Raw genomic sequence first — 55,577 nt, 5'->3', positions numbered from 1 at the left:
CGCGGTGCTCGGGCTGGACCCGCTGTCGACGGTGCTCGGCGTCCCCCAGGTGACCGTCGACAACCTCGTCGTGCACCGCGACCACCGCCGGCACGGCGCGGGCACCGCGCTGCTCACCGCCGCGGCCGCCTACGCCGAGGAGCTCGGCGCCCTCCACGTCGTCGCCGCCGTCGGCGGGCACGAGGCCGAGCGGCAGCGCTTCTTCGCCCGGATGGGCTTCGCCCCGCTCACCACCCGCCGGATCGTGCCGCGGGAGACGCTCGCGCGGGTGCTGGCCGGCCGGCTGCGCGGCGGGCTGAGCCTGCCGCGGCGGCCGGTGCCGCGCCGCCGCCCGCCGCTGCCGCGCGTGCTGCCCGTGGTGGTCCCGACCGACGTGCGTCCCGAGGCACCGGCCCGGGCGCGCTGAGAGCCGGGCCGGTCCGCTGGGCCGGTCAGGCGGGCAGGATCGCGCAGGTCAGCCGGGCGGTCGCCGTCCGGCGGCCGCGGTCGTCGGTGACCTCGACCATGAACGTCGACAGCGTGCGGCCGATCCGCGCGGGCGTGCAGACGGCGGTGATCGTGCCCGACGTGGCCGCGCGCAGGTAGCTGGCGTTGAGCTCGACGCCGACGGCCTTCTTCCCGGGGCCGGCGTTGATCATCGCCGCCCACGAGCCGACGGTCTCCACCAGCGAGCAGGTGGCGCCGCCGTGCAGCAGGCCGAAGGGCTGCTCGTTGCCCTCGACCGGCATGGTGGCCACGAGCCGGTCGGGCCGGAAGTCGACGATCTCGATGCCGAGCTTGTCGTCGAGCGGACTGGCCGCGCTCGGCGGCAGCCACTCCGGGGGAGGCGTCGTCACCCCCGGCACGCTAGCCAGCGGCCGCGGGGACGGCCCGGCAGGGGCCGGGAACGTCGTCGCGCGGACCTAGGATCGTCGTCGATGTCCGCTCCGGTGACCACCTCCGCGCCCACCGCCCCCTCGAGTCCGGGGACGCGGCCGCGCCTGCTGCTCCTCGACGGGCACTCGCTGGCCTACCGCGCGTTCTTCGCGCTGCCGGTGGAGAACTTCTCCACGACGACGGGCCAGCCCACCAACGCCGTCTACGGCTTCACGTCGATGCTGATCAACGTGCTGCGCGACGAGCAGCCGACGCACCTCGCCGTCGCCTTCGACGTCGGCCGGCAGACCTTCCGCAGCGAGATCTACGCGGAGTACAAGGCCAACCGCAGCGAGAGCCCCACCGACTTCCGCGGCCAGGTCAGCCTCATCCAGGAGGTGCTCGGCGCCCTGCGCGTCCCGGTGATCACCGCGCCGGGCTACGAGGCCGACGACGTCATCGCCACGCTCACCGTGCAGGCCGTCGAGCAGGGCATGGACGTGCTCATCTGCACCGGCGACCGCGACGCGCTGCAGCTGGTCAACGAGCACGTGACCGTGCTGTACCCGCGCAAGGGCGTCTCCGACCTCACCCGGTTCACCCCGGAGGAGGTCGAGACCAAGTACGGGCTGACCCCGGTCCAGTACCCCGACTTCGCGGCGCTGCGGGGCGACCCGAGCGACAACCTCCCCAGCATCCCGAGCGTGGGGGAGAAGACCGCGGCCAAGTGGATCCGCGAGTACGGCTCCCTCGACGAGCTCGTCGACCGGGTCGACACGGTGAAGGGCAAGGTCGGGGAGAAGCTGCGCGAGCACCTGTCCTCGGTGCTGCAGAACCGGCGGCTCACCGAGCTCGACCGGCAGGTGTCCCTCGAGCTCGGCCCGCAGGACCTCGCCGTCCGCGCCTGGGACCGCAACGAGGTGCACACCCTCTTCGACAACCTGCAGTTCCGGGTGCTGCGCGACCGGCTGTTCGCCACGCTCAGCAGCGCGGAGCCCGAGGTCGAGGGCGGCTTCGACGTCACCGCTGACGAGGTGGCCCCCGGGGAGCTCGGCGCCTGGCTCGACGCGCACGCCCGCACCGGCCGCACCGGGGTGGTCCTGCGCGGCACCTGGGGCCGCGGCACCGGGGAGCTGACCGGGATCGCGCTGGCCGCCGGCGACGACCACGCCGTCTTCGTCGACCTCGGGCCGGGCCTCGACGCCGCCGACGAGCAGTCGCTGGCCGAGTGGCTGTCCGACCCCGCCGTCGAGAAGGTCGCCCACGACGTCAAGGGCCCGCTGCTCGCGGTGTGGGCGCGCGGCTGGGACCTGCGGGGTCTGGTCAGCGACACCGCGCTCGCCGCCTACCTGGCCACGCCGGGGCAGCGCTCGTTCGACCTCGCCGACCTCTCGGTGCGCTACCTCAAGCGGGAGCTCAAGGACGCCGCCGAGCCCGAGAGCCAGATGACGCTCGACGGGATGGGCCCCACCGAGGCCGACATCGCCGCCGAGGCCGCGCACGCCGACGTCCTCAAGGCGGTCGCGGTCAACGACCTCTCCGACGCCCTCGAGCAGGTGCTCGGCCAGAAGGGCGGCGACCACCTCCTCGAGGGGATGGAGCTGCCGCTCACCCGGGTGCTCGCCCGGATGGAGCAGCGCGGCATCGCCGCCGACATGGACCTGCTCACCGAGCTGCAGCGCGAGTTCGCCGAGGGCGTTGCCGCCGCGGCCGCCGAGGCCTACGCCGTCATCGGCCGGGAGATCAACCTCGGCTCGCCCAAGCAGCTGCAGGCGGTGCTGTTCGACGAGCTGGGCCTGCCGAAGACCAAGAAGATCAAGTCCGGGTACACCACCGACGCCGAGGCGCTCACCTCGCTGCTGGCGCAGACCGGGCACCCCTTCCTCGAGCACCTGATGCGCCACCGCGACGTGACGCGGCTGCGCACGGTCATCGACGGGCTGATCCCCATGGTCGACGACGGCGGCCGCATCCATACCACGTTCCAACAGACGATCGCCGCCACCGGCCGGCTGTCCTCGACCGACCCGAACCTGCAGAACATCCCGATCCGCACCGCCGAGGGCCGCCGGATCCGGCAGGCGTTCGTCGTCGGCGGCGGCTACGAGACGCTGATGACGGCCGACTACAGCCAGATCGAGATGCGGATCATGGCCCACCTGTCGGAGGACGCCGGGCTGATCGAGGCGTTCACCTCGGGGGAGGACCTGCACTCCTTCGTCGCGTCGCGGGCCTACGACATCCCGATCGACCAGGTCGACCCGGAGATGCGCCGGCGGATCAAGGCCATGAGCTACGGCCTGGCCTACGGGCTGTCGGCCTACGGGCTCGCGCAGCAGCTGCGGATCACCCCGGAGGAGGCGCGCGGTCAGATGCACGCCTACTTCGAGCGCTTCGGGGGCATCCGCGACTACCTCGACGGCGTCGTCGAGGAGGCCCGGCTGCGCGGCTACACCGAGACCACGCTCGGCCGGCGCCGGTACCTGCCCGACCTGACCAGCGACAACGGCCAGCGCCGGCAGATGGCCGAGCGGATGGCGCTCAACGCCCCGATCCAGGGCTCGGCGGCCGACGTCATCAAGGTGGCGATGCTCGGCGTCGAGCGGGGGATCGAGGCCGAGGGCCTGCGGTCGCGGATGCTGCTGCAGGTGCACGACGAACTCGTGCTCGAGGTGGCGCCGGGGGAGCGGGAGGCGCTGGAGGCGCTGGTCCGCCGGGAGATGGCCGGCGCGGCGGAGCTGTCGGTGCCGCTGGAGGTCTCCGTCGGCGTCGGTAGCAGCTGGGACGCCGCCGCCCACTGACGACCACCCTGACCCTCCACCTGACGTGGAGGGTCAGGGTGCGAGGTCAGGCGCCCTCCCGGACCTCGGTGATCTCGTCGGCGGCCAGGCCGTGTGCCTCTCCCCGGGCCGCTCCGCGGGGCCACGGGTCGCCGCACGGGGCGTCAGGGGCGGTGCGCGACCAGCACCATCGTCCCGGGCACCAGCGCGCCGCGGGCCGGCGACCACTGGCCCCACTCCTGCGTGCGCCCGGGCGTCCACTCCGGCTCGACCAGGTCGTCGAGCACCAGGCCGGCCCCGACGACGGCACGCACCCAGTCGCCGACCGTGCGGTGGTGCTCGACGTAGACGGTGCGCCCTGCCCCGTCGGTCTCCACGTAGGGCCGCCGGTCGAAGTAGGACGACACGATCCGGAGGTCGTCCGGGTCGGGGGAGTCCGGCAGCGGCCAGCGGAACGGGTGGTTCACCGACGCCGCGAACCGCCCGCCGGGCCGCAGCACCCGCGCCACCTCGGTCAGCGCCCCCTCGACGTCGGCCACGAACGGCAGCCCGCCGAACGCCGAGCAGACGACGTCGAACGACGAGGCGGCCAACGGCAGCGCGCCGGCGTCGGCCTGCAGCAGCGGGACGGGCGTGCCGGTACTGCGGCCCAGCTCCGCGGCCCGGGCGAGCATCCCGGCCGACAGGTCCAGCGCGACGACGTCGGCCCCCGCCCGGCGCAGCCAGCGCGCGCACGGCGCCGACCCGCAGCCGACCTCGAGCACCCGCCGCCCGGCGACGTCGCCGAGCAGGTGCGCGTCGGCCTCCCGCAGCCCCTCCGGGCACCACAGGAAGTCGGCGTCACCGAGGTCGGCGCCGTGCTCGGCGAGATAGGCGGGCGCCGCGGCGTCCCACCAGCCGCGGTTGGCGCGGGACGACTCGCCGGCGCCGGCCGGGCGGCGCTCGACCCCGCCCGCGGCGGGGTAGCCGTCGGGCCCGAGGGGGAGCGCGGGGGGCGGCATCATGACACGCCCAGCGTGACACGCCGCGGCCGACCGGCAGAGGTCGCCCACCCAGGTGGACCCGCGCGCGCCCGCGTCCGTACCATGGGAATGCGCCTGAGGTCTGTCAGTGCTGTACCCGCAAGGGATCGGCGCGCGCCGGCTCTCCCCGCATCCGCGGTCACCCGGCCGCGACACCCCGTCCCTACGCATCCCCCGTCCGGAGCACTCGACCACATGACCTCCACCCAGGTCCGTCCTTCCAGCACCCCCCAGATCGCGGTGAACGACATCGGCACCGCCGAGGACTTCCTCGCCGCGATCGACCAGACGATCAAGTACTTCAACGACGGCGACATCGTCGAAGGCGTCATCGTCAAGGTCGACCGGGACGAGGTGCTGCTGGACATCGGCTACAAGACCGAGGGCGTCATCCCCTCGCGCGAGCTGTCCATCAAGCACGACGTCGACCCCAACGAGGTCGTCAAGGTCGGCGACGAGGTGGAAGCCCTCGTCCTCCAGAAGGAGGACAAGGAAGGCCGCCTGATCCTGTCCAAGAAGCGCGCCCAGTACGAGCGCGCCTGGGGCACGATCGAGGCCAAGAAGGAAGCCGACGAGGTCGTCACCGGCACCGTCATCGAGGTCGTCAAGGGCGGCCTCATCCTCGACATCGGCCTGCGCGGGTTCCTCCCCGCCTCGCTGGTCGAGATGCGCCGCGTGCGCGACCTGCAGCCCTACGTGGGCCGCGAGCTCGAGGCGAAGATCATCGAGCTCGACAAGAACCGCAACAACGTTGTCCTGTCCCGCCGGCAGTGGCTGGAGCAGACGCAGTCCGAGGTCCGCAGCGAGTTCCTCAACAAGCTCGCCCGCGGCCAGGTGCGCACCGGCGTCGTCTCCTCGATCGTCAACTTCGGCGCGTTCGTCGACCTGGGCGGCGTGGACGGCCTCGTGCACGTCTCCGAGCTGTCCTGGAAGCACATCGACCACCCGTCCGAGGTCGTCGAGGTGGGCCAGGAGGTCACCGTCGAGGTCCTCGACGTCGACCTCGACCGCGAGCGGGTCTCCCTGTCGCTGAAGGCGACGCAGGAGGACCCGTGGCGTCAGTTCGCCCGCACCCACCAGATCGGCCAGGTCGTGCCGGGCAAGGTCACCAAGCTGGTGCCCTTCGGTGCGTTCGTCCGGGTCGACGAGGGCATCGAGGGCCTGGTCCACATCTCCGAGCTGGCCGAGCGGCACGTGGAGATCCCGGAGCAGGTCGTGCAGGTCGGCGACGAGATCCTCGTCAAGGTCATCGACATCGACCTCGACCGGCGCCGCATCTCGCTGTCGCTCAAGCAGGCCAACGAGGGCGTCATCGGCGACGAGGAGCAGTTCGACCCCGCCGCCTACGGCATGTCGGCCTCGTACGACGACCAGGGCAACTACATCTACCCCGAGGGCTTCGACCCGGAGACCGGCGAGTGGCTCGAGGGCTACGACGAGGCCCGCGAGACCTGGGAGCGGCAGTACGCCGAGGCCCAGTCCCGCTTCGAGGCGCACCGCAAGCAGATCGCCGCGGCCCGCGAGGCCGACGCCGAGGCGGCTGCCGGGGGCAACTACAGCTCCGGTGGCGACGCGCCGGCCGGCGACACCGGTGCCAGCACCGGCGGCACGCTGGCCAGCGACGAGGCGCTCGCCGCGCTGCGCGCCAAGCTCGCCGGCGGGGAGTGACCCGCTGACCGGCTGACGGTTTGATCGACGACAGAGGCCCAGGACCCGCGAGGTCCTGGGCCTCTGTCGTGTGCGGGGAGGGTGCCCGCCCGCCGTCCCCGTCCGGGCGGGCACCCTCGTCCGTCGCAGGGTCCCGCTCCGGGGACCCGCGGGCTCAGAGGCTCAGGATGATGGCGAACGCCGAGCGCGGGCGGCCACCGGCGGCGGCCAGCGACGACCAGGTGTGCCGGCCGGCCGGGGCGGCGTCGAGCAGCCAGCGCAGGAAGGTGCGGCGGGCCGGCGCCGGGTGCGCGGCGGTGTTCGCCACGAGGCGCTCGCGGACGGCCGGCAGGTCGGCGACCCGGATGCCGCCTGCGCGCTCCGCCCGGTGGCGGCCCGGGGTGCGGGGGCCGGCGGGGACCGTCGCGACGGCGGTGCGGGACTGCGACATCGGGCTGCCTGCCTCTCTCGGCTGCGTCCCCCTCCATGGGGAAGCGACGGGGCGGACGTTATGAGGAGTGGCGCGTGTGACTGGTGCGACGCGCCGTGCACACGGGACGGGTGTTACCCGTCCGTGACCGCCTCCGGCGCGGTCGTTACGGTCCGTGCGTGCTGCGGATCGGGTTGACCGGCGGGATCGGGTCGGGGAAGAGCACGGTGGCGGCGCTGCTGGCCGCCCGCGGGGCGGTGGTCGTCGACGCCGACCGGATCGCCCGGGAGGTGGTCGAGCCGGGCACCCCGGGCCTGGCGGCCGTCGTCGCCTCCTTCGGCCCCGGTGTCCTGACCGCCGACGGCGCGCTCGACCGCGCCGCGCTCGCCTCGATCGTGTTCGCCGATCCGGAGGCACGCGCCCGGCTCGACGGCATCGTGCACCCGCTGGTGCGCGCCCGGGCCCAGGAGGTCGTGGCGGGCGCCGCGGCGGACGCCGTCGTCGTCCAGGACGTGCCGCTGCTCGTGGAGACCGGCCAGGCGGGACAGTACGACCTCGTGCTCGTCGTCGAGGCCGACCTCGAGACGCGCGTGGCACGGCTGCTGCTGCGCGGCCTGACCGAGGAGGACGCCCGCGCCCGCATCGCCGCCCAGGCCACCGACGAGCAGCGCCGCGCCGTGGCCGACGTCGTCCTGGACAACAGCGGCGCGCCCGACGCGCTGGCCGCGCAGGTCGAGCGGCTGTGGGCGGAGCGGGTCGTGCCGGCGCGGGGGGAGCGGGACGGGTCCTGAGGCCGGCGGAGGCGACGGGCCCGCCGGGACGACGAGAGCCCCGGACCTGGTGGTCCGGGGCTCTCGTGCTGGTGGGCGATACTGGGTTCGAACCAGTGACCTCTACCGTGTCAAGGTAGCGCTCTACCACTGAGCCAATCGCCCGGATCCGGTGCGGTGACCGGCCCGCTCCACCGCGCTCGGCGAGGAGGCGAGGTGGAGACGGGATTTGAACCCGTGTAGACGGCTTTGCAGGCCGTTGCCTCGCCTCTCGGCCACTCCACCGCACACACGAGCGCCGGTCTCGCGACCAGCGCCCGAGGTCCCGAGCGGACGACGGGATTCGAACCCGCGACCCTCACCTTGGCAAGGTGATGCTCTACCAACTGAGCCACGTCCGCGTTGCTGTCTTGCAGGGAGAACACTACCTGACGTCCGCGGGGGGTTTCACGGGGGGTCCCCCCGGGGGGTCAGCGGGCCCCCGGATCGGCCCCGCCGGACAGCAGGGCCGCCAGCTCCTCGTCGACGGCGAGGGCCGCCGTCTCCTGGCCGGGAGGCACCAGCGCCTCGGTCTGCTGCAGGAACGCCGCCACCGTGGCCCGCGACAGCTCGAACAACGCCTCGCCCGAGGGCGCGCGCAGGTGCAGGTAGAGGACGTCGCCGCTGGTGCGCGCCGGCCACAGCCGCACGTCGCCGTCGCCGGCCGGCCGCTCCAGTCCCGCGGCCAGCAGCTCCCGGCCCAGCAGCCAGGTGACGCCGTCGTCGGCGGGCTCCCCGGGCTCGCCGAACCCGATCCGCACGGCGAAGGGGTCGCTGACCGCGTACGACAGGACGGCGGGGACCTCGGTCCACGACGTCGGGCCGACCAGGTGCAGCGTCGTCGGGACGGAGTACCCCGGGGAGGAGCGGTGTGCCCTGTCGCGGTCCATGACTCCTAGAACGACCGGGGACGCCGGATGTTGCGCCGAGGTGCGCCCGGGCGTGTCGCACGGACGGGTGAGGTCCGTGGGGCGGGCGACCGCCGAGGAGGACGACGGTGAACCGCCGGGCCTCCACGCAGCGAACGCGGCGTGTGACGATGGGAGCCGTGACGCGTCCGGCACGACGACCGGAGGGCGATTCCGGCGATGCCGACCTCGTGCTGCGCGTGCGCGCGGGGGACCGCGGCGCCGTCGACGACCTCTACGACCGCTTCCGCCGCCCGGCCTTCGCGCTGGCCCGGCGGATCCTCGCCGACGACACCCTCGCGGAGGACGTCGTCCAGGACGTGTTCCTGAGCGTCTGGCGCGACCCCTGGGCCTACGACCGGGCGCGCGGCAGCTTCTCCTCCTGGCTGATGGCGATGGTCCACCACAAGGCCGTCGACGCCGTCCGCCGCGAGGAGGCCCACCGGCGCCGCCAGGCGCGCGCCGAGGACGACCTGGCGCTCACCGCCCCGACCACCGCCTCCGACGTCGAGGACGAGGCGTGGAGCCGGGTCGTGTCCGAGCGGGTGCGGACGGCGCTGGGCACCCTGCCCGACGCCCAGCGGGAGGCGCTGACCCTGGCCTACTACGGCGGCTACACGCAGCGGGAGGTCGCGGCCCTGACCCGCGCGCCGCTGGGCACGGTCAAGACGCGCATGCTCGCCGGGATGCGCCGGCTCAAGGAGGAGCTCGGTGCGGTCGGCGGCGCCACGGCCGGCGGCGCCCTGAGCGGTCCCGCGGCGGTCGACGGGGGTGCCCGGTGAGCGCGCGGCACGACGACCACGAGGCGTGGGACGAGCTCGCCGTCGGGTGGGCGCTGCACGCGCTCGAGCCCGAGGACGAGGCGCTGTTCACCCCGCACCTGCCCGGCTGCGCGCGGTGCGCCCGCACCGTCGCCGAGACCTCCGAGGTGATGGCGGCGCTGGCGAACGACCTCCCGCCGGCCGAGCCGTCGGAGGGGCTGCGCGACCGGCTGCGCGACGCCGTGGAGCGCACCGAGCAGGTGCCGCCCCCGGCGTCGGCGGCCGGGGCACCCGACGTCGGGCTGCCCGGCGCGGCGACCGCCCCGCTGAGCGGTCCGGCCGCCGGTCCCCGGCCGGTCCCCGGTCCGCCGGGCGGCCGGCGGCGCACCGACGTCCCCGGCGGGGGCGGGTCCACGCGGGCCACCGGCTTCCCGGGCTACGAGCCCGCGCCGGCGGGGGAGGAGCGCCCCGCGCGGACCGCGTGGCGCCGCGTGCTGCCCAACGCCCTCGTCGCCGCCGCGGTCGCCGCGATCCTGGCGCTGGGCACCTGGAACGTCGTCCTCAGCTCCGCGCGGGACGAGGCGCAGGCGGCCGCCGCCGAGCAGGCCGACGTCGTGCAGTCGCTCCTGCAGCCCGGCCGCGCCACCATCGCGCCGGTCACGGACACGGACGGCCACGACGTCGCCACCGTCGTCGCCCGCGACGGCGAGCTGCAGGTGGTCACGCACGGGCTGCGCCTCAACGACCGCGACGCGACCACCTACGTCGTGTGGGGGATGACCGAGACCGACCCGGTGCCGCTCGGCACCTTCGACGTCGTCTCCCCACAGACCGACCTCCGGGCCGTAGGCTCCGCCTCGACCGGTCTCGACGACTACGAGGCGTACGCCGTCAGCATCGAGCCCGGCCGTCAGGCTCCGTCGGAACCGACGGACGTGGTCGCGAGCGGGCAGGTGAGCAGCTGAGCGGACAGGAGACCGTGCCGCCCCTCCCTCGGGAGGCGCCGGCCGGACCGACCGCGGGGACGCGGCGGGAGCGGGACGGGCACGAGAGCCTGCGCGAGCGGGTCGCCGACTCGCGCTGGCGGCGACGGATCGCCGCCCGTCGGTCGATCGACCACGCCTACCGGATGGGCGTCGGCATCGTGGGCGGGCTGGTCGTCGCCGTCGGGCTGGCCACCATCCCGCTGCCGGGGCCGGGCTGGCTGACGGTCATCGCGGGCCTGTTCGTGCTCGCCACCGAGTTCATGTGGGCCGAGCGGCTGCTGGAGTTCACCCGGCGGCACGTCCGTGCCTGGACCGACTGGGTCGGCCGGCAGCCGGTGTGGGTGCGGCTGGGCATCGGCGTGCTGACGGCGGCCTTCGTCTACGGCGTCCTGGTCGTCACGCTGCACCTGACGGGCGTGCCGGACTGGGTGCCGGGGTGGGTGCCGCTCTGGCGGTGACCGTCTGGCATCATGGACGGCGCAGCGGGCGATTGGCTCAGTGGTAGAGCGCTTCGTTCACACCGAAGAGGTCACTGGTTCGAACCCAGTATCGCCCACCCTGCGCGAGAGCCCCGGACCACGAGGTCCGGGGCTCTCGCCGTTCCCGGGGACGGGAACCGCGTCGACCGCGCGCCGCGGACCGCCTACCGTCCGCGGCCGTGGCGGGTGTCCGCCCCGGGGACCGAGGAGCGGGATGTCCTGCCACCTGGACGCACTGGCCGTCGGCGCGCACGACCCGTCCGCGCTCGCCCGCTTCTGGGCCGGCCTGCTCGGGCGGGACACCGTCGAGGGACCCGGCGGGGTCGACGTGCCGCCGGGGGAGGACCCCGGCCTGCGGCTGCGGTTCCTGCCGACGGCGCGGCCCCGCGCCGGCCGCAACCGCATGCACCTGGACCTGACCAGCGCGACGCCCGGCGACCAGCGGGCGACGGTGGAGCGGGCGCTGGCGCTCGGCGGCCGGCACCTCGACGTCGGCCAACTCCCGGAGGAGGAGCACGTGGTGCTCGCCGACCCGGAGGGCAACGAGTTCTGCGTCATCGAGGCGGGCAACCGCTTCCTCGAGGGCTGCGGCCCGGTCGGGGCGGTGGCCTGCGACGGCACCCGCGCCGTCGGCCTGTTCTGGGCCGCCGCGCTCGCGTGGCCGCTGGTGTGGGACGAGGGCGAGGAGACGGCGGTGCAGTCACCGCGGGGCGGGCCGAAGGTCACCTGGGGCGGGTCGCCGCCGGCGCCGGGGACCGGCCGTGGCCGGCTGCACCTGGACCTCGTGCCGGACGGCGGCGACCGGGAGGCCGAGGCGGACCGGCTGGTCGGCCTCGGCGCCGCCCGCGCCGGGACCACCGCCGGTGGCGCGGTCGAGCTCGCCGACCCCGACGGCACCGGGTTCCGGCTGCTCTGAGCGCGCTCGCCGGGGACGTGCCGGTCGTGGACGTGCCGGTCGTGGACGCGCCGTTCGTGGACGTGCCGTTCGTGGACGTGCCGGGGGCCGGGCTCCCGGCGGGGAGCCCGGCCCCCGGGTGACCGGTCGGTCAGGCGGGGCCGTAGGTGAGGTGCGCGACCCCGTTGCTCAGCGCCTCGACGCCCAGCAGGGACAGCTTCTGCTCGGTGCCCTCGGGGAACAGGTGGATGCCCGTGCCGACGGCGACCGGGTAGACGTAGAGGTGCAGCTCGTCGACGAGGCCGTCGGCGACCAGGGCGCGCACCAGGGTGGCGCTGCCGCTGACGTAGAGGTCGCGGTCGGCCTTGAGCTCCCGGATCCGGCCGGCGTCGTAGCCGCCGACGGCGGTCGAGTTCCGCCACACCGACTCGGCGTCGGTCAGCGTCGACGACACGACGTACTTGGTCGTGTCGTTGAAGAAGGGCGCGCCCGGGTCGTCGTCGGCGGTGCGGGTGGACCACGCAGGCGCGAACATCTCGAAGGTCGTGCGGCCCAGCAGGATGCCGCCGGCCGGCGCAGTGAGCGCGCCGATCGAGGCGGCCAGGTCCTCGGGGAACCCGTAGTCCATCGTCCACATCGGCGCGTCGACGACCCCGTCGACGGTGGTGAACTCGTGCACCCGGATGACGCCCATGTCGTGCTCCTCACAGCTCCCGGACGGCCCGGTCGGCCGTTCTCGTCGGGTCAGACACTGGACGATCCCGTTTCTCATCGGTGCGTGACCCGCCGTCCTGACACGATGCGGCGGTGGAGCCGACCAGGCCTGGCCTCGACCCGTACACCCTGCGCGCCGTCGTCGAGCTGGAGGTCGCGCTCGAGGCGGGGGTGGCCGTCGACGCCGCGCACGCCGTGGTCGGCGACCTCGCGCTGGCCGCGTTCGGGCCGGGCGTCTTCGGCGCGATCGGTGAGGCGCTGGCCGAGGAGGGCCGCCCCGCCGACGACTGGGCGGTGCTGCTCGCCGACGACGCGCTGGCGGACCGGGTCCTCGGCCGCCTGCGCGAGCGGACCGGCGACGACGCCGGGGAGGGCGAGCTCGTCTGGTCGGCGTACCCGCCCGGCTCGAGTCCCGGCCGGGAGGGGTTCCGGCGGGCCGTCCGCCGCCGGCGGGAGAACGCCCTCACGGCGGCGGTGCGGCCCCGCCGGCACCGGGTGGCCGGGCGGCGCCGGCGCGACTGACCGCACCCGCCGCCTCCGCGCCGATCGGGCGCACCATGGGGGAGATGGCACTGGACAGGGCCGCCCGCCTGGACGCGGCCGTGGAACGCGACGGCCCCACCTGCATCTGGTGCGGACGCACGCTCACCGGGCACGTCACGCCGACCACCGAGCACGTCGTGCCGCGCGTCAAGGGCGGCCCGTCGTGGCTGGAGAACGAGGTCGCCGCCTGCGGGCGGTGCAACGGCGAGCGCGGGCACACCGCGCCGGTGGAGTGGCTCGAGGAGTGCCTGCGCCGCGGCTGGCCGGCCGACGAGGAGCGGCTGGCACGCTTGCTCGCCGCCCTGTCCGCCGCCATCGCCGAGCGCGGCGGGCAGCGCCGGGCCCGGCCCTACCTCGACTCCCAGTTGCGGCGGCTGCGCCGGCGGGGCGCCCGCGCCGCCTGAGCCGCGGCTAGCGTGGCCGCCGTGGGCACCGTCGTCGGCATCTCGGTCTACCCGGTGCGCGGCTGCGCGGGGACGCCGCTGGAGCGCGCCGACGTCGGCCCCGCCGGGCTGGCCGGGGACCGCGCGAGCGCCGTCGTCGACGCCGGCGGGCGGGTGCTGCGCGGCAAGGACGCGCCCGGGCTGGCCGCCGTCGCCCCCACCGGCGACGCCGGCGCCGACGCCGCCGCCCTCACCGCCGCGCTGGGCCGGCCGGTGCACCTGCAGCCGCTGACGGAGCGCCCCGACGGCGCGGCCGCGGTGCACCTGGTGTCCCGGCAGGCGCTCGACCGCGCCGCCGCGGGCGTCGTCCCGGCCGGGTGCGGCGCCGACGACCCCCGCGCCAACCTCGTGCTCGACCTGCCCGGCGACCTCCCCGACGCCGACGAGCGCACCTGGGTGGGGCGGCGGCTGCGCCTCGGCACCGCCGTCCTGGAGGTCACCCGCCTGCCGAGGCACTGCCTGGGCGTCTACGCCGAGGTGGCCGAGCCCGGCACGGTCGCGGTCGGCGACGAGGTCACCCCCGCCTAGCCGAGGCGGCCCCCGCGGGGAGGAGGCCAGCACCACGCGGTCGGGTCTCGGGAACACGGGGGGCCGGTCGATACGCTGGCCGGAGCGCGCCCGTCCGCACGGGCGCCGCCCCGAGCACCCGAGAGAACCCCAGGAGACCCCGTGTCCGCCGCGCCCGCCCCCGCCGTCACCGCCCCGATCCGGGTGCCGGCCGGGACGACGGCCGAGCAGGCGCTCAAGGACGCCGGGGTGCCGCTCAAGGGCCCCGACGGCGCCGTCGTCGTCCGGGACCTCGCCACCGGCGACCTGCGCGACCTCGCCTGGGTCCCGGACACCGACGCCGAGGTCGAACCCGTCGTCGCCGCGAGCCCGGAGGGCCGCGCGGTGATCCGGCACTCCACCGCGCACGTGCTCGCCCAGGCCGTGCAGGACCTCTTCCCGGGCACCCGGCTGGGCATCGGCCCGCCGGTGGAGAACGGCTTCTACTACGACTTCGACCCGGAGAAGCCCTTCACCCCGGAGGACCTGCAGGCGCTGGAGAAGCGCATGCAGCAGATCGTGCGGGCCGGGCAGCGCTTCGCCCGCCGGGAGATCGGCGACGACGACGCCCGCGCCGAGCTCGCGCACGAGCCCTACAAGCTCGAGCTGATCGGGCTCAAGGGCGGCGCCGGGGACGCGGCCGAGGGCGCCGACGTCGAGGTCGGCGGCGCGCAGCTGACCATGTACGACAACCTCGACCCGCGCACCGGCGAGCGCCTGTGGACCGACCTGTGCCGCGGCCCGCACCTGCCGCGCACCTCGGGCATCCCGGCGTTCAGCCTCACCCGCTCGGCCGCCGCCTACTGGCGGGGCAGCGAGAAGAACCCCCAGCTGCAGCGGGTCTACGGCACCGCGTGGGAGAGCCGCGACGCGCACAAGGCGTACCTGGAGCAGGTGGCCGAGGCCGAGCGCCGCGACCACCGCCGCCTCGGCGCGGAGCTCGACCTGTTCAGCTTCCCCGACGAGATCGGCTCGGGCCTCGCGGTGTTCCACCCGAAGGGCGGGGTCGTCCGGCGGGAGCTGGAGGCCTACAGCCGGCAGCGGCACGAGGAGAGCGGGTACTCCTTCGTCAACACCCCGCACATCACCAAGGGCCGGCTGTTCGAGATCTCCGGCCACCTCGACTGGTACGCCGAGGGCATGTACCCGCCCATGCAGCTCGACGAGGAGCGCGACGCCGACGGCACCGTCCGCCGGCAGGGGCAGGACTACTACCTCAAGCCGATGAACTGCCCGATGCACAACCTCGTGTTCGGGTCCCGCGGCCGCTCCTACCGCGAGCTGCCGCTGCGGCTGTTCGAGTTCGGCACCGTCTACCGGTACGAGAAGTCCGGCGTCATCCACGGGCTCACCCGCGCCCGCGGCTTCACCCAGGACGACGCGCACATCTACTGCACCCCCGAGCAGATGGCCGGGGAGCTGCGCGGCCTGCTCGACTTCGTGCTCGGCCTGCTCGCCGACTACGGCCTGTCGGACTTCTACCTGGAGCTGTCCACCCGCAACCCGGAGAAGTCCGTGGGGTCGGACGAGAGCTGGGAGGTGGCCACCGAGGCGCTGCGGCAGGCGGCCCTGGAGTCGGGGCTCGAGCTCGTGCCCGACCCGGGCGGCGCGGCGTTCTACGGCCCGAAGATCTCCGTGCAGGCCCGCGACGCCATCGGCCGCAGCTGGCAGATGTCGACCATCCAGGTCGACTTCAACCTGCCCGAGCGGTTCGGCCTGGAGTACACCGCCGCCGACGGCTCCCGCCAGCGGCCGGTCATGCTGCACCGCGCGCTCTTCGGCTCGATCGAGCGCTTCTTCGCCGTGCTGACCGAGCACTACGCCGGCGCGTTCCCGGCCTGGCTGGCGCCGGTGCAGGTGGTCGGCATCCCGGTCACCGACGACCAGGTCGGCTACCTGACCGACGTCGCGCTGCGGCTGCGCGAGCACGGCATCCGGGTCGAGGTCGACGACTCCGACGACCGCATGCAGAAGAAGATCCGCAACGCCAGCAAGCAGAAGGTGCCGTTCGTGCTCATCGCCGGCGCCACCGACGCCGAGGCCGGCGCGGTCTCCTTCCGCTACCGCGACGGCAGCCAGCGCAACGGGGTGCCGGTCGCCGAGGCCGTCGACGCCGTCGTCGCCTGGGTGCGGGCCCGGCACAACGCCGACCCGACCGCCGACGTCCCTGCGGGGACCCCGTGACCGTCGGCCCGGACGGCTTCTCCGTCCCGGTCTCCAGCGACGACGGCGGCCCGGCCACCGTCTTCGAGCACCTGTGGACGCCCTACCGGATGGCCTACATCCGCGGCTCGGGCAAGCCCACCGGCGAGCACGACTGCCCGTTCTGCCTCATCCCGGCCATGCCGGACGAGGAGGGCCTGGTGGTCGCGCGCGGGGAGACCGTCTTCGCGGTGCTCAACCTCTACCCGTACAACGCCGGGCACCTCATGGTGGTCCCGTACCGGCACGTGCCCGACTACACCGACCTCACCGACGCCGAGGTCGCCGAGCTGGGCGCGTTCACGCAGACGGCGATGCGGGTGGTGCGGCAGGTGACCGGCGCGCACGGCTTCAACATCGGGATGAACCAGGGCTCGGTGGCCGGCGCCGGCATCGCCGACCACCTGCACCAGCACGCGGTGCCGCGGTGGGGCGGGGACACCAACTTCATGCCGGTGATCGGCCTGACCCGGGTGCTGCCGCAGGTGCTCGCCGAGACGCGCACGCTGCTGGCCCGGCACTGGCCGGACGCCGCGGCGCCGGTCGCGGGGAGCTGACGGTGCTCGGCTCGGGCGCGCGCGCCGCCGTCGGCCGGTTCTGGGCGCCGGTCGCCGTCCGCCTGGCGCGCGCCGGGGTGACCCCGGACATGGTCACCGCCACCGGCACCGTCGGCGCGATCGCCGCGGCGGTCACGCTCATCGCGCACGGCGTGCTGTTCTGGGGCGCGTTCACCGTCACCCTGTTCGTGCTGCTCGACATGCTCGACGGCGCCCTGGCCCGCGCCCGCGGCGGCGGGTCGGCGTTCGGCGCGGTGCTCGACTCCACCTGCGACCGCGCCGTCGACGCCGCCGTCTTCGGGGCGCTCGTGTGGTGGTACACCGGCGCGGGCGACGACCGGCTGCTCGCGCTGCTGGCCCTCGTCGGGCTGACCCTCGGGGTCCTCACCAGCTACATCAAGGCGCGCGCCGAGGGCGTCGGGATCCCCTGCGACGTCGGCCTGGTCGAGCGCACCGAGCGGCTGATCCTCGTGCTCACCGGCACCGGCTTCACCGGGCTGGGCATCCCGTACGCCGTCGACGTCGGGCTGTGGCTGCTCGTCGTCGGCGGGGTGGTGACCGTGGGCCAGCGGGTCGTGGCCGTGCACCGCGGCGCCCGCGGCCGCGCGCTGACCCCCACCGCCCCGGCTCCGTGACCGGCCTGCGCGCCCGGGCCGCCTCGCGCGCCGCCGACCTCGGCTACGCCGCCGGGTGGTCGGCGGTGCAGTGGCTGCCCGAGCCGGTGGCCCGGGGCGCCTTCGACGCCGGTGGCCGGCTGGCCGCCCGGCGCGACGGCCGGGGCGCGCGGCAGCTGCGGGCCAACCTGCGGGTGGCCACCGGGGGCGAGCTGGACGACGCCGAGCTCGACGCGCTCACCGGGCGGGCGCTGCGGTCCTACGCGCGCTACTGGCAGGAGGCGTTCCGGCTGCCGCGGCTGCCCGGCGCGCGGATCGTGGCCGGCACCACGCACTCCGGCGTCGAGCACCTCCAGCGAGCGCGGGACGCCGAACGTGGCGTCGTCATCGCCCTGCCGCACAGCGGCAACTGGGACGCCGCCGGCGTGTGGCTGGTCGACTGGCTGGGCGGGCCGTTCACGACCGTGGCCGAGCGCCTGCGCCCGGAGTCGCTCTACCGGCGGTTCCTCGCGTACCGGGAGTCCCTCGGCATCCGGGTGCTGCCGCTGACCGGGGGCGAGCGGCCCAGCTCCGCGGTGCTGCGCGAGGAGCTCGCCGCCGGGGGCTTCACCTGCCTGCTCACCGACCGCGACCTCGGCCCCGCCGGCCTGCCCGTCGTGCTACTCGGCCGGCCGACCACGATGCCCGCCGGCCCGGCCCTGCTCGCGGCGCAGACGGGCGCGGCGCTGCACCCGGCGATCTGCCGGTTCACCGACCGCGGCTGGGAGTTCGCCGTCCGGCCCGAGGTGCGCGTCGACGGGCCCGGCCGGCTGCGCGACCGCGTCGCGGCGGCCACCCAGGGCGTCGCGGACGCCTTCAGCGACGACCTCGCCGTCCGCCCTGAGGACTGGCACGTGCTCGGCCGGATCTGGGCCGACGTCCCGCCCGACCCGCCGGCCGCGAGGCGGCGCTGATGCGGATCGGCCTCGTCTGCCCCTACCAGTGGGACGTGCCCGGCGGGGTGCAGTACCACGTGCGCGACCTCGCCGAGACCCTGCGCGGGCTCGGCCACTCCGTCGAGGTGCTCACCCCCGCCGAGCGCGAGGAGTCGCTGACCGACCCCTGGCTCACCTGGGCCGGGCGGACCGTGCCGATCCCGTACAACGGCTCGATGGCCAGCGTGCAGTTCGGCCCGGTCTCGGCCGCCCGGGTGCGCCGGTGGCTGCGCGAGGGCCACTTCGACGTCGTCCACGTGCACGACCCCGCGCCGCCGTCGATCGGCCTGCTGGTCTGCATGATCGCGACCGGGCCGATCGTGGCCACCTTCCACGCCGCCACGGTGCGGTCCAAGTGGCTGGCCGCGTGGGGTCCGGTGGTCCGGCCGTGGCTGGAGAAGATCAGCGGCCGGATCGCGGTGTCGGACTTCGCCCGCCGCGTCCAGGTCGAGCACCTCGGCGGCGACGCGGTGATCATCCCGAACGGCGTGCACGTGCCCTTCTTCGCCGAGGGGCCCACGCTGCCGGGCGCCGCGCGCGGGGTCGACGGCCCGACCGTCGGCTTCCTCGGGCGCTACGACGAGCCGCGCAAGGGCCTGCCGGTGCTGCTGGAGGCCATGCGCGCCGTGGTGGCCGAGCACCCCGGCGCGCGCCTGCTCATCGCCGGCCGCGGCGACCCCGACGCGCTGCGCGAGGCCGTGGGGGAGGACCTGCGCCCCTCGGTCGCGCTGCTCGGCGAGCTGTCGGAGGCCGACAAGGCGGCGTTCCTGCGCTCGGTCGACGTCTACTGCGCGCCGAACCTGCTGGGGGAGAGCTTCGGCGTCGTGCTCATCGAGGCGATGGCCGCCGGCGCGCCCATCGTGGCCAGCGACCTCGACGCGTTCGCGCGGGTGCTCGAGGACGGCGACGCCGGCGTCCTGGTGCGCCGCGGCGACGCGCCCGCGCTGGCCCGGGAGCTGTCGGCCCTGCTGCGCGACCCGGACCGGCGGCGGGCGCTGTCGGCCGCCGGGCGGGAGGCCGCGGCCGCCTACGACTGGCAGGTCGTCGCCCGCCGCGTGCTCGCCGTCTACGAGACCGTCGCCGCGCCCGGGGCCGGCGAGGTGACCGCCGCCGACGACGCCGGCCTGGCCGCCGCCACCGGCTCGCCGGGCACCCCGGACGGGGTGTTGCCGTCCCTGCTGCGGCGCGTGCGCCGCTAGCGTGGGCGTCCGTGACGCCCGACGCCTGGTTGCTCCTCGCCGCGGGGGTCGTCGCGCTGCTGCTGGCGTGGACCGCCTGGACGCTCACCCGCCTGCGCCGCCTGGAGGCCCGCGTGGCCCGTACCTGGGCCGTGCTCGACGACCGGCTCCGGCAGCGCGCGGACCTCGCCGCCGACCTCGCCTCGGAGCACTCCGCCGCGCTCGGTGAGGAGCGGGCCGGCCGGCTCAAGACCGCCGCCCACGACGCCCGCCACCCGCTCACCGGCGACCGCGAGCTGGCCGAGAACGCCCTCGGCCGCGAGGTGCGGGCCCTGCCGCACGAGGTCCCCGGCGTGCCGGCGGCGACGCTCGCGGCACTGGCCGAGGCCGACGGGCGGATGGCGCTGGCCCGGCGCTTCTACAACGACGCCGTCCGCGACACCCACCTGCTGCGCCAGCGCCGGGTGCCGCGGGTGCTGCGGCTGCACGCCGACCGTCCGCTGCCCCGCTTCTTCGACGTCGAGGACGGCCTCGACGCCGTCCCGCTCGGCGCCGGCACGCCCCGCGGCTGACGCGCCTCCGCGTCGCGCCCGCCTCCCGCCGCCCGCGGGCGGGACGGCACCCGCGGCGCGCTCGGTAGACTCGACGGGTCCGCCCGCGCTCCGGTGCCGGGCGCCGGGACGAGGGAGGACAGCCGTGAGCGGCCATTCCAAGTGGGCGACCACCAAGCACAAGAAGGCCGCGATCGACGCCAAGCGCGGCAAGCTGTTCGCCAAGCTGATCAAGAACATCGAGGTGGCGGCCCGCACCGGCGGCGGTGACCCGGCCGGCAACCCGACGCTCTACGACGCCATCCAGAAGGCGAAGAAGTCGTCGGTGCCCAACGACAACATCGACCGCGCGGTCAAGCGCGGCTCCGGTGCCGAGGCCGGCGGCGTCGAGTACCTCACCATCACCTACGAGGGCTACGCGGCCGGCGGCGTCGCGGTGCTCGTCGAGTGCCTCACCGACAACAAGAACCGGTCGGCCTCCGAGGTGCGCACCGCGATGACCCGCAACGGCGGCTCGATGGCCGACCCGGGCTCGGTGTCCTACCTGTTCACGCGCAAGGGCGTCATCGTCGTGCCGCAGGCCGACGGCGTCGACGAGGACACCGTGCTCATGGCCGTCCTCGACGCCGGCGCCGAGGAGGTGCGCGACCTCGGTGACACCTTCGAGGTGGTGTGCGAGCCCACCGACCTGGTCGCGGTCCGCACCGCGCTGCAGGACGCCGGCATCGACTACGACTCGGCCGAGGCCGGCTTCGTGCCCAGCGTGACCGTCGAGCTCGACGAGGAGGGCGCCGGCAAGGTGTTCCGCCTCATCGACGCGCTCGAGGACTGCGACGACGTGCAGAACGTGTACGCCAACTACGACGTCCCCGACGAGGTCCTCGCCAACGTCGGATGAGGCCGGGCGGTCCCGCCCGTCCCACTCGCCCCGGACACCCCGGCGCTGACGGGGCCCGGGCCCCGCGGGGCCGGAGCATGGAACCGACGCGCCGCGGTGGGCGGCGCCTCGGGGACGCGGGGACCAGGTGGCCGGAGCGAGCGCACGCGCCGCGCGCGTGGTCACCGTCCTGCTGCTGTCGGCCGGGGTGCTCGGCGGGATCGCCCCGCCGGAGCCGGTCGGCGCGGCGACCCGGGCCTCCGCCGTCGTGCTCCCCGCCGACACCGCGCCCGAGCCGGTGGGGCGGCGGCCCGCCGTCGGTCAGGTGGCCCGCGTGACCGCCGTGCCGCAGCCGGTGGCCGCGCCGCCCGCGGAGCCCGCCGCGCCGGCCGGGCCCGCCGCCGGGGTGCCCGGGCCGGCCGACCCGGCCGCGGAGGAGCCCGCGCCGCCGGTGCCCGGCGTCCTCCCGCTCGACGTGGACGCCGGCGGGGCGGCGCAGGTGGTCACCGTCGTCGCCGCGTCCGCCGGCGCCACCACCGCCGAGCTCACCGCCTGGGAGCTCGGCGACGCCGGCTGGACGGCGGTGCTCGGCCCGTGGCCGGCCCGGGTCGGGTCCGCCGGGATCGGCGCCGCCCGCGAGGGCTCCACCCGCACGCCGGCGGGCACCTTCGCCCTGCCCGAGGCGTTCGGCCGCGCCGCCGACCCCGGCAGCGGCCTGCCCTACCGGCAGGTCGACGCCGAGGACTGGTGGGTCTCCGACGTCGCCAGCCCGCTGTACAACCGGCACGCGCGGTGCGCCGCGGGCACCTGCCCGTTCGACGAGCGGGCGGGCGAGAACCTGCTGGCCGCCGGTGCCGTCTACGACCACGCCGTCGTCATCGGCTACAACAGCGCCGGGACGCCGGGTGCCGGCTCGGCGTTCTTCCTGCACGTGACGAACGGCGCGCCCACCGCGGGCTGCGTGGCGGTCGAGCGGGGGCGGCTGCAGACGCTGTTGCGGTGGCTCGACCCCGCGGCCGGCCCGCTGGTGGCCATCGACGTCGCCTGAGCGGGAGCCCCTGCCCGGGCCGGCGTGCGCGCCGCGTGTTGCGCCGGGGCACCGTCGTCGGGGACCGTTACGGTGGGCGTCGAACAGGCGTTCGGAGGAAGGGGGCGGGCATGCGCGTGCTCGGCATCGACCCGGGGCTCACCCGGTGCGGGTGGGGCGTGGTCGACGGCCGTCCCGGCGCCCGCCCGGCCGCCGTCGGGGTGGGCGTGATCCGCAGCTCCGCCGACCTCGACCTGGAGCTGCGGCTGCTGGAGCTGCACACCCAGGTGACGGCGCTGCTGCGCGAGCACCGGCCCGACGTCGTGGCCATCGAGCGCGTGTTCACCCAGAACAACAAGGGCACCGCCACGGGCACGGCGCAGGCCGCCGGCGTGGCGGCCCTCGCCGCGGCGCAGGCCGACCGCCCGGTCGCCTGGCACACGCCGAGCGAGGTCAAGGCGGCCATCTCCGGCAACGGCCGCGCGGACAAGGAGCAGGTCACCCTCATGGTCACCCGGGTGCTCGGCCTCGCGGCCGCCCCCAAGCCGGCCGACGCCGCCGACGCGCTCGCGCTGGCCGTCTGCCACGTGTGGCGCGGGCCGGCGCAGCAGCGGCTGCGGGTCGCGGCGATCGCCGGCGGCATCGGCGCCCCGGTCGTGCAGCGCACGCTGCCGCGCTGGCAGGGGGTGTCCCGGTGATCGCCAGCGTGAACGGCCGGGTCGCCGCCGTCGGGCCGGACGGCGCGGTGGTGGAGGTCGGCGGCGTCGGCCTGTCGGTGCAGTGCACGCCCGGCACCATCGCCCGCCTCACGGTCGGCGAGCAGGCGCGGCTGGCCACCAGCCTCGTCGTCCGCGAGGACTCCCTGACCCTCTACGGCTTCGCCGACGACGACGAGCGCTCGCTGTTCGAGCTGCTGCAGACGGCCAACGGCGTCGGGCCGCGGCTGGCGCAGGCGGTGCTGGCCATCCACCCGCCGCGCGAGGTCCGCCGCGCCGTCTCCATGGCCGACGTCAAGGCGCTCATGCAGGTGCCCGGCATCGGGAAGAAGGGCGCCGAGCGGCTGATCCTCGAGCTGCGCGACCGGCTGGGCACCACGACCACCGACACCCAGCTCGACGGCGCGCCGGCCGCCGCGGGCGCGCCGATCACCCCGGTGGCGCCGTGGCGCGACCAGCTGTCCTCGGCGCTGGTCGGGCTCGGCTGGTCCACCCGCGAGGCCGACACCGCGCTCACCGCCCTGGCGCCGGTAGCCGACGAGCAGCTCACCACCACCGGCCGGGTCGACGTCGGGTCGCTGCTGCGGCAGGCCCTGCAGCTGCTGGGCCGGGCGTGAGCGAGCGTGCGAGCGAACCGATGAGCAGAGCAGTGCCACGCACGCTGCCGACGAGCGCCAGCGAGGAGGACGCGTGAGTTCGCCGTTCGACCGGTCGCTGACCGGGGAGGTGGAGTCGGGCATCAGCCGCGACTTCGCCGTCTCCCCGCAGGCCGGCGACGAGGAGCGGGTGGTCGAGTCGGCGTTGCGGCCGCACTCGCTGACCGACTTCATCGGCCAGCCCAAGGTCGCCCGGCAGCTCGCGCTCGTGCTCGAGGGCGCCAAGCGCCGCGGCCGGCCGCCGGACCACGTGCTGCTGTCGGGCCCGCCCGGCCTCGGCAAGACCAGCCTCGCGTTGATCATCGGCTCCGAGCTGGGCACCGCCGTGAAGATCACCAGCGGCCCGGCGATCGAGCGCTCCGGCGACCTCGCGGCGATGCTGTCCAACCTCGGCCCCGGCGACGTGCTGTTCATCGACGAGATCCACCGCATCGCGCGGCCCGCCGAGGAACTGCTGTACATGGCGATGGAGGACTTCCGGGTCGACGTCGTCGTCGGCAAGGGGCCCGGCGCCACCGCCATCCCGCTGGAGATCAACCCCTTCACCCTCGTCGGCGCCACCACGCGGGCCGGCCTGCTCACCGGGCCGCTGCGCGACCGGTTCGGCTTCGTCGGGCAGATGGAGTTCTACGAGCCGGCCGAGCTGCAGCAGGTGCTCGCCCGCAGCGCCGACCTGCTCGGCGTCGAGCTCACCGACGACGGGTCGGCCGAGATCGCCCGGCGCTCCCGCGGCACACCCCGCATCGCCAACCGGCTGCTGCGGCGGGTGCGGGACTACGCCGAGGTGGAGGCCGACGGGCGGGTCACCCGCGGCGTCGCCCGGGCGGCGCTGGCGCTCTACGACGTCGACGAGCTCGGCCTCGACCGGCTGGACCGCGCGGTGCTCGAGGCGCTGGTCACCAAGTTCAACGGCGGCCCGGTCGGCGTGAGCACGCTCGCCGTCGCGGTGGGGGAGGAGCCGCACACCGTCGAGGAGGTCTGCGAGCCGTTCCTCGTGCGCGCGGGCCTGCTCGCCCGCACCCCCCGCGGGCGGGTGGCCACCGAGGCGGCCTGGCGCCACCTCGGCCGGCCCGTGCCCCGCGGCGGGATCCCCCTCGGCGGGGTCACAGCCGTCCCGCGTGACCCGGGTTCGTCGTCGGAACCGCTCTTCGACGCCTAGACTCAACGGCGCTGGCGCGCAAGTCGGCCCCTCGCCGGGCCGCACGGGTCCCGGCTCCGCGACCCGGTGTCGGCGGGGGCCGGCCCGCGCGCCACGGCCGACGTACCCGAGCGGTCCCGACCCGGACCGCACCGACCGCGTGCACGCGAGCGCGGAAGAGAGGCACCCCCGCCGTGGAACTGTTCCCCCTGCTCCTGCTCGTGCTGGCCTTCGTGGCGCTGGTGGTGCTGCCCGCCCGGGCCCGCAAGCGCCAGCAGAACCAGACGCAGTCGGCGCTGGCGATCGGCGTGCCGGTGACCATGGCCGGCGGGGTCCACGCCACCGTGGCCGGCCTCGACGACCCAGCCACCATCCAGGTCGAGGTGGCCCCCGGCGTGGTCGTCACCTACGCGCGCCAGGCGGTCATCCAGGTCCGCCAGCCCGCGGGCGCGGTGCCCGGCCCGCCGGCCACCGGCGGGGCCGTCGTCGAGCCGGTGGAGGAGCCCCTCCGGGACGACCGTCCCGGTGACGGCCCTTCCGGCAAGACCCTCTGACGGGACGCCCGGTGGCCAACCGCGCCCTGCCGGCGCGCCGCTACTTCGGCGCGTTCGTCCTGATCGTGGCCGTCATGTACGGCCTCATCTTCTTCACCGGCACCGACCGGACGCCGCAGCTCGGCCTCGACCTGCGCGGCGGCACCACGGTCACCCTGACCGCGCGCACGCCCGACGGGCAGGCGCCGGCCCCGGAGGACCTCGAGCTCGCCCGCCAGATCATCGAGCAGCGGGTGAACGGCATCGGCGTCGCCGAGGCCGAGGTGGTCACCGAGGGCGACACGAACATCGTCATCTCGGTGCCCGGTGACGACGGCGAGCAGGCCCGCGAGCTCGGCCAGACCGCGCAGCTGCGGTTCCGCCCGGTGATCGGTGCCCCCGAGCCCGCGGCCCCGGCCGAGACCAGCGACGCCGCGACGCCGACCGACTCCGCGACGCCGACCGACTCGGCCGCGTCCACCGACTCGGCGGCGCCCACGGACTCCGCGGCGCCCACGGACTCCGCGGCGCCCACCGACTCCGCCGCTCCGACGGACTCGGCGGCCCCGACCGACGCCGCCACCCCGACCGACGCCTCGGCGTCGGGCAGCGGGTCGGCCCCGGCCACCGGCAGCGACGGCGCCGTGAGCGACCCCGCGCTCGACCCGGACCGTCCCGCCGTCACCCAGGAGGAGGCCGCGGCGCAGTTCGCCACGCTGACCTGCTCCGCGGAGGACACCCGCAGCGAGGTCGCCCGCCCCGACGACTTCGTCGCGGCCTGCAGCGAGGACGGCACGACCAAGTACCTGCTCGGCCCCACGATCATCGAGGGCACCGAGATCGCCGACGCCAGCGCCGGAACGCAGCAGACCACCGGCGAGTGGGTCGTGCTGCTGGACTTCAACGGCGAGGGCCGGACCACCTGGGCGGAGTACACCGCCGCGAACGTCGGCAGCAACGTCGCCTTCACCCTCGACGGCCGCGTCGTCTCGGCGCCCACCATCCAGCGCGCCATCAACGGCCAGACCACCATCACCGGCCAGTTCGACCAGGCCAGCGCCGAGGAGCTGGCCAACCAGCTGCGCTACGGCGCCCTGCCGCTGACCTTCGAGCAGGCCACCGCCCAGTCGATCTCCACCGAGCTCGGCGCCGAGCAGCTGCGGGCCGGCCTCATCGCCGGCGCCATCGGCATCGCGCTCGTGTTCGTCTACGCGCTGCTCTACTACCGGCTGCTGGGCCTGGTGATGATCGCCAGCCTGCTGCTGTCGGCGGTCGTGGTCTACGCGAGCCTCGTGCTGCTCGGCCGCGAGATCGGATTCACGCTGAGCCTCGCCGGCATCGCCGGGTTCATCGTCTCGATCGGCATCACGGCCGACTCGTTCGTCGTCTACTTCGAGCGCCTCAAGGACGAGATCCGCGAGGGCCGCAGCCTGCGGTCGGCGGTGCCGCGCGCCTGGGTGCGCGCCCGCCGGACCATCCTGTCGGCCGACGCGGTGAGCTTCCTCGCCGCGGCGATCCTCTACTGGCTGGCCATCGGCGACGTGAAGGGCTTCGCCTTCACCCTGGGTCTGTCCACGGTGCTCGACCTCGTCGTCGTCTTCCTCTTCACCCACCCGCTGATGGCGGTGCTCGCGCGGTTCAAGGCGTTCGGGCAGAGCCGGTTCTCCGGCCTCGGCCGCGTCGACCGCTCGCGCCGCGTCACCGACCCGATGGCCGCCGCCGAGCGGCAGCTCGTCGGCGCCGGCAGCGGCGGGCGCGCCACCCAGGACAGGAGCCAGGCATGAGCCGCGAGCAGGACCGGCCCGACGAGGAGCTCCCCGTCGGCACCGAGGCCGACGAGGCGCGCGCGGCCGGCGCCGACGCGGCCGGCGACGCCGCGGCGGCCGCCGACGACGACGCGCTGGCCGACGCCGGCCTGCCCGCCGAGGGAGAGGCCGGCACCCGCCGGGCGCCGCACCGCGCCTCGCTGGCGCACCGCCTCTACAACGGCGAGGCCGGGCTCGACGTCGTCGGCCGCAGCCGGCTGATCTACAAGGTCACCGCCGTGCTCGTGCTGGTCTGCATCGCGTCGATGATCTTCCGCGGCTTCAACTTCGGCATCGACTTCGCCGGCGGCAACAGCTTCCGGCTGCCGGGCGAGACGTCGCAGCTGGAGCAGGTCCGCGAGGCCGCCACCGACGCCGGCGCCGACGTCGCCTCCGCGCAGGTGGTCGGCGGCAACACGATCCTGCTGCGCACCGGAGCCCTCGACAACGCCGCCGAGCGCGACGTCATCGAGGCCGTCGCCGACGCCGCCGCCATCGAGCCGGCGCAGGTCAGCCCCGAGTCGGTGAGCGCCGAGTGGGGCCAGGACATCACCGACCAGGCGCTGCTGGCCCTCGCGGTCTTCCTGGTCGCGGTCATCGCCTTCCTGGCCATCCGGTTCCAGCCGAAGATGGCGGTCGGCGCGATCGTCGCCCTCCTGCACGACCTCGTGGTCACCGCCGGCGTCTACTCGCTCATCGGCTTCGAGGTCACCCCCTCGACGGTCATCGGCCTGCTGACGATCCTCGGGTTCTCCCTCTACGACACCGTCGTCGTCTTCGACAAGGTCGACGAGAACACCCGCGACCTGTCCGGCAGCGCCCGCATGACCTGGGGCGAGGCGGCCAACCTGGCCGTCAACCAGACGCTGATGCGCTCGATCAACACCTCGGTCATCGCGCTGCTGCCGGTGGCGGGGCTGCTGTTCGTCGGCGCCGGGCTGCTCGGCGTGGGCACGCTCAAGGACCTCGCGCTGGTGCTGTTCGTCGGCCTCGCCGCGGGCGCCTACTCGTCGATCTTCCTGGCCACCCCGATCGTCGCCGACCTCAAGGAGCGCGAGCCGGAGGTGCAGGCGCTGCGCCGCCGGGTGCTCGCCCGCCGGTCGGCCGCCGCGCGCCAGGGCGGCGGCCGCGCCGCGGCCGGCCCGGTCGCCAGCGCCCGCCGCAACCGCTCCGCCGCCCGCGGCGGAGCCGTGGCGCTCGCGGAGCGGGACGCCGGCACGCTCGGGCCCGCGCAGGCCGACGTCGTCGTCGAGTCGCCGTCGTCGGTGGGCCCCGAGGCGCCCCGCCGGAGCGTGCCGCACGGCGCGACGGCGGCCCCGCGGCCCGGCCAGCGCCCGCAGCGGCCGGGGTCCCGCCCCGGCGGCGGCAAGAAGCGCCGGTGACCGGCCGGCCGGTCCCGGCCGCGGACACGCCGGTCGACGAGGTCATCGCCGCCCTCGCCGTCGACGTCCCCGACTTCCCGAGCCCGGGCGTGCTGTTCCGGGACCTGACGCCGGTGTTCGCCGACGGCCCGGCGTTCCGCCGGATCGTCGAGGGCCTCGCCTCGCCGGCGCTGGAGGACCCGCGGGCCGCCGCCGTCGCGCACGCCGACGACGGCGTCCCGGGCGACCCGGGCTTCGAGGTCGTGGTCGGCGTCGAGGCGCGCGGGTTCCTGCTGGCCGCCGCGGTGGCGCTGCACGCCGGCGTCGGCGTCGTGCCGGTGCGCAAGGCCGGCAAGCTGCCGCGCGAGCGGGTCGCCGCCGACTACGCCCTCGAGTACGGCACCGCGAGCATCGAGATGCACACCGACTCGCTGCACCCGGGCCAGCGGGTGCTGCTGGTCGACGACGTGCTCGCCACCGGCGGGACGCTCGCGGCGTCGGTCGCGCTGGTCGAGGAGCTCGGCGCGGTGGTCACCGCGGTCTCGGTCGTGGTGGAGCTCGCCGCGCTCGGGGGCCGGGACCGGCTCGCCCCGCACGCCGTGCACGCGCTCTGGACCACCTGAGGGTCACGACTCGGCCCCGCCCGGCCGGTTCCCCGGCCGGGCGCGGCTAGCATGGGAGGGGAGTTCCTCCCCCCGAAGGCAGGAGTCGCCGTGGCCCCCGACGCGCCCGCCACCAACGTGGCTGCCGCGCGGCCCGGGGAGGCCGGCGGGACGGTGCCGGAGGAGCAGCGCGCGCCGCTGCCGGCCCGCCCGCTGGTCCGCCGCCCGGACGACGTGGGCAGCGAGCCGCCCGAGGAGGGCGCCGCCCCGCGCCCGCGCCGGGTGCGCGACCGGCTGGCCCGCCGGATCGTCGCCGGGCAGCGCAGCGAGGTCCGCCCGGTGCTCGAGCCCCTGGCCGCGCTGCACCGGCAGAGCCACCCGAAGGCCGACCTCGCGCTGCTGCAGCGGGCCTACGACGTCGCCGAGGCCGCGCACGCCACCCAGAAGCGCAAGAGCGGCGACCCGTACATCACCCACCCGCTCGCCGTCGCCACCGTGCTGGCGGGCCTCGGGATGGACACCACCACGCTCGTGGCGGCGCTGCTGCACGACACGGTGGAGGACACCGGCAAGACCCTCGAGGCGATCAGCGCCGACTTCGGCCCCGAGGTGGCGCACCTCGTCGACGGCGTCACGAAGATCGACAAGGTCAAGCTCGGCGACGCCGCCCAGGCCGAGACGATCCGCAAGATGATCGTCGCGATGGCCCGCGACCCGCGGGTGCTGGTCATCAAGCTCGCCGACCGGCTGCACAACATGCGCACGCTGCGCTTCCTCCCGCCGGAGAAGCAGGAGAAGAAGGCGCGCGAGACGCTGGAGATCCTCGCGCCGCTGGCCCACCGGCTGGGCATGAACACCATCAAGTGGGAGCTCGAGGACCTCGCGTTCGCCACGCTGTACCCCAAGCGCTACGACGAGATCGTCCGGCTGGTGGCCGAGCGCGCGCCCTCGCGCGACACCTACCTGGCCGAGGTGACCTCGTCGGTCACCGAGCAGCTCAAGGCCGCCAAGATCGAGGCCGTCGTCACCGGCCGGCCCAAGCACTACTACTCGATCTACCAGAAGATGATCGTCCGCGGCCGGGACTTCACCGACATCTGGGACCTCGTCGGCATCCGGATCCTGGTCGACACCGTCCGCGACTGCTACGCGGCGCTCGGCATCATGCACGCGCACTGGCAACCGGTGCCGGGCCGCTTCAAGGACTTCGTCGCGATGCCGAAGTTCAACATGTACCAGTCGCTGCACACGACGGTGATCGGCCCGCAGGGCAAGCCCGTGGAGCTGCAGATCCGCACGCACGACATGCACCGCACCGCCGAGTACGGCATCGCGGCGCACTGGAAGTACAAGGAGAAGGCCCGCTCCGGCGGCCGCCCCGGGCCCGGGGAGTTCGGCGCCACCAAGGCCGGCTCGCCCGACGACATGCTGTGGCTGCGCCAGCTGCTCGACTGGCAGCGCGAGGCCCAGGAGCCCGGCGAGTTCCTCGAGACCCTGCGCTACGACCTCGGTCCGCAGGAGGTCTTCGTCTTCACGCCGAAGGGCGACGTCGTCAGCCTGCCCGGCGGCGCGACCCCGGTCGACTTCGCCTACGCGGTGCACACCGAGGTCGGGCACCGCTGCATCGGCGCCCGGGTCAACGGCACGCTGGTCAGCCTCGACAGCACGCTGAACAACGGCGACGTCGTCGAGATCTTCACCTCCCGCTCGCCCACGGCCGGCCCGTCGAAGGACTGGCTGGGCTTCGTCGGCTCCTCCCGCGCCCGGACCAAGATCCGGCAGTGGTTCACCAAGGAGCGCCGCGACGACGCCGTCGAGGCCGGCAAGGAGGCGCTGACCCGCGCCATGCGCAAGGCCGGCCTCCCGCTGCAGCGGCTGCTCGGCGGCGACGCGCTGGCCACGCTGGCCAAGGACCTGCGCCTGGCCGACGTCACCGCGCTCTACGCCGCGGTGGGGGAGAACCAGATGTCGGCGGCCTCGGTCGTCGAGAAGCTGATCGCCGCGCTCGGGGGCGCGGAGGGCGCGGCCGAGGACATCGCCGAGACCGCGATCCCCACCCGCCGGCCGCTGCACCGCCGCACCGCCGGCGACCCGGGCATCGTCGTCCACGGGATGAGCGACGTCTGGGCCAAGCTCGCCAAGTGCTGCACCCCGGTGCCCGGCGACGACGTCCTCGGCTTCGTCACCCGCGGCGGCGGCGTGAGCGTGCACCGCACCGACTGCACCAACGCCGCCGACCTGCGGCGCAAGAGCGAGCGGCTGGTCGAGGTCGAGTGGGCCAGCCAGCCCGGCTCGGTGTTCCTCGTCTCCATCCAGGTGGAGGCGCTCGACCGGCACCGGCTGCTCTCCGACGTCACCAAGGCGCTGGCCGACGAGCGGGTCAACATCCTGTCGGCGTCGGTGCAGACCAGCCGCGACCGGGTGGCGGTCAGCCGGTTCACCTTCGAACTGGCCGACCCCGCCCACCTCGGCGCGGTGCTGCAGACGGTGCGCAACGTCGAGGGCGTCTTCGACGTCGAGCGGGTGACCGCCTAGCGCACGTCCCGGCGGGGACGGCGCGGCAGCACGAACTCCACCCGGGCCGGCAGGTCCGGGCGGCCCAGCGCCTGCCGGGCGTGCGCCACGGCACCCCGGGCCACGCGCGGGTGCAGCTCGCCGGGGCCGACGCGGCCGTCGAGGGTGACGGTGAGCGTCAGCGCCGGGGCGGTGACGGCCCCGGAGAGCACCGCGCGGGCCCGGGCGACGCCGCGGTAGCCCTCGACCTCGTCCTCGACCGCGCCGGTGAGCGCCGCGGCGTCGAGGTCGGTGTGGCCGCGCCGCGGGTCGCGGGACAGCGGCAGCGCGGACACCCGGTCGCTGCGGGCCTGGGCGAGCAGCCACCACAGGCACAGCAGCGCGACCAGCCCGGCGCCGACCGCCACGACCGGCCAGTACCAGCCGTTCGCCTCGGCGAAGCGCGGCACCGACCCGTCGAGCACCGCCCGGTCGGCGACCCCGCCGCCGAACGCGCCCAGACCGGCGGCCAGCGCGGCGCCGCCGGCACCGGCGAGCAGCAGGCCCACCAGCGCGAGCACCAGCCGGTTGGCCCGGGCGACCCCGCGCGCGCGGGCACGCGGCCGCAGCGCCGCCGGGCCGCCGGACGCCGGGGCGGGGACGGTCGGGGTGGGAGCGGTCGGGGTGGGAGCGGTCGGGGTGGGAGCGGTCGGGGTCACCGGGCCTCCTGGCGGGTGCGGACGCGCAGCCGCGGTGCCGCGCGCAGGGACAGGGCGTCGAGGGCCGCCGACGCGGCGGACTGCGCCTCGCGGCCGATCCGGGCGGCCTCCTCGCCGTCGCGCACGGGGACGTGCACCGACAGCCGGGCCCGCCGGCGGCGGACCCGCGCCGACGCGCGCTCGACCCCGGGGACGCCGGTGGCGGCCGACTCGAGCACGCGGGCGAGGCTGCGGACCGAGAGGGTGGCGGTGGTGGCGGGGTCGTCGCCGGCCAGCACCAGGTCGGTGCGGCGGCGCGGCGCGAGCTCGGCCACGAGCAGCGCCAGGCCGACCACGGCGAGCCCGGCGGCGACCGCCAGTGCGGCGGCCGACGACCACGGCGTCTCCCGCAGCCACGCGGCGACGGGGGAGTAGGGCAGCGCCACGGGCGGGCGGCCGAGCCCGGCGGCGGCCACCTCGACGACGACGAGCACGCCGAGCACGAGGCCGCCGGCGGCGAGCAGGACGGCGAGGACCCGGTCGAGGGTGCGCACGGTCAGCTCACCCGCCGATCGCGGTCGGCCGCGCCGGTCAGCGCGGTGACGCGCACGTCGACGCCGGCGGTGCGGACCCCGGCCAACGTGGCCAGCCGCTCCTCCACGTGCCGGCGCACCTGCTCGGTCACCTGCAGCACTGGCGCCGGCCAGGAGACCGACATGGTCACGGCGACGGTGGCCACCGGCCAGTCCACCCGGGCACTGACCTGCGGGCGGTCGTCGGCGCCGCCGACGGCGAGCCCGAGCACGCGGCGCGGCGCGCCGGTGGCCCGGTCGACCTCCGCCGCGGCCTGGGCGGCGATCCGCTCGACGGCGCGGTCGGCGACGGTCAGCCGCCCGCGGGCGGCGGCATCGGGGAGGGCGGCGCCCGGGCGGTCACCGGGCGGTGCGGGGGCGCTCACCGGCGTCCCCCGCTCCCGCTCAGGTAGCCGGACAGGTCGATCCGGCCCTCGACCACCTGGCCGACGAGGAAGCCCGCCGCGCCGAGGACGGCGACGAGCAGGAAGGCGACGAAGCCGCCGAAGGCGGCCGCGAGGCCGAGGACGAGGCCGACCAGCAGGCCGGCGAGGCTGGGACGCATGGACTTCTCCTGGGAGGTCAGCGGAGGGTGCGGGGTGGGGTGCGGCGGCGCGGGCCGAGCAGGCGCCGCAGCCAGGCGCGGGGCCCGCGGGCGCGGAGGACGGTGACGCGGGCGCCGGCCGACCGGGCGGCCGGCGCGTCGGGGGAGCGGCCGGCCCGGAGGGCGGCGAGCCCGGCGGCGAACACCGCCGGGTCGCCGCCGCGGTCCGGGTGGTGCTCCCGGACCCACGCGCGTTCGGCCCGGCGCCGGGCGGCGTCGTCGGACGGGGTCACGGCCGGCGGCCGCCCGGCGCCGGGGGCACGGGGACGGGCACGGGGACGGGCACGGCGACGGGCACGGCGACGGGCACAGTGACGTCCTCGACGACGACGTCCTCGACGACGACGTCCACCGGGGAGCCCGGGGCGACCGCCGCCACCGCCTCGCGGACGGCGGCGGCCACCTCGCGGACCGCCGTCCCGGCGGCGGCGACCACGTGGACGGTCACCCGGTCCGGGCGCCCGCCGGGCACCGCGGTCAGCACGACGCCGTCGACCCGCCGGCCGGGGAGGTAGGTGCCCGCCCCGGCCGGACCGGCGGTGAGGCCGGCCACCCCGGGGACGGCGGCGAGGGCCGCCGCCACCCGGTCGGCGTCCACCGCGCCGGTCACGGGGGCGCTCACGCGACCCGGCTGGGCTGCTCGGCCTCCTCGTCGCTGGGGAGGTGGACGTCGTTGACGCTGATGTTGACCTCGACGACCTCCAGCCCCGTCATCCGCTCGAGGCTGGTGATCACGTTGCGGCGGATGCCCGCGGCCAGGTCGGCGATGGAGACGCCGTACTCGGCGACGATGTCGATGTCGACGGCGGCCTGGGTCTCGCCCACCTCGACCGACACGCCCTGGGCGACGTTCGGGCCGCCGGAGCCGGGGATGCGCTCGCGGATGGCGCCGAAGGCGCGCGCGACGCCGCCGCCGCGGCTGTGGACGCCGGTGACCTCGCGGGCGGCCATCCCGGCGATCTTGGAGACGACGGTGTCGGCGATGGTCGTCCTGCCGTGGCTGCCGGCGACCAGGGCGCTGCCTGCCGTCGGGGCGGGCGACTGGCGGGTGGCGACGGCGGGGGCCGCGGAGGTGCCGGCGGTGGCGCTGCTGGTGGTGCCGGAGGTGCTGCTGGTCGTGGTGCTCATGAGGTCTCCTCCCTCGGTCGGACGGACGCGACCGGATGGCGCGTCACCAGGTAGGACCCGGCCGACCGGCGTTCGTCACGCGACCGACCGTGGTTCTCCGTGTGACCCCCGTCACCGAGTCGTCCGCGTGACAGATGAGCCCGTCGCAGGTCCTCCCCGGAACGGGCGGAACGGCCGCCCCGACGAGGAGGAGGAGACATGGGCCTCGGCGACGAGACCGGCAACGAGGCGGAGGAGCTCGCGGGCACGGCGAAGGAGGCCGCGGGCGAGGCCACCGGCAACGAGCGCCTCGAGGCGGAGGGGAAGGCCGAGCAGGGCAAGGCCGGCCTGGAGCAGGCCGGCGAGTCGGTCGAGGACGCCTTCCGCCGCGACTGGGTCCCGGTACCCCACGGTCCGGCGGCCCGGCGTGCGCGCACGCCGGGCCGCTGGCACGGTGACGCGGTGCCCCAGGACCCCCCGTGAGTGCCGCCGAGCCGGAGCAGCCCGTCCCCGACGCGGTCCTGGTGGCGGAGGCGCGGGCCGGGGACACCGGCGCGTTCGAGCAACTCGTGCTGAGATACCAGACAGTCCTGTACCGGCTGGCGGTGCGGATGCTGGCCGACCGGCAGGAGGCGGAGGACGTGGTGCAGGACGTCTTCGTCACCGCCTGGCGCCGGCTGCCCGACCTGCGCGACGGCGACGCCGTGGGCGGCTGGCTGTACCGCACCACCACCAACCGCTGCCTCAACCGGCTGCGCGACCGCCGCAGCGTGCCCGCCGAGGACCTCGAGCGGCTGCCCGACGCCCGGCCGGCCGGGTCGCCCGCCCGGGTCGCCGAGGCCGCGGCGGGCGTCCGCGCGCTGCGGGCCGCGCTCGACGGGCTGACCCCCGAGCAGCGCGCGGTGTGGCTGCTGCGCGAGCTGCACGACCGCAGCTACGAGGAGATCGCCGCGGCCGTCGGCTCGAGCCCGGCGGCGGTCCGCGGCCGGCTGGCCCGCGCCCGCGCCGACCTCGCGGAGGCGATGTCGGCATGGCGCTGACCGACGTCGGCGGGGCTCCGCCACCCGACGACCCGCTCTCCGCGGCCACCCGCGCCGCCCGGACCGAGGACGCCGCGCTCCAGGCGCCGCCGGCGCTGGTCGAGCGCGTCATGGCGGTCGTCCGGGCCGAGCCCCGGGTGCCGGGCGCGCTGGTCCTGTCGGCCGAGCCGGGGGCGCGTGTCGTGGTGTCCGAGCGGACGGTCACCCGGCTGCTCCTCGCCGCCGTCGACGAGCTCGGCGACGTCCGCGCCGGCACCTGCCGGGCCGCCGTCGCCGACGGGGAGCTGCGGGTGGCGCTGACCGTCGCCGCGCGCGCCGGGCTGCCGCTGCCGCCGCTGGTCGAGGCGGTGCGCACCCGCGTCACCGGCGTGGCGGAGGCGGCGTTCGGGCTGCCGGTCGCCGCCGTCGACGTCGAGGTCGACGACCTGTTCTGACGGGCCTCAGGCCCGGTGCGCCACCACGGCCCACAACGGGTCGCCCGGGCCCGGCGGGGTGCGCAGGGACACCGCGGGCTCGCCGAAGACGCCGCTGCGCCGCACCAGCTCGGCCACCAGGGCGCCGTGCTGCTCGTCGGAGGTGGCCAGCCAGCCCCGCACCGCCTTGGTGGGGAAGCACCGGTTCGAGAACGTCACCGCGAGCACGCCGCCCGGACGCAGCACCCGGCCCACCTCGGCGAGCACCTCGACCGGCCGGGTCAGGTAGTCGATCGACACGCAGCACACCGCCGCGTCGACGTCGCCCTCGGGCAGCGGCAGCCGCGGGTCGGCGTTGAGGTCGTGCACGACCTGCTCGGTGGCGGCGGTATTGGCGGCCAGCTCGGCGGCGTTCATGCCGAGCACGACCAGCTCCGCCGGCGGGGTGCGGAAGTGCGACACCCACGACGACATGAGGTCCAGCACCCGGGTGGGCGCCGGGGCCGACCCGTCGATCCCGAGCTCGGCGTAGAGGCCGCCGACCGCGGCGATCGCGCCGTCGTCGATGTGGGTGACCAGCCGCGGCGGGCCGTAGAACTCCGCGTCGGGCCGCTCGTCGGCGCGGTCGAAGAACCCCTCGGGGAACCCCGCGTAGGGGTCCGGGCGGGCGGTCACCCGACGGGCGCCATCGAGGTGATGGTCACCGGGACGGTCGGGGCGCCGCCGCCGGGGGAGGGGTCCAGCGAGCCGTCGTTGCCGTTGGCCGCGACCGCGTCGAGCACCGCGAGCCCGGCGTCGTCGACCGTGCCGACCACCGTGTAGTCGGGGGAGAGCAGGCTGTCGCCCCACACGAGGAAGAACTGGCTGCCGTCGAGGCCCTGGCCGCTGTTGGCCATCGCGATCGTGCCGCGCGGATAGGTCTCGTCGCCGTCGACGTCGGTGGCGAACGCGTAGGTGGGCCCGCCCGCGCCGGTGCCGGTCGGGTCACCGCACTGCAGCACCTGCAGGCCGCCGCCGTCGACCTCGCGGTGGCAGGCCGAGCCGTCGAAGAAGCCCTCCTCCGCCAGGTGCAGCGTGCTGGCCGCGGCGCACGGGGCGCCGGCCCGGTCGAGGACCAGGCCGATCTCGCCGAGCGACGTCGCCATGCGCAGCGTCACGGTGCCCTCCGCGGGGACCCGGGCCCCGGGCGGGGCGACGTCCACGGCGTAGGGGTTGCCCGACCGGGCGGCGACCCACTCGCAGGTCGCCGTCGCCCCCGTCGGGTCGGCGCCCGTGCCGCCGCCCCCGCCCCCGGTGGAGGCGGGCGCGGCGGACCCGGACACGTCGCCCCCGCACGCGGCGGCCAGGGGCACCAGCGCGCCGGCGAGCAGCCCGGCGCGCAGCCGGCGGCTCATCCGACGACGGTCATCGTCTGGATGGTCACCGGGAGGTTGGGCGCGCCGCCGCCCGGGCTGGGCTCGAACGAGCCGTCGTTCCCGGCCGCGGCGATGGTGTCGAGCACGGCCAGGCCGGCCTCGTCGACGGTGCCGACGGCGGTGTAGTCCGGCGAGAGCTGGGTGTCGACGAAGCAGAGGAAGAACTGGCTGCCGGTGGAGCCCGGGGTGCCGCTGTTGGCCATGGCGATCGTGCCGCGTGGGTAGGTCGTCTCCGGCGTGACCTCCTCCGCGAACTTGTAGGTCGGGCCGCCGGAGCCGGTGCCGGTCGGGTCGCCGCACTGCAGCACGCCGAAGGTCGGCTGGTTGACCTCGCGGTGGCAGGGGCTGCCGTCGAAGAACTGCTGCGAGGCGAGGTACGTGAAGCTCGCCGCCGCGCACGGCGCCGTGGCCCGGTCGAGGGTCAGCGGGATCTCGCCCTGGTCGGTGCTCATGAGCAGCGCCACGGTGCCGCTGGCCGGCGTCGCGGCCGGGTCGGGCGGGGTGCCGGCCTCGGTGAGGTTCGGGTTGCCCGAGGTGTCGGGCGCGTAGGTGCACGTGACCGTGCCGTCGGCGTTCGTCGTCGCCGGGGCGGCGGTGGCCTCCGGGGCGGCGCTGGTGCTGGTGCCGGTGGCCGCCGCGGTGTCCGGGTCGTCGCCGCCGCCGATGCCGGCGAACAGCGCCACCGCGCCGGCCACCACCGCGACGGCGACGACGGTGACGACGACGAGCAGGTTGCGGCGGCGCTTGCGGGCCAGCTCGGCGCGGCGCTCGAGCTGCTTCTGCAGGCGCCGCTGCGCGGCAACCCGCCGCTGCTTGTTGGTGGGCACGGGTCGGACACTCCTCGGACGGACGGCTGCGCGGCGGGGGCGCAGATCCGGCCTCGGCCGCGGTCCGCGGTCTCCCCGCTGGTCGGTCCGCGAGTGTAGGTGGCGCGCCTGTGGGCGCCCGGTTGCCGGACCGGAGCGGCCGCGATCACCCGCGTAACCTGCACGGGTGCTCATCCGCTCGTTCCCGGCCGGCGCCTTCGGCACCAACTGCTACGCCGTCGCCACGGGGCCGCGGTCGGAGTGCGTCGTCGTCGACCCCGGCATGGACGCGGTCGAGCCGCTGGCCCGCATGCTGGCCGAGGACGGGCTCAAGCCGGTCGCCGTCGTGCTCACCCACGGCCACCTCGACCACACGTTCTCCGTCCTGCCCGTGTGCGACGGCTACGACATCCCCGCCTACCTGCACCCCGACGACAGCGGGATGCTCGCCGACCCGGCCCGCTGGCACGGCCCGGCGCTGGCCCCACTGCTCACCGGCGTGCGGCTGCCCGACCCGTCCGACGTCCGCCCGCTCGACGACGGCGCGGTCCTCTCGCTGGCCGGCGTCGAGCTGACCGTCCGCCACGCGCCCGGGCACACGCAGGGCTCCGTCGTCTTCTCCCTCGACCTCGGGGAGGCCCCCGGCCTGCTCGCCGGCGACGTGCTGTTCGCCGGGTCGGTCGGCCGGGTGGACCTGCCCGGCGGCTCCTGGGACGCGATGCTCACCTCGCTGCGCGAGGTGGTGCTGCCGCTCGACGACGAGACCGTCGTGCTGCCCGGCCACGGCCCGGCGACGACGATCGGCCGCGAGCGGGCCACCAACCCCTACCTGGCCGAGGCCGCCGCCGGAGCCGGGACCGCGCCGAAGGGCCGTGGACTGTGAGCGGCCTGACCGCCCCGAAGGGCACCTTCGACGTCCTGCCGCCGGACTCGGCGCGCTTCCTCGCCGTCCGCGACACCCTCACCGCGCCCCTGCGGCGGGCCGGTTACGGCTACGTCGAGACGCCGGTGTTCGAGGAGACCGCCGTCTTCAGCCGCGGGGTGGGGGAGTCCACCGACGTCGTGACGAAGGAGATGTACACCTTCGCCGACCGCGGCGGCCGCTCGCTCACGCTGCGCCCCGAGCTCACCGCCGGGCTCATGCGCGCGTTCATCGAGCACCGGCTGCACACCGGCGCGCTGCCGGTGAAGCTGTGGACCGTGGGCTCGGCCTTCCGCTACGAGCGCCCGCAGGCCGGCCGCTACCGGCACTTCACGCAGGTCGACATGGAGGCCCTCGGCGTCGACGACCCGGCGCTGGACGCCGAGGTGGTGGCGCTCGCGGTGCAGGGCTTCCGCGACCTCGGCCTGCGCGACTTCGAGCTGCTGCTCACCTCGCTCGGCGACGCCACCTGCCGGCCGCAGTACCGCGAACTGCTCGTCGAGTACCTGGCGAAGCTGGACCTCGACGAGGAGACCCGGCGGCGCGCGGAGATCAACCCGCTGCGGGTGCTCGACGACAAGCGGCCCGAGGTGCAGGCGCAGCTCGACGAGGCGCCGCTGATGGTCGACCACCTGTCGGACTCGACCAGGGCGCACTACGACGCCGTCCGCCAGCACCTGACCGACCTCGGGGTGACCTGGACCGAGGCGCCGCGGCTGGTGCGCGGGCTGGACTACTACACGAAGACGACGTTCGAGTTCGTGCATCACGGGCTCGGCGCGCAGTCGGCGATCGGCGGCGGCGGGCGCTACGACGGGCTGTCGGCCGCGCTCGGCGGGCCCGACGTGAGCGGCATCGGCTACGCCGTCGGCGTCGACCGGACCCTGCTCGCCGTGCAGGCCGAGGGTCTCGACGTCGGCGCGACCGCCGGGGTGCAGGCGTTCGTCGTCCCGCTCGGCGCGGAGGCCAAGCGGCTGGCCGTCCGGCTGGTCGGGCAGCTGCGGCAGGCCGGGGTGTCCGCGGACACCGTCTACGGCGACCGCGGGCTCAAGGGCGCTATGAAGGCCGCCGACCGGTCGGGTGCCACGCACGCGGTCGTGATCGGCGAGCGCGACCTGGCCGAGGGCGTCGGCCAGCTGAAGGACCTGCGCACAGGGGAGCAACGCGCCGTCCCCGTGGGGAACCTGTTCGGGGCGCTGCGGACCGCCGTGACCCAGGAAGTGGGAGACAACTGATGGAGACCCGACCCCTCGGACGGACCGGCGCCGACGTCGGCGTCGTCGGACTGGGCACCTGGCAGCTGGGCGGCGACTGGGGCGACGTCGACGAGGCGACCGCGGGCGACGTGCTCGACGCCGCTCTCGACGCCGGCGTGACCCTGCTCGACACCGCCGACGTCTACGGCGACGGCCGCAGCGAGGAGCGCATCCGCAAGGCGCTGGCCGCCCGGTCCGACCGGCCGTTCGTGGCCACCAAGGCCGGCCGCCGCGCCGACCCGTTCGAGGCCGCGCAGTACACCCCGGAGAACCTGCGGGCGTGGGTCGACCGGTCGCGGCGCAACCTCGGCGTCGAGACCCTCGACCTCGTCCAGCTGCACTGCCCGCCCACCGCGGTCTACTCCGACCAGCGGGTCTACGACGCGCTCGACGCGATGGTCGCCGACGGCGCGATCGCCGCCTACGGCGTCTCGGTGGAGACCGTCGCCGAGGGCCTGACGGCGCTGCAGCACCCCGGCGTGCAGACCATCCAGGTCATCCTCAACGTGTTCCGCCGCAAGCCGCTGGAGGAGCTGCTGCCCGCGGCCGCCGCGGCCGGTGTCGGCATCCTCGCCCGCGTGCCGCTGGCCAGCGGCCTGCTGTCGGGGAAGTACGACGAGTCGACGACGTTCGGTGCCGACGACCACCGGACCTACAACCGTCAGGGCGAGGCCTTCGACGTCGGCGAGACCTTCGCCGGCGTGCCCTACGAGGTCGGCGTGGCCGCCGCGCGCGAGTTCACCGCGATCTGCGGCGACCGCTCGCCGGCCCAGGTCGCGCTGCGCTGGGTCATCCAGCAGCCCGGCGTCACCTGCGTCATCCCCGGCGCCCGCTCGGTGGAGCAGGCGCGCTCCAACGCCGCGGCCGCCGACCTCCCGGCGCTGACCGACGCCGAGCTCGCGGACTTCGAGCGCCTCTACGACGAGCGCATCCGTCAGCACGTGCACGACCGCTGGTGACCCACCCCCCGAGAGAGGCCCTCTAGTGCTCCGCACCCACGACGCCGGCACGCTGCGCGCGGCCGACGCCGGCTCCACCGTCACCCTCGCCGGCTGGGTGGCCCGCCGGCGCGACCACGGCGGCGTCGTCTTCGTCGACCTGCGCGACGCCTCGGGCTACGTCCAGGTCGTCGTCCGCGAGGAGGAGGCGCACGCCCTCCGCAACGAGTTCTGCGTGCTCGTCACCGGCGAGGTCCGGCAGCGGCCGGCGGGCAACGAGAACCCCGAGCTGCCCACCGGCGAGATCGAGGTGGCCGCGGCCGAGCTGCGGGTGCTCTCGCCGTCGGCGCCGCTGCCGTTCCCGATCGAGACCGACCAGGCCGCGAGTGACGACGTCCGCTACAAGTACCGCTACCTCGACCTGCGGCGGCAGGGCCCGGCGCGCATCCTGCGGCTGCGCAGCGAGATCAACCGGGTCGCCCGCGGCGTGATGGCCGGGCACGGCTTCACCGAGGTGGAGACGCCCGACCTCACCCGCTCCACCCCCGAGGGCGCCCGCGACTTCCTCGTGCCGGTGCGGCTGCAGCCGGGCAAGTGGTACGCGCTGCCGCAGTCGCCGCAGCTGTTCAAGCAGCTGCTGATGATCGGCGGGCTCGAGCGCTACTACCAGATCGCCCGCTGCTTCCGGGACGAGGACTTCCGCGCCGACCGGCAGCCGGAGTTCACCCAGCTCGACTTCGAGATGAGCTTCGTCGAGCGCGACGACGTGCTCGCGATCGTCGAGGACGTCGTGCGGGCGCTGTGGCGCGAGCTGGCCTCCTACGACGTGCCCGAGATCCCGCGGATGACCTACCGCGAGGCGATGGACCGGTTCGGGTCGGACAAGCCCGACCTGCGCTTCGGCGTCGAGCTCACCGAGCTGACGTCGTACTTCGCCGACACCCCGTTCCGGGTGTTCCAGGCGCCCTACGTGGGTGCGGTGGTCATGCCCGGCGGCGGCTCGCAGCCGCGGCGCGCGTTCGACGCCTGGCAGGACTGGGCCCGCTCGCGCGGCTACCGGGGCCTGGCCTACGTGACCGTCGGCGAGGACGGCACCCTCGGTGGGCCGGTGGCGAAGAACATCTCCGACGCCGAGCGCGCGGGCCTGGTCGAGGCCGTCGGCGCCTCGCCCGGCGACTGCGTGTTCTTCGCCGCGGGCCCCCGCCGGTCCTCGCAGGAGCTGCTCGGCGCCGCGCGCAACGAGATCGCCAAGCGGCTGGGGCTCATCGAGCCGGGCTCCTGGTCGTTCCTGTTCGTCGTCGACTTCCCGATGTTCGAGGAGACCGAGGACGGCGACTGGACGTTCATGCACCACCCGTTCACCTCGCCCACCCCCGAGTGGCGGGACCGCTTCGCCGACGACAAGGCGAACGCGCTGTCCGACGCCTACGACCTGGTGGTCAACGGCAACGAGCTGGCCAGCGGGTCGGTCCGGATCGCCGACCCCGAGCTGCAGGAGCGGGTGTTCGAGACCCTCGGCATGTCCCGCGAGGAGGCCCGCGAGCGGTTCGGGTTCTTCCTCGAGGCGTTCGCCTACGGGCCGCCGCCGCACGCCGGTGCCGCGCTCGGCTGGGACCGGCTCACCGCGCTGCTGGCCGGCGTCGACTCGATCCGCGAGGTCATCGCGTTCCCGAAGACCGGCGCCGGCTACGACCCGCTGACCGGCGCGCCGACGCCGATTCCGGACGCGCAGCGCAAGGAGGCCGGCATCGACGCGGTGGCGGAGGAGTCGGCGCTGCCCGGCGAGCCGGGCGCCCCGGGGCCGAGCGACCCCTCGACGTGACCTGCTCGGCCGGGCCGGCTGACGACTCAGCCGGCCCGGTCGGTCCGGTCGTCCCGGTCGCCCCGGTCGTCCCGGTCGTCCCGGTCGGCCACCTCGGGCGGCCAGACCACCCGGAACCGCTCGAAGACGACCTCGAGGCCGTCGTCCCAGCTCTCGCCCCGCGCGGCGAGGGTGCGGGTGAAGTAGCGCAGGTGGCCGGCGAGCCAGCTCTCCCGCGTGCGGTCGCCCTCGCCCTCGTCGTGGGCGAAGGCGTCGTCGACGCTGTCCAGCCGGCCGACGCGCAGCTCGGTGCTGCGCAGGACCGCGCGCGGCCGCCCGTCGCCGTCGCAGGCGACCCAGTACCCGCCGATGCGGGGCAGCGGTTCGCCCTCGTGCGCGAAGTCGGCGACCAGGCCGGCGGTGGCCCGCTTGGTCCCGGTGAGGACCAGCCCGATCAGCTCGTCGGCGAGCGCGCGGCCGTCGCCGAAGCGCTCGACGGGCGGCTCGTCCTCGGGCGGGCCTCCGCCCGGCCGCTGCTCGGTGTACGCCGCCCACATCGCGGCGGCCTCCTCGCGGCGCAGCGCGCCGGGCTCGTCGGTCATGTGGTGATCCTCGCTGCTCGGTAGCGTGCCGGGCATGCCGCTGCGCGCCCGCACCCTGCTCGGACCCGGCCCCTCGAACCCCTACCCGGAGGCGGCGGTCGCGCTGGCGCAGCCGCTCCTGGGGCACCTCGACCCGGTGTTCCTCGGGATCCTCGACGAGACCTCCGAGCGGCTGCGGACGGTGTTCGGCACCGCGAACCGCCGCACGCTGCCGCTGTCGGCCACCGGGTCGGCGGGCATGGAGGCGTCCTTCGTCAACACGGTGGGCCCGGGCGACGTCGTCGTCGTGGCGGTCAACGGGCTGTTCGGCGAGCGGATGGTCGACGTCGCCTCGCGCTGCGGCGCCGAGGTGGTGCGGGTCGACCACGAGTGGGGGCAGCCGGTCGACGCCGCCCGGGTGCTGCAGGCGCACCCGTCGCCGAAGCTGATCGCCGCGGTGCACGCGGAGACGTCCACCGGGGTGCGCTCGGACCTCGAGCCGCTGGCGGCCGGCAAGGGCGACGCGCTGCTGCTGGCCGACTGCGTGACCTCGCTCGGCGGCATCCCGGTGCGGCTGGACGAGTGGGGCGTCGACCTCGCCTACTCCGGCTCGCAGAAGTGCCTGGGCGTCGCGCCGGGCCTCGCGCCGTTCACCATCTCCGACCGGGCGTGGGAGCGGCGGATCGAGAAGCCGCGCAGCTGGTACCTCGACCTCGGCATGCTCGGCGGCTACGCGGGGGAGGCGGCCGGCTCCGGTGGCCGCACCTACCACCACACCGCGCCGACCGGCATGGTCGTGTCGCTGCACGCGGGGCTCGGCCGTCTGCTCGACGAGGGGCTGGAGGCGGTGCACGCGCGGCACGCGGAGGCCGGCCGGCTGCTGCACGAGGGCCTGCAGGAGATGGGCCTGGAGCTGTTCGCCGCCGAGGGGCACCGGCTGCCCGAGCTGACCACCGTGCGGGTACCCGAGGGCGTGGACTCCGCCGCGGTGCGCAAGGAGCTGCTCGAGCGCTACGACCTGGAGATCGGCGGCGGCGTCGGCGCCTACGCGGCGACGGTGTGGCGGATCGGCCTGATGGGCCCGAACGCGGCGCCGGACAAGGTGGCCCTGGTGCTGGCGGCCCTGCGCGAGGTCCTCGGCCGCTGAGGGTGGCCTCGTGAGTTGATCATCGGATGCGTGCACGCCCCGGCGGCGGGTCGGCGCGTGTCGCGTGCACGCATCCGATGATCAACGCGCCGGGGCGCCCGGACGCCAGCCGCGGCTGAGCAGCGCGCCCCTCGACCGCTCGACCACCACGGCCGGGCCGGCGAGGTGGCGGGCCGCGAACCGCAGCACCAGCCAGCCGTCGGCGGCCATGAGCGAGTAGCGGTCGACGTCCCTGCCGAACCGGTCGGCGTCGGCGTGCTGCCGGCCCTCGTACTCGACCGCCAGGCGGTACCTCGGCCAACCCAGGTCGGCGTGCGCCACCACCCGGCCCCGCCGGTCGCAGATCGGGAGCTGCACCTCCGGCGCGGGCAGGTCGCTCGTCGCCAGCCAGTAGCGCACCAGGCTCTCGGGACGGGACATCGCGCGGCCGTCGAGAAGGACCGCGCACCGCCGTGCCTGCCGGACGCCACGCACGCGGTCGGCCCGCTCGAGGCGCTCGGCGAGGGCGGCGGGGGTCAGCCGGCCGGCGCGCAGCAGCGCGTCACCCACCGCGACGAGCTCGGCCGGGCGCAGCCCCGTCGCCAGGTCGAGGAAGGTCTGCGCACCGGACGTGATCCGCAGACCCCCGGCCTCGACGACGTCCGGTGCCCGGAGGTCGCGCACCGCGACCACGAGGCCTCTGCGCTGCGGCAGGACAGGCCGCGGTCGCACCACGACCTGGACCTCAGGTGGAGGGTCAGTGTGCGCGCCGTACAGGGCGGCCGCCGTCTCCAGGCCGAAGGCGGCGTCGGGCGGGAGGAGCCGGGTCCACGCGCGGCAGCGCGCCACGAGCGAGTCCAGGTCCGCGCGGGAGAGGTAGAGGCCGCGGGTGAGCTCCTCCCCGCCTGACGCGATCTGCCGGCGGGTGGCTCCGCGGGCCCGCGCGTCCCGCCACGTCCAGCTCGACCCGAGGTCCAGGGGTTCCATCCGGCCACCGTCGGGCGGAGCCGCGGGGGCGGGCCGGTCGCGACGGCGGCTGTGGACGGGCTGCCCGCCTGTGCACGGGACCGCGTCCGGCCGTGATCATCGGACGCGTGCACGCTCCGGCGGCGTGTCCTGCGTGGTGTCGTGCACGCATCCGATGATCAACGCGGGGAGCGCCGCTCAGGCGTCCAGGCGGGCCAGCTGCTCCGGGATCAGCTGCACGTGGGTCGCGGCGGCGGAGTCCCGGATCGACGCCGGCCGCGACGCCCCCGGGATGGGCAGCACGACGTCGGCCTGCGCCAGGTGCCAGGCGAGCGTCACCTGGTACACCGAGACGCCGAGCTCGGACGCCACCTCCGCGAACGCCGGCGCCGTCGCGTCGAGCGAGCCGGCCGCCGTCACCCCGCCGAACGGGCTCCACGGGATGAACGCCAGCCCGTGCCCGGCGCAGTGCGCGAGTTCGTCGGCCGAGTGCCGCCACCCCGGCGAGAACTGGTTCTGCACGCTCACCAGCGCCGGGCCCACGATCGAGCGGGCGACGTCGATCTGCGCGACGTCGGCGTTGGAGATGCCCACCATCCGCACGAGCCCGTCGTCGGCGAGCTGCCGCAGCGCGCCCATCGAGTCCTCCCACGGCGTCTCCGGGTCGGGCCGGTGGTACTGGTAGAGGTCGATCGTGTCGACGCCGAGGCGCCGCAGCGACGCCTCGCAGGCCCGCCGCAGGTGGGCGGGCGACCCGTCGAGCAGCCAGTCGCTGCCCTCGCGGGTGTGCCCGCCCTTGGTCGCCACGAGCACGCCGGACGTGTCGCCCCCGTAGGAGGACAGCGCCTCGGCGACGAGGGACTCGTTGTGGCCGAACTCCGACTCGTCGCGGGCGTAGGCGTCGGCGGTGTCGATCAGGGTCACGCCGGCGTCGAGCGCGGCGTGGACCACCGCGACGGCGTCCTCGCGCGAGGGCCGGTCGGTCTTCGTGGACAGGGGCATGGCCCCGAGCCCGATGGCACTGACGGTCTGGTCTCCGATGCGTCGCTGCTGCACGGGGCTGTCGTGCCCCGCGGGTAGCGTCGACAAGCGTGACGAGCCTGTTCGACGAGCCCGCGGAGGCGGGGGACGACGTCGTCGACCCGGGCGCCCCGCTGGCGGTGCGGATGCGCCCGCGCTCGCTCGACGAGGTCGTCGGCCAGTCGCACCTGCTCGGCCCTCGCGCGCCGCTGCGCCGCCTGGTCGAGGCCGACGAGCCGATGTCGCTGGTCCTCTACGGCCCGCCCGGCACCGGCAAGACCACGCTCGCGCACGTCATCTCGCTGGCCACCAAGCGCCAGTTCGTGCAGCTGTCCGCGCTCGACGCCGGGGTGAAGGAGGTCCGCGCGGTCATCACCGCCGCCAAGCGCGAGCTCACCTACGGCGGCCGGCGCACCGTGCTGTTCATCGACGAGGTCCACCGGTTCTCCAAGACCCAGCAGGACAGCCTGCTGTCCGCGGTCGAGGACCGGATCGTCAGCCTGATCGCCGCCACCACGGAGAACCCGTTCTTCTCCGTCGTCAGCCCGCTGCTGTCCCGCAGCCTGGTGCTCGCGCTGCAGCCGCTGTCCGACGACGACGTCCGCACGCTGCTGCGCCGCGCGCTCACCAGCGACCGCGGGCTCGACGGCGCGGTGACGCTGTCCGCGGAGGCCGAGGAGCACCTGGTCCGCGTCGCCGGCGGCGACGGGCGCAAGGCGCTCACCGCGCTGGAGTCCGGAGCGGGCGCGGCGCGGGCCGCGGGCGCGAGCGAGATCGACCTCGCCACGCTGGAGACCGCCGTCGCCCAGGCCGCCGTCCGGTACGACCGGCAGGGCGACATGCACTACGACGTCGCCAGCGCGCTGATCAAGTCGATCCGCGGCAGCGACGTCGACGCCGCGCTGCACTACCTGGCGCGGATGGTGGTGGCGGGGGAGGACCCGCGCTTCATCGCCCGCCGGCTGGTCATCTCCGCCAGCGAGGACATCGGCATGGCCGACCCGACGGCGCTGCAGACCGCCGTCGCCGCGGCCGACGCCGTCGCCTTCATCGGCATGCCCGAGGGGCACTTCCCGCTGGCGCACGCCGTCGTCCACCTGGCCACGGCGCCCAAGTCCAACGCCGTCACGGTGGCGATCTCCGAGTCGGTGGCCGACGTCCGGGCCGGCCTCGGCGGGCCGGTGCCGCCCGGCCTGCGCGACGCCCACTACGGCGGGGCGAAGAAGCTCGGCCACGGGAAGACCTACGTCTACCCGCACGACGCGCCCGACGGCATCGTGCCGCAGCAGTACCCGCCCGACGCGCTGGTCGGGCGCGACTACTACCGGCCCACCGGCCGCGGGGTCGAGGCCGGCATCGGGGCCCGGCTGGCCAAGCTGCGCGCGATCGTCCGCCGCGCCCGCTGACCGCCGGGGGCCGCGACTACTGTTGCCCCGCTAGGAGGCGACCCTCCCGGCCGCCGACGGAGAAGAGGAGACGCCGCGTGTCCGCAGGAGAGTGGGCCGGACTGATCGCCGCCCTGGCGCTGGTGCTGCTGGTGGTGCTGCTGGCCGTCCCGCTGCTGAAGCTCGGCCGCACCCTCGACGAGGCGACGCTGACTATCCGGCAGGTCCGCGAGCAGAGTCAGCCGATCCTCGGCCAGGCCCAGACGACGATCGCCCAGGTCAACAGCAACCTGGAGCGGGTCGACGACATCACCGGCAACGCGGCCAACGTGTCGAGCAACGTCGCGGCGCTGACCAGCGTCGTCGCCGCCACCGTGGGCAGCCCGCTGATCAAGGTGGCCGCGTTCAGCTACGGCGTGCGCAGCGCCACGAAGAAGCGCCGCGAGGGCCAGGCGATCGCCGAGGCCGCCGCCCGTGACAAGGCCGACCGGCGCGCGCGCCGTGCCGCCCGGCGGGCCGCCTGATGCGCCGGCTGTTCTGGCTGGCGATGGGCATCACCATCGGCGCCCTCGTCGTCCGCAAGCTGTCCCGCGCCGCCGAGAAGATGACCCCCGCGGGCATCGGCGCCTCGATCGCCGAGGGCCTGCGCGACCTCGCCGACGCGATCGGCGACTTCGGCGCCGACGTGCGCGCCGCGGCCGCCGCCCGCGAGGAGGAGCTGCGCTCCGGCACCGGCCTCGACGCGCCGCTGCCCGAGCGCGACACCACCCAGCTGCAGCTGCCCGGCCGGCCCGCCGGCCGCCCCTCCGGCCGCCCCTCCGGCCGGCGTGGCGCCCACGCGGCCGACCGCTGAGCCGCACCCACCCCCGCGGGGACCGTCCCGCCCCGAGCACCGAGTAGGCCATGCAGACCGCCGAGATCCGCCGCCGCTTCCTGCAGCACTTCGAGCAGCGCGGCCACACCGTCGTCCCGAGCGCCTCGCTGGTGTCCCCGGACCCGTCCCTGCTGTTCACCGTCGCCGGGATGGTGCCGTTCATCCCGTACCTGACCGGCCGCGAGCCCGCGCCGTTCCCCCGGGCCACCAGCGTGCAGAAGTGCGTGCGCACCCTCGACATCGAGGAGGTGGGCAAGACCACCCGCCACGGCACGTTCTTCCAGATGAACGGCAACTTCTCCTTCGGCGACTACTTCAAGGAGGGGGCGATCCAGCACGCGTGGGAGCTGGTGACCGGCCCCGTCGCCGACGGCGGGCTGGGCTTCGACCCCGACCGCATCTGGGTGACCGTCTACCTCGACGACGACGAGGCCGCCGAGGCCTGGCACCGCATCGCCGGGCTGCCGAAGGACCGCATCCAGCGCCTGGGCAAGAAGGACAACTACTGGCACACCGGCGCCGACGGCCCCGGCGGACCGTGCTCGGAGATCTACTTCGACCGCGGCCCGGCGTACGGCCCCGACGGCGGCCCGCTCGTCGACACGGCCGGCGACCGGTTCCTGGAGATCTGGAACCTCGTCTTCATGCAGTACGAGCTCACCGACGTCCGGAGCAAGGAGGACTTCCGGATCGTCGGCGAGCTGCCGAAGAAGAACATCGACACCGGCATGGGCCTGGAGCGGGTGGCCTTCCTGCTGCAGGGCGTCGACAACCTGTACGAGATCGACGAGGTGTCGCCCGTGCTGCGCCGCGGCGCCGAGCTCGCCGGCGTCACCTACGGCAAGGACCACGACACCGACGTCCGGCTGCGCGTCGTCGCCGACCACGTCCGCAGCGGCCTGATGCTCATCGGCGACGGCGTCACGCCCGGCAACGAGGGCCGCGGGTACATCCTGCGCCGGCTGCTGCGCCGCGCCGTCCGCTCGATGCGGCTGCTCGGCGTCGACACCGCCGCCCTGCCAGAGCTGCTGCCGGTCTCCCGCGACGCGATGGGCGCGAGCTACCCCGAGCTGGTCACCGACTTCGACCGGATCAGCGCGGTCGCCTACGCCGAGGAGGAGGCCTTCCGGCGCACCCTCACCTCCGGCACGGCGCTGTTCGACACCGCCGTGGCGCAGGCCAAGGCCGCCGGCACCCCGGCGCTGTCGGGCGAGCAGGCGTTCTCCCTGCACGACACCTACGGCTTCCCCATCGACGTCACCCTCGAGATGGCCGCCGAGCAGGGTGTGACCGTCGACGAGGCCGGCTTCCGCGCGCTCATGCAGCAGCAGCGCGACCGCGCCCGCGCCGACGCCCGCGCCAAGCGCACCGGCTCGGTCGACGTCCTGGCCTACCGCCGGCTGCTCGCCGAGCACGGGCCCACCGACTGGCGGGCCTACGACACCCTGCGCACCGACTCCCGCGTCCTCGGCGTCGTGGCCGAGCTCGACGGCGAGGACGGCGGCCCGGCCGAGGCCGGCGAGGGCGAGGTCGTGCGCGTGGTCCTCGACCGCACGCCCTTCTACGCCGAGTCCGGCGGCCAGGTGGCCGACGCCGGCACGCTGACCTGGGACGGCGGCCGCGCCGAGGTGCTCGACGTGCAGCGCCCGGTCAAGGGCCTCGTCGTGCACCAGGTCCGGGTGGTCGAGGGCGCGCTGCGCGACGGCGCCGAGATCACCGCCGAGGTCGACCGCGAGTGGCGGCTGTCGGCCTGCCAGGCGCACTCGGGCACGCACGTCGTGCACGCGGCGCTGCGCCAGGTGCTCGGCCCGCAGGCACTGCAGTCGGGCTCCTACAACCGGCCCGGCTACCTGCGGCTGGACTTCGCCTGGCAGGGCGCGCTCAGCCCGCAGCAGCGGTCCGACATCGAGGACGTCGCCAACGCCGCGGTCCGCGCCGACCACCGGGTGCGCGCCGACCACATGACCCTGGCCGAGGCCCAGGCGATCGGGGCGCTGGCGCTGTTCGGCGAGACCTACGGCGAGTCGGTGCGCGTCGTGGAGATCGGCGGCCCCTGGTCGCGCGAGCTCTGCGGTGGCACCCACGTGTCCGGCAGCGCGCAGATCGGCACGCTGGCGCTGACCGGCGAGTCCTCGGTCGGCTCGGGGGCCCGCCGCGTCGAGGCCGTCGTCGGCCTGGAGGGCTTCCGCTACCTCGCCCGCGAGCGCGACCTGGTCCGCCAGCTCGGCGAGCTGCTCAAGTCGCCCACCGACGGGCTGGTCGACCGCGTCGGCGGCGTCCTGTCCCGGCTGCGCGACGCCGAGCGGGAGATCGCCGAGCTGCGCGCCGCGCAGACCAAGGCGGCGGCCGGCCAGCTGGCCGCCGACGCCCGCGACGTCGGCGGGGTCGCCGTCGTCACCGCGGCGCCCGCGGGGCTGGCCGGCGGCGACCTGCGCACCCTCGCCCTCGACGTCCGCGGGCGGCTCGGTGAGCGCCCGGGTGTCGTCTTGCTCGCCTCCGAGGCCGGGGGCAAGGTGGCTGTGGTCGCCGCGCTGACCCCGGCCGCGCAGGCGCGCGGTCTCTCGGCGGGGGACCTGGTGAAGGCGGCCACCCCGCTGGTCGGGGGCCGTGGCGGCGGCAAGGCCGACGTCGCGCAGGGCGGCGGCACGGACCCCAGCGGCATCCCCGCCGCTCTCCAGGCGGGCGAACAGGCGGTCGTGACCGCCGCAGGGAGGTGACCGGAGTGCCCGAGCAGCGCCCCGACGAGACCGGTGACGTGAGCGAGCGGCGCCAGCAGGGCCGCCCGGCGGTGCCGCCGTCGCGCCCCCGGCAGACCCCTCCGCAGCCGCCGGTGCACCACCGCACCGAGCAGATCGACCTGCGCGCCGGCTTCCCGCCGGTGCGCAACGAGACCACCGAGATCGACCTCTCGCAGGGCCTGCCCGCCGGGCTGCCCCTGCCGCCGCGCCGCACCCGGCAGGGCCGCCGGCTCGGCCTCGACGTCGGCACGGTGCGGATCGGCGTCGCGCTCTCGGACCCGACGGGCACGCTCGCGAGCCCGCTGGAGACCGTCGAGCGGCGCCGCGACGGCGGCGACCTGGACCGCATCGTCGCTCTCGTGGAGGAACACGAGGTGACAGAGGTGATCGTGGGGGAGCCGAGGCACCTGTCGGGTGCGTCGGGCGCCTCCGCGCGGGAAGCGCGTGCCTACTCTCGGTCACTCGCCGGGCGCATCGGCAGCGTGCCCGTGCACCTCGTCGACGAGAGGCTCTCCACCGTGACCGCAGCCAGTTCCCTGCGGGCGAACGGGCTCGACAGCCGCGCCCAGCGCCCCGTGATCGACCAGGCCGCCGCCGTGGTCATCCTCCAGGCCTATCTCGACTCCCAGCGGGGGCGCTCATGACCCCGCCGGTCCCGCCCTACGGGCGGGGCCGGCCGGTGTCCGACGGTGTCGGCGGGACCGCCGCCGCCGGCTGGCCCGCGCCGCACGCCGGCGTCGGGCCCGCCACCACCTGGCTGCCCGTGGGCCCGTCCGCCCAGCGGCCCGGCGGCACCGCCCGCGGCGCCTCCCTGCTCGACCGCGACCCCTACCCGGTGACCGCCGGGCGGCACGCCGCCCCCGACGGCGACCCGTCCCGCGGCGGGACCCCCGCGGCCTCCTCCGGCGACGACCGCACCGGCCCCCTGTCCGGCGGCGCCCGCCCCGGCCCGGGCGCCGAGGGCCTGCCGCCCCGCCCGCAGGGCGCGTGGTCGCGGCTCTCGAAGCGCCCCGACGCCGACCCCGACGCCACCGTCGCGGCCCTGGTCCCGCACCAGGCCGACGCGCCCACCGAGGCCCACCCGCTCGCCGCCGCGCACGGGGGCTCCCACGACGACCACCACGACGTCGACCACCACCACGACCACCACCACGAGGACGACGACGCCACCGGCGGCCTGGACGTCCTCGGTGCCGGCGGCCGCGAGGAGCGCCGCCGCGGACGGCGCGGCCGCCGCGACGAGCAGCACCACGACGACCCGCACCACGACGACCACCACGACGGGCACGACCACCCCGCGACCGACGAGCACCCGGTGCTCGGCGGCGGCCGCGGCACCCGCACCGGCCGGCGCCGGCGCAGCCCGCTGGCCAACCTGGTCGCGCTGCTCGTGCTCGCCGCCCTCGTCGCCGGCATCGTCTTCGGCGGCCGCGCGCTGATCGGTCTGGTCAACCCCGAGGCCGAGGACTTCGCCGGCCCCGGCACCGGCACCGTCGACGTGCGGGTGGGCGAGGGCGACACGCTCAGCGACATCGCCCGGGCCCTCGTCGAGGCCGGCGTGATCGCCTCCTCCGCGCCCTTCGTCGAGGCGGCCGAGACCGAGCCCGCCGCCATGGGCATCCAGCCCGGCGTCTACAGCCTCCGCTCCGAGATGAGCGGCGCCGCCGCCCTCGACCTGCTGCTCGACCCGGCCGCCCGCCAGGTCTCCCGGGTCACCGTGCCCGAGGGCTTCACCGTCGCGGCCACCCTGCAGCGCATCGCCGAGACCACCGGCCTGCCGATCGAGGAGCTGCAGGCGGCCGCCGCCGACCCCGCGGCGCTCGGCCTGCCGGCCTACGCCAACGGCCAGCTCGAGGGCTTCCTCTTCCCGGCCACCTACGACGTCGAGCCCGACACCACCGCCGCCGACGTGCTGCGCGCGATGGTCTCCCGGTTCACCGAGACCGCCGCCGACATGCAGCTCGAGCAGCGGGCGGCCGCCGCCGGGCGCTCGGTGTACGACGTGGTGATCGTCGCCTCGATGGTCCAGTCGGAGACCCGGCTCGACGAGGAGCGGCCGAACGTCGCGCAGGTGGTCTACAACCGGCTCAACCAGGGCATCGCGCTCGGCATCGACGCGACGCTCGCCTACGGGCTCGGCAAGAACGGCAACGACCTCACCGTCACCGATCTGCGCACCGACGGCCCGTACAACACCCGCACCCGGCCGGGGCTGGTGCCCACGCCGATCAGCTCGCCGGGCGAGGCGAGCCTCGAGGCGGCGCTCGCGCCGAGCACCGGGGACCTCCTCTACTACGTCCTCGAGTCGCAGGACGGGCGGCACTTCTTCACCGCCAGCTACGAGGAGTTCATGGCCGCCCGGCAGCGCTGCGCCGACGCCGGCCTCGGGTGCGGTGGCTGACCGGCCGGTGCCCGGAGATCGTCCCGCCGGCCGGGCGGCCGTCCTCGGCCGCCCGGTCGGGCACTCCCTCTCGCCGCTGCTGCACCGGGCCGCCTACGCCGCGCTCGGTCTCGACGGCTGGACCTACGACGCCCTCGACGTCGGCGCCGACGACCTGCCCGACCTGCTCGCCGGCCTCGGCCCGGAGTGGCGCGGCTTCTCGGTGACCATGCCGTGCAAGCAGGCCGCCGTCGCCGTGGCCGACGAGGTGGAGCCGCTGCCGCGCCTGCTCGGCGCGGCCAACACCCTGGTGCACACGGGCGCCGGGTGGCGGGCGGAGAACACCGACGTCCACGGCGTCGGGATGGCGCTGCAGGTCGGCGGCGTCGAGCGGGTCGCGCACGCGGCGATCGTCGGCGCCGGCGGGACCGCGGCCGCCGCGGCCGTGGCGCTGGCCGAGCTCGGCGCGGAGACCGTCGACGTCCTCGTGCGCGAGCCGTCCCGCGCCGCCGACGTCGCCCGGGTGCTCGGCACCCTCGGCGTCGAGGCCGCCGTGCGGCCGCTCGCGGCCGGGCCGGTCGAGGCGCCCGTGGTGGTCAGCACCGTGCCGATCGGCGCGCACCCCGACCTCGGCGGGCTCTCCTGGCGGTCCGGCCAGACGCTGCTCGACGTCCTCTACGCGCCGTGGCCCACCCCGCTCGCCGCCGCGGCGCAGGCCGTCGGCGCCACCGTGGTGAGCGGCCTCGAGGTGCTGTTCTGGCAGGCCACCGTCCAGGTGGAGCTCATGACCGGGCAGCCGGCGCCGATCGGCCCCATGCGCGCCGCCCTGGACGCCCGCTGAGCCCGCTGTCCCCGCTGCTCGCCCTCGCCGTGCTGGCCGCCGCCGCCACCGGCCCGCTGCTGGCCCGCACCGCGGTCCGGCTGGCCACCCGGCTGCCGTCCGCCCGGCCGACCCCCACCCGCGCGCTCACCACCGCCGCGGTGCTCGCCGTCCTGCTGTGCGGCGCCGTCCTGCTCGGCGGTGACCGCCCCGCCACGCTGGCCTACGCCTGGGCCGCCGGCGCCGCCGTCGTCCTCGCCCAGGTCGACCTCGCCGTCCACCGGCTGCCCGACCGGATCACCTACCCGGCGGCCGCCGTCTGCGGGGCCGCGTTGCTCGCCGACGCCGCGCTGCTCGGCACCTGGCCGGCGTTCCTGCGGGCGCTGCTCGCCGCGGCCGTCGCCGGCGGGGTCGCGCTGCTCGCGGCGCTGGCCGGCCCCGCGGGGCTCGGCCTCGGCGACGTCAAGCTGCTCGCGCTGCTCGGCCTGCTGCTGGGCTGGGCCGGCTGGGGCGTCCTGCTCGCCGGGGTGTTCCTCGGCCTCCTGGCCGGCGCGGGCCTGTCGCTGGTGCTGGTGGCCACCGGCCGGGCGGGCTGGCGCACCCCCGTGGCGTTCGGCCCGCCGCTGCTGCTCGGCGCCGTCCTCGCCCTCCTGGTGGAGGGACCGCTGGCCTGAGTTGGGCCCGGTGCCCCGCCGTAGGCAGGGGGCCGCGGCCCGGCTGGCAGAATCGCCGGCATGTTGCGCTGGCTGACCGCCGGTGAGTCGCACGGCCAGCAGCTCACCGCCATCCTCGAGGGCCTGCCCGCCGGCGTGCGGGTCACCACCGCCGACCTCGACGTCGACCTCGCCCGCCGCCGCCTCGGCCACGGCCGCGGCGCCCGGATGTCCTTCGAGCAGGACGCCGTCACCCTGACCGGCGGCGTCCGGCACGGCGTGACCATGGGCGGCCCGATCGCCGTCCAGGTGGGCAACACCGAGTGGCCCAAGTGGACGACGGTCATGTCGCCGGACCCG

General features: G+C 75.9%; 62 protein-coding genes and 4 tRNA genes (2 of these 66 running past the window's edge). 45 read left to right on the top strand and 21 right to left on the bottom strand.

Going from position 1 to position 55,577, the window contains the following annotated elements; all coding sequences use genetic code 11:
- Positions 1-406 carry the 3' portion of a GNAT family N-acetyltransferase gene (locus WA616_RS10595; RefSeq protein WP_336029600.1) on the top strand. It extends 221 nt beyond the left edge of the window, so the window shows 406 of its 627 coding nt (coding positions 222-627); its start codon lies off the left edge, out of view; it ends in the stop codon at positions 404-406.
- 25 nt (positions 407-431) lie between these two features.
- Here WA616_RS10595 and WA616_RS10590 read toward each other — a convergent pair whose 3' ends face one another.
- Positions 432-836, bottom strand: a complete 405-nt coding sequence (locus tag WA616_RS10590) for a PaaI family thioesterase (RefSeq protein ID WP_336029598.1) — start codon at positions 834-836, stop codon at positions 432-434.
- An 81-nt stretch (positions 837-917) separates the two neighbouring features.
- On the opposite strand from WA616_RS10590, the gene polA reads away from it, so the two are divergent.
- Complete coding sequence (polA, locus tag WA616_RS10585) at positions 918-3,656, top strand: DNA polymerase I (protein WP_336029597.1); 2,739 nt, start codon at positions 918-920, stop codon at positions 3,654-3,656.
- A gap of 143 nt (positions 3,657-3,799) precedes the next feature.
- Here the strand turns inward: polA and WA616_RS10580 are convergent, their stop codons facing one another.
- Positions 3,800-4,639, bottom strand: coding sequence for a class I SAM-dependent methyltransferase (locus tag WA616_RS10580; protein ID WP_336029596.1), 840 nt, complete (start codon positions 4,637-4,639; stop codon positions 3,800-3,802).
- Positions 4,640-4,852: 213 nt separating this feature from the next.
- On the opposite strand from WA616_RS10580, the gene rpsA reads away from it, so the two are divergent.
- Positions 4,853-6,325: a 30S ribosomal protein S1 gene (rpsA, locus tag WA616_RS10575; protein WP_073422597.1), complete on the top strand. Its 1,473-nt coding sequence runs from the start codon at positions 4,853-4,855 to the stop codon at positions 6,323-6,325.
- 154 nt (positions 6,326-6,479) lie between these two features.
- Here the strand turns inward: rpsA and WA616_RS10570 are convergent, their stop codons facing one another.
- On the bottom strand, positions 6,480-6,755 hold the full coding sequence (locus tag WA616_RS10570) for a hypothetical protein (RefSeq protein WP_336029595.1): 276 nt from the start codon (positions 6,753-6,755) through the stop codon (positions 6,480-6,482).
- 158 nt (positions 6,756-6,913) lie between these two features.
- Between WA616_RS10570 and coaE the strand changes: the two genes are divergently transcribed.
- Positions 6,914-7,525 carry a dephospho-CoA kinase gene (gene coaE / locus WA616_RS10565; protein ID WP_336029594.1) on the top strand — a complete coding sequence of 204 codons (612 nt, stop codon included), beginning with the start codon at positions 6,914-6,916 and terminating at the stop codon, positions 7,523-7,525.
- A 69-nt stretch (positions 7,526-7,594) separates the two neighbouring features.
- Here the strand turns inward: coaE and WA616_RS10560 are convergent.
- The 4 genes from WA616_RS10560 to WA616_RS10545 form a co-directional block, all read right to left on the bottom strand.
- Positions 7,595-7,669 (bottom strand) — tRNA-Val (locus WA616_RS10560).
- Positions 7,670-7,718: 49 nt separating this feature from the next.
- Positions 7,719-7,789, bottom strand: a tRNA-Cys gene (locus tag WA616_RS10555).
- A 43-nt stretch (positions 7,790-7,832) separates the two neighbouring features.
- A tRNA-Gly gene (locus WA616_RS10550) sits at positions 7,833-7,905 on the bottom strand.
- 69 nt (positions 7,906-7,974) lie between these two features.
- Positions 7,975-8,433: an SsgA family sporulation/cell division regulator gene (locus WA616_RS10545; protein WP_073422594.1), complete on the bottom strand. Its 459-nt coding sequence runs from the start codon at positions 8,431-8,433 to the stop codon at positions 7,975-7,977.
- Positions 8,434-8,582: 149 nt separating this feature from the next.
- Between WA616_RS10545 and WA616_RS10540 the strand changes: the two genes are divergently transcribed.
- The 5 genes from WA616_RS10540 to WA616_RS10520 all read left to right on the top strand — a co-directional run bounded on the left by WA616_RS10540 (position 8,583) and on the right by WA616_RS10520 (position 11,593).
- Complete coding sequence (locus tag WA616_RS10540; RefSeq protein ID WP_336029592.1) at positions 8,583-9,233, top strand: sigma-70 family RNA polymerase sigma factor; 651 nt, start codon at positions 8,583-8,585, stop codon at positions 9,231-9,233.
- Positions 9,230-10,177, top strand: a complete 948-nt coding sequence (locus tag WA616_RS10535) for an anti-sigma factor domain-containing protein (RefSeq protein ID WP_336029590.1) — start codon at positions 9,230-9,232, stop codon at positions 10,175-10,177. The genes WA616_RS10540 and WA616_RS10535 overlap by 4 nt, the downstream gene beginning before the upstream one ends.
- Before the next feature lie 14 nt (positions 10,178-10,191).
- Positions 10,192-10,656, top strand: coding sequence for a TIGR02611 family protein (locus WA616_RS10530; protein ID WP_336029588.1), 465 nt, complete (start codon positions 10,192-10,194; stop codon positions 10,654-10,656).
- Positions 10,657-10,682: 26 nt separating this feature from the next.
- Positions 10,683-10,754: transfer RNA gene (locus WA616_RS10525), tRNA-Val, on the top strand.
- A 137-nt stretch (positions 10,755-10,891) separates the two neighbouring features.
- The gene (locus tag WA616_RS10520; protein ID WP_336029586.1) at positions 10,892-11,593 is read left to right on the top strand and encodes a VOC family protein; all 702 of its coding nucleotides are present in this window, start codon (positions 10,892-10,894) and stop codon (positions 11,591-11,593) included.
- Positions 11,594-11,723: 130 nt separating this feature from the next.
- On the opposite strand, the gene WA616_RS10515 is transcribed toward WA616_RS10520, so the two are convergent.
- Complete coding sequence (locus WA616_RS10515) at positions 11,724-12,266, bottom strand: dihydrofolate reductase family protein (RefSeq protein ID WP_073422590.1); 543 nt, start codon at positions 12,264-12,266, stop codon at positions 11,724-11,726.
- A gap of 113 nt (positions 12,267-12,379) precedes the next feature.
- Between WA616_RS10515 and WA616_RS10510 the strand changes: the two genes are divergently transcribed.
- The 19 genes from WA616_RS10510 to WA616_RS10420 all read left to right on the top strand — a co-directional run bounded on the left by WA616_RS10510 (position 12,380) and on the right by WA616_RS10420 (position 31,144).
- On the top strand, positions 12,380-12,808 hold the full coding sequence (locus WA616_RS10510; RefSeq protein ID WP_336029584.1) for a hypothetical protein: 429 nt from the start codon (positions 12,380-12,382) through the stop codon (positions 12,806-12,808).
- Positions 12,809-12,852: 44 nt separating this feature from the next.
- Positions 12,853-13,233 carry an HNH endonuclease gene (locus WA616_RS10505; RefSeq protein WP_336029583.1) on the top strand — a complete coding sequence of 127 codons (381 nt, stop codon included), beginning with the start codon at positions 12,853-12,855 and terminating at the stop codon, positions 13,231-13,233.
- 21 nt (positions 13,234-13,254) lie between these two features.
- Positions 13,255-13,800 carry an MOSC N-terminal beta barrel domain-containing protein gene (locus WA616_RS10500; protein ID WP_336029582.1) on the top strand — a complete coding sequence of 182 codons (546 nt, stop codon included), beginning with the start codon at positions 13,255-13,257 and terminating at the stop codon, positions 13,798-13,800.
- Positions 13,801-13,941: 141 nt separating this feature from the next.
- Positions 13,942-16,002: a threonine--tRNA ligase gene (thrS, locus tag WA616_RS10495; RefSeq protein WP_336029580.1), complete on the top strand. Its 2,061-nt coding sequence runs from the start codon at positions 13,942-13,944 to the stop codon at positions 16,000-16,002.
- A complete protein-coding gene (locus WA616_RS10490; protein ID WP_175562961.1) occupies positions 15,999-16,577 on the top strand; it encodes an HIT family protein in 579 nt (192 codons plus the stop codon). The genes thrS and WA616_RS10490 overlap by 4 nt, the downstream gene beginning before the upstream one ends.
- 2 nt (positions 16,578-16,579) lie before the next feature.
- Positions 16,580-17,212 carry a phosphatidylinositol phosphate synthase gene (gene pgsA, locus WA616_RS10485; protein ID WP_336029578.1) on the top strand — a complete coding sequence of 211 codons (633 nt, stop codon included), beginning with the start codon at positions 16,580-16,582 and terminating at the stop codon, positions 17,210-17,212.
- Positions 17,209-18,144, top strand: a complete 936-nt coding sequence (locus WA616_RS10480) for a phosphatidylinositol mannoside acyltransferase (RefSeq protein ID WP_336029575.1) — start codon at positions 17,209-17,211, stop codon at positions 18,142-18,144. The genes pgsA and WA616_RS10480 overlap by 4 nt, the downstream gene beginning before the upstream one ends.
- Positions 18,144-19,364 carry a glycosyltransferase family 4 protein gene (locus WA616_RS10475; protein ID WP_336029573.1) on the top strand — a complete coding sequence of 407 codons (1,221 nt, stop codon included), beginning with the start codon at positions 18,144-18,146 and terminating at the stop codon, positions 19,362-19,364. Before WA616_RS10480 ends, WA616_RS10475 begins: the two co-directional genes overlap by 1 nt.
- An 11-nt stretch (positions 19,365-19,375) precedes the next feature.
- Positions 19,376-19,915: a hypothetical protein gene (locus WA616_RS10470; protein ID WP_336029571.1), complete on the top strand. Its 540-nt coding sequence runs from the start codon at positions 19,376-19,378 to the stop codon at positions 19,913-19,915.
- 124 nt (positions 19,916-20,039) lie between these two features.
- On the top strand, positions 20,040-20,792 hold the full coding sequence (locus WA616_RS10465) for a YebC/PmpR family DNA-binding transcriptional regulator (protein ID WP_336029569.1): 753 nt from the start codon (positions 20,040-20,042) through the stop codon (positions 20,790-20,792).
- A 127-nt stretch (positions 20,793-20,919) separates the two neighbouring features.
- Positions 20,920-21,819 carry a L,D-transpeptidase family protein gene (locus tag WA616_RS10460; RefSeq protein WP_336029567.1) on the top strand — a complete coding sequence of 300 codons (900 nt, stop codon included), beginning with the start codon at positions 20,920-20,922 and terminating at the stop codon, positions 21,817-21,819.
- 110 nt (positions 21,820-21,929) lie between these two features.
- Complete coding sequence (gene ruvC, locus WA616_RS10455) at positions 21,930-22,496, top strand: crossover junction endodeoxyribonuclease RuvC (protein ID WP_073422583.1); 567 nt, start codon at positions 21,930-21,932, stop codon at positions 22,494-22,496.
- Positions 22,493-23,131, top strand: a complete 639-nt coding sequence (gene ruvA / locus WA616_RS10450) for a Holliday junction branch migration protein RuvA (protein WP_336029566.1) — start codon at positions 22,493-22,495, stop codon at positions 23,129-23,131. Before ruvC ends, ruvA begins: the two co-directional genes overlap by 4 nt.
- A 73-nt stretch (positions 23,132-23,204) precedes the next feature.
- Entirely contained in the window at positions 23,205-24,329 is a 1,125-nt protein-coding gene (gene ruvB, locus WA616_RS10445; protein WP_336029564.1) for a Holliday junction branch migration DNA helicase RuvB, read from the top strand.
- Between the two features lie 173 nt (positions 24,330-24,502).
- Positions 24,503-24,862 carry a preprotein translocase subunit YajC gene (locus tag WA616_RS10440; RefSeq protein ID WP_336029562.1) on the top strand — a complete coding sequence of 120 codons (360 nt, stop codon included), beginning with the start codon at positions 24,503-24,505 and terminating at the stop codon, positions 24,860-24,862.
- Between the two features lie 11 nt (positions 24,863-24,873).
- Entirely contained in the window at positions 24,874-26,625 is a 1,752-nt protein-coding gene (gene secD / locus WA616_RS10435) for a protein translocase subunit SecD (RefSeq protein ID WP_336029560.1), read from the top strand.
- Positions 26,622-28,028, top strand: coding sequence for a protein translocase subunit SecF (secF, locus tag WA616_RS10430; protein ID WP_336029558.1), 1,407 nt, complete (start codon positions 26,622-26,624; stop codon positions 28,026-28,028). The genes secD and secF overlap by 4 nt, the downstream gene beginning before the upstream one ends.
- The gene (locus WA616_RS10425; RefSeq protein WP_336029556.1) at positions 28,025-28,630 is read left to right on the top strand and encodes an adenine phosphoribosyltransferase; all 606 of its coding nucleotides are present in this window, start codon (positions 28,025-28,027) and stop codon (positions 28,628-28,630) included. Before secF ends, WA616_RS10425 begins: the two co-directional genes overlap by 4 nt.
- A gap of 90 nt (positions 28,631-28,720) precedes the next feature.
- Complete coding sequence (locus tag WA616_RS10420; RefSeq protein WP_336029554.1) at positions 28,721-31,144, top strand: RelA/SpoT family protein; 2,424 nt, start codon at positions 28,721-28,723, stop codon at positions 31,142-31,144.
- Here the strand turns inward: WA616_RS10420 and amaP are convergent.
- The 7 genes from amaP to WA616_RS10385 are packed head-to-tail and all read right to left on the bottom strand — an operon-like array spanning position 31,141 to position 34,104.
- Positions 31,141-31,821, bottom strand: coding sequence for an alkaline shock response membrane anchor protein AmaP (gene amaP, locus WA616_RS10415; RefSeq protein ID WP_336029553.1), 681 nt, complete (start codon positions 31,819-31,821; stop codon positions 31,141-31,143). The genes WA616_RS10420 and amaP overlap by 4 nt on opposite strands.
- Positions 31,818-32,354 (bottom strand): DUF6286 domain-containing protein, encoded by a 537-nt coding sequence (locus WA616_RS10410; protein ID WP_336029552.1) that lies wholly within the window; start codon positions 32,352-32,354, stop codon positions 31,818-31,820. The genes amaP and WA616_RS10410 overlap by 4 nt, the downstream gene beginning before the upstream one ends.
- A gap of 2 nt (positions 32,355-32,356) precedes the next feature.
- A complete protein-coding gene (locus WA616_RS10405; RefSeq protein ID WP_336029551.1) occupies positions 32,357-32,758 on the bottom strand; it encodes an Asp23/Gls24 family envelope stress response protein in 402 nt (133 codons plus the stop codon).
- On the bottom strand, positions 32,755-32,937 hold the full coding sequence (locus tag WA616_RS10400) for a hypothetical protein (RefSeq protein WP_073422575.1): 183 nt from the start codon (positions 32,935-32,937) through the stop codon (positions 32,755-32,757). Before WA616_RS10400 ends, WA616_RS10405 begins: the two co-directional genes overlap by 4 nt.
- 17 nt (positions 32,938-32,954) lie before the next feature.
- Complete coding sequence (locus tag WA616_RS10395; RefSeq protein ID WP_336029549.1) at positions 32,955-33,209, bottom strand: hypothetical protein; 255 nt, start codon at positions 33,207-33,209, stop codon at positions 32,955-32,957.
- Positions 33,206-33,598, bottom strand: coding sequence for a hypothetical protein (locus tag WA616_RS10390; protein ID WP_336029546.1), 393 nt, complete (start codon positions 33,596-33,598; stop codon positions 33,206-33,208). The genes WA616_RS10395 and WA616_RS10390 overlap by 4 nt, the downstream gene beginning before the upstream one ends.
- Entirely contained in the window at positions 33,595-34,104 is a 510-nt protein-coding gene (locus WA616_RS10385) for an Asp23/Gls24 family envelope stress response protein (protein WP_336029544.1), read from the bottom strand. The genes WA616_RS10390 and WA616_RS10385 overlap by 4 nt, the downstream gene beginning before the upstream one ends.
- 198 nt (positions 34,105-34,302) lie before the next feature.
- Between WA616_RS10385 and WA616_RS10380 the strand changes: the two genes are divergently transcribed.
- The 3 genes from WA616_RS10380 to WA616_RS10370 are packed head-to-tail and all read left to right on the top strand — an operon-like array spanning position 34,303 to position 35,557.
- Positions 34,303-34,566 (top strand): CsbD family protein, encoded by a 264-nt coding sequence (locus tag WA616_RS10380; RefSeq protein ID WP_336029542.1) that lies wholly within the window; start codon positions 34,303-34,305, stop codon positions 34,564-34,566.
- Positions 34,563-35,123: an RNA polymerase sigma factor gene (locus WA616_RS10375; RefSeq protein ID WP_336029540.1), complete on the top strand. Its 561-nt coding sequence runs from the start codon at positions 34,563-34,565 to the stop codon at positions 35,121-35,123. Before WA616_RS10380 ends, WA616_RS10375 begins: the two co-directional genes overlap by 4 nt.
- Positions 35,114-35,557 carry a hypothetical protein gene (locus tag WA616_RS10370; RefSeq protein WP_336029538.1) on the top strand — a complete coding sequence of 148 codons (444 nt, stop codon included), beginning with the start codon at positions 35,114-35,116 and terminating at the stop codon, positions 35,555-35,557. Before WA616_RS10375 ends, WA616_RS10370 begins: the two co-directional genes overlap by 10 nt.
- A 6-nt stretch (positions 35,558-35,563) precedes the next feature.
- Here the strand turns inward: WA616_RS10370 and WA616_RS10365 are convergent, their stop codons facing one another.
- From WA616_RS10365 to WA616_RS10355, 3 genes are read right to left on the bottom strand one after another with little or no spacing between them, the layout of a single operon-like run.
- Positions 35,564-36,211 (bottom strand): class I SAM-dependent methyltransferase, encoded by a 648-nt coding sequence (locus WA616_RS10365; RefSeq protein ID WP_336029536.1) that lies wholly within the window; start codon positions 36,209-36,211, stop codon positions 35,564-35,566.
- The gene (locus WA616_RS10360) at positions 36,208-36,930 is read right to left on the bottom strand and encodes a peptidylprolyl isomerase (RefSeq protein ID WP_073422567.1); all 723 of its coding nucleotides are present in this window, start codon (positions 36,928-36,930) and stop codon (positions 36,208-36,210) included. The genes WA616_RS10365 and WA616_RS10360 overlap by 4 nt, the downstream gene beginning before the upstream one ends.
- Entirely contained in the window at positions 36,927-37,778 is an 852-nt protein-coding gene (locus WA616_RS10355) for a peptidylprolyl isomerase (RefSeq protein ID WP_336029534.1), read from the bottom strand. The genes WA616_RS10360 and WA616_RS10355 overlap by 4 nt, the downstream gene beginning before the upstream one ends.
- A 166-nt stretch (positions 37,779-37,944) precedes the next feature.
- On the opposite strand from WA616_RS10355, the gene WA616_RS10350 reads away from it, so the two are divergent.
- From WA616_RS10350 to aspS, 4 genes are read left to right on the top strand one after another with little or no spacing between them, the layout of a single operon-like run.
- Complete coding sequence (locus WA616_RS10350) at positions 37,945-38,640, top strand: MBL fold metallo-hydrolase (protein WP_336029532.1); 696 nt, start codon at positions 37,945-37,947, stop codon at positions 38,638-38,640.
- Positions 38,637-39,914 (top strand): histidine--tRNA ligase, encoded by a 1,278-nt coding sequence (hisS, locus tag WA616_RS10345; protein ID WP_336029530.1) that lies wholly within the window; start codon positions 38,637-38,639, stop codon positions 39,912-39,914. The genes WA616_RS10350 and hisS overlap by 4 nt, the downstream gene beginning before the upstream one ends.
- Positions 39,914-40,894: an aldo/keto reductase gene (locus WA616_RS10340; protein WP_336029528.1), complete on the top strand. Its 981-nt coding sequence runs from the start codon at positions 39,914-39,916 to the stop codon at positions 40,892-40,894. The genes hisS and WA616_RS10340 overlap by 1 nt, the downstream gene beginning before the upstream one ends.
- A gap of 25 nt (positions 40,895-40,919) precedes the next feature.
- Positions 40,920-42,695 (top strand): aspartate--tRNA ligase, encoded by a 1,776-nt coding sequence (gene aspS / locus WA616_RS10335; RefSeq protein WP_336029526.1) that lies wholly within the window; start codon positions 40,920-40,922, stop codon positions 42,693-42,695.
- 26 nt (positions 42,696-42,721) lie between these two features.
- On the opposite strand, the gene WA616_RS10330 is transcribed toward aspS, so the two are convergent.
- Entirely contained in the window at positions 42,722-43,276 is a 555-nt protein-coding gene (locus WA616_RS10330; RefSeq protein ID WP_336029524.1) for an ASCH domain-containing protein, read from the bottom strand.
- Positions 43,277-43,310: 34 nt separating this feature from the next.
- Between WA616_RS10330 and WA616_RS10325 the strand changes: the two genes are divergently transcribed.
- Positions 43,311-44,402: a pyridoxal-phosphate-dependent aminotransferase family protein gene (locus WA616_RS10325; protein ID WP_336029523.1), complete on the top strand. Its 1,092-nt coding sequence runs from the start codon at positions 43,311-43,313 to the stop codon at positions 44,400-44,402.
- Positions 44,403-44,483: 81 nt separating this feature from the next.
- On the opposite strand, the gene WA616_RS10320 is transcribed toward WA616_RS10325, so the two are convergent.
- Complete coding sequence (locus tag WA616_RS10320; RefSeq protein WP_336029520.1) at positions 44,484-45,368, bottom strand: endonuclease domain-containing protein; 885 nt, start codon at positions 45,366-45,368, stop codon at positions 44,484-44,486.
- Positions 45,369-45,545: 177 nt separating this feature from the next.
- The gene (locus WA616_RS10315; RefSeq protein WP_336029518.1) at positions 45,546-46,403 is read right to left on the bottom strand and encodes an aldo/keto reductase; all 858 of its coding nucleotides are present in this window, start codon (positions 46,401-46,403) and stop codon (positions 45,546-45,548) included.
- Between the two features lie 35 nt (positions 46,404-46,438).
- Here WA616_RS10315 and WA616_RS10310 point away from each other — a divergent pair, with 35 nt between their 5' ends.
- From WA616_RS10310 to aroC, 9 genes are all read left to right on the top strand, one after another.
- Positions 46,439-47,773 carry a replication-associated recombination protein A gene (locus tag WA616_RS10310; RefSeq protein WP_336029515.1) on the top strand — a complete coding sequence of 445 codons (1,335 nt, stop codon included), beginning with the start codon at positions 46,439-46,441 and terminating at the stop codon, positions 47,771-47,773.
- Between the two features lie 77 nt (positions 47,774-47,850).
- Positions 47,851-48,276 (top strand): DUF948 domain-containing protein, encoded by a 426-nt coding sequence (locus WA616_RS10305; protein ID WP_073422557.1) that lies wholly within the window; start codon positions 47,851-47,853, stop codon positions 48,274-48,276.
- Entirely contained in the window at positions 48,276-48,605 is a 330-nt protein-coding gene (locus tag WA616_RS10300; protein WP_336029512.1) for a hypothetical protein, read from the top strand. Before WA616_RS10305 ends, WA616_RS10300 begins: the two co-directional genes overlap by 1 nt.
- Positions 48,606-48,655: 50 nt before the next feature.
- Positions 48,656-51,343 (top strand): alanine--tRNA ligase, encoded by a 2,688-nt coding sequence (alaS, locus tag WA616_RS10295; protein WP_336029507.1) that lies wholly within the window; start codon positions 48,656-48,658, stop codon positions 51,341-51,343.
- Positions 51,344-51,348: 5 nt separating this feature from the next.
- Complete coding sequence (gene ruvX, locus WA616_RS10290) at positions 51,349-52,008, top strand: Holliday junction resolvase RuvX (RefSeq protein ID WP_336029505.1); 660 nt, start codon at positions 51,349-51,351, stop codon at positions 52,006-52,008.
- Positions 52,005-53,765 carry an endolytic transglycosylase MltG gene (mltG, locus tag WA616_RS10285; RefSeq protein WP_336029501.1) on the top strand — a complete coding sequence of 587 codons (1,761 nt, stop codon included), beginning with the start codon at positions 52,005-52,007 and terminating at the stop codon, positions 53,763-53,765. The genes ruvX and mltG overlap by 4 nt, the downstream gene beginning before the upstream one ends.
- Complete coding sequence (locus WA616_RS10280) at positions 53,758-54,585, top strand: shikimate dehydrogenase (RefSeq protein ID WP_336029500.1); 828 nt, start codon at positions 53,758-53,760, stop codon at positions 54,583-54,585. The genes mltG and WA616_RS10280 overlap by 8 nt, the downstream gene beginning before the upstream one ends.
- Before the next feature lie 29 nt (positions 54,586-54,614).
- Complete coding sequence (locus WA616_RS10275; protein WP_336029497.1) at positions 54,615-55,238, top strand: prepilin peptidase; 624 nt, start codon at positions 54,615-54,617, stop codon at positions 55,236-55,238.
- A gap of 60 nt (positions 55,239-55,298) precedes the next feature.
- Positions 55,299-55,577 carry the beginning of a chorismate synthase gene (gene aroC / locus WA616_RS10270; RefSeq protein WP_336029495.1) on the top strand. 900 nt of this gene lie beyond the right edge of the window, so only the first 279 of its 1,179 coding nucleotides appear in the window; its start codon is at positions 55,299-55,301; its stop codon lies off the right edge, out of view.

Origin of the sequence: Geodermatophilus sp. FMUSA9-8, from assembly GCF_037034165.1 — a bacterium.
Lineage (GTDB): Bacteria > Actinomycetota > Actinomycetes > Mycobacteriales > Geodermatophilaceae > Geodermatophilus > Geodermatophilus nigrescens.
The sequence above is the reverse complement of the archived record's forward strand: the minus strand, read 5'-3'. Positions and strand labels throughout refer to the sequence as shown.

Bases quoted from the DNA above. Each gene is read 5' to 3' on its own strand.
- WA616_RS10505 (WP_336029583.1), top strand. From the start codon at position 12,853: ATGGCACTGGACAGGGCCGCCCGCCTGGACGCGGCCGTGGAACGCGAC.
- WA616_RS10385 (WP_336029544.1), bottom strand. From the start codon at position 34,104: ATGAGCACCACGACCAGCAGCACCTCCGGCACCACCAGCAGCGCCACC.
- WA616_RS10520 (WP_336029586.1), top strand. From the start codon at position 10,892: ATGTCCTGCCACCTGGACGCACTGGCCGTCGGCGCGCACGACCCGTCC.
- rpsA (WP_073422597.1), top strand. From the start codon at position 4,853: ATGACCTCCACCCAGGTCCGTCCTTCCAGCACCCCCCAGATCGCGGTG.
- WA616_RS10515 (WP_073422590.1), bottom strand. From the start codon at position 12,266: ATGGGCGTCATCCGGGTGCACGAGTTCACCACCGTCGACGGGGTCGTC.
- WA616_RS10360 (WP_073422567.1), bottom strand. From the start codon at position 36,930: ATGAGCCGCCGGCTGCGCGCCGGGCTGCTCGCCGGCGCGCTGGTGCCC.
- polA (WP_336029597.1), top strand. From the start codon at position 918: ATGTCCGCTCCGGTGACCACCTCCGCGCCCACCGCCCCCTCGAGTCCG.
- WA616_RS10400 (WP_073422575.1), bottom strand. From the start codon at position 32,937: ATGCGTCCCAGCCTCGCCGGCCTGCTGGTCGGCCTCGTCCTCGGCCTC.
- WA616_RS10570 (WP_336029595.1), bottom strand. From the start codon at position 6,755: ATGTCGCAGTCCCGCACCGCCGTCGCGACGGTCCCCGCCGGCCCCCGC.
- WA616_RS10475 (WP_336029573.1), top strand. From the start codon at position 18,144: ATGCGGATCGGCCTCGTCTGCCCCTACCAGTGGGACGTGCCCGGCGGG.
- mltG (WP_336029501.1), top strand. From the start codon at position 52,005: ATGACCCCGCCGGTCCCGCCCTACGGGCGGGGCCGGCCGGTGTCCGAC.
- WA616_RS10545 (WP_073422594.1), bottom strand. From the start codon at position 8,433: ATGGACCGCGACAGGGCACACCGCTCCTCCCCGGGGTACTCCGTCCCG.
- WA616_RS10300 (WP_336029512.1), top strand. From the start codon at position 48,276: ATGCGCCGGCTGTTCTGGCTGGCGATGGGCATCACCATCGGCGCCCTC.
- WA616_RS10540 (WP_336029592.1), top strand. From the start codon at position 8,583: ATGGGAGCCGTGACGCGTCCGGCACGACGACCGGAGGGCGATTCCGGC.
- WA616_RS10340 (WP_336029528.1), top strand. From the start codon at position 39,914: ATGGAGACCCGACCCCTCGGACGGACCGGCGCCGACGTCGGCGTCGTC.
- WA616_RS10330 (WP_336029524.1), bottom strand. From the start codon at position 43,276: ATGACCGACGAGCCCGGCGCGCTGCGCCGCGAGGAGGCCGCCGCGATG.
- WA616_RS10320 (WP_336029520.1), bottom strand. From the start codon at position 45,368: ATGGAACCCCTGGACCTCGGGTCGAGCTGGACGTGGCGGGACGCGCGG.
- ruvC (WP_073422583.1), top strand. From the start codon at position 21,930: ATGCGCGTGCTCGGCATCGACCCGGGGCTCACCCGGTGCGGGTGGGGC.
- alaS (WP_336029507.1), top strand. From the start codon at position 48,656: ATGCAGACCGCCGAGATCCGCCGCCGCTTCCTGCAGCACTTCGAGCAG.
- WA616_RS10370 (WP_336029538.1), top strand. From the start codon at position 35,114: ATGGCGCTGACCGACGTCGGCGGGGCTCCGCCACCCGACGACCCGCTC.
- secF (WP_336029558.1), top strand. From the start codon at position 26,622: ATGAGCCGCGAGCAGGACCGGCCCGACGAGGAGCTCCCCGTCGGCACC.
- WA616_RS10380 (WP_336029542.1), top strand. From the start codon at position 34,303: ATGGGCCTCGGCGACGAGACCGGCAACGAGGCGGAGGAGCTCGCGGGC.
- WA616_RS10325 (WP_336029523.1), top strand. From the start codon at position 43,311: ATGCCGCTGCGCGCCCGCACCCTGCTCGGACCCGGCCCCTCGAACCCC.
- WA616_RS10580 (WP_336029596.1), bottom strand. From the start codon at position 4,639: ATGATGCCGCCCCCCGCGCTCCCCCTCGGGCCCGACGGCTACCCCGCC.